The following is a 55,860-nucleotide window of genomic DNA, read 5'->3' as shown; positions in this document are numbered from 1 at the left end:
CAAGTATCTGATCTCCGGCGGCCAGCCGACGCAGGTATTCGTCAACGCCCTGCGCGAGATCGCGGGCAAGGCGTAGTTTCCTTCTCCCCCCTGTGGGAGAAGGTGGACGGCGAAGCCGGACGGATGAGGGGTGGCGACGCCGTGTCCGCCCCATGCATCGGCCGGTGAGAGACCCCTCATCCGGCCCTCACGGGCCACCTTCTCCCACAAGGGGAGAAGGGTCGGGAAAAACAGAGTCCAATTCGTCTGAATCGTCTGAAATCGTCGCCTCTCCTGGCTCTGCCCTTTCTGGCGCGAGGCGGGCGCTGAGGGCGTTGATGCGGGCCTCGACGGCGCGGCGGCCGGCGTGGTCGTCGGGGGCCAGACGGGCGGCGTCGCGGGCGACGGCGGCGACCGCCTTCATGTCGGCCTCCAGCGTGTCGAGCGGGTCAGGCTCAGGCGCAGGCGGCGGGCTTTGCGGCTCGGCGGCGGCCAGCAGAGCGGGATCCGTCAACGCCCGCCAGGTGCGCAGCCACGACGCCGCCTCGGCCGCCCGGCCGCGCCGCACCGCCCGGTTCAGCCGCATCAGGGCCTGAGCCGCCATCGCGGCCAGATCGGGGGCGTCCACCGCCGCATCCTCGACCGGGTCGTCCTCGTCAGGCCAGGGGTCCGGGTCGCCCGCGTCGCAGCGGCGCCAGCCCTCGCGCGCGGCGCGGGACCGCAGCGTCCCCAGCTTCAGCCCATAGCGGTCGCAGACGGCCTCGGCCGTATCCCCGGCCAGATAGTCGCGCCGCGCCGCCGCCCAGACCGCGTCCGGGTGTACGCGATAGCCGTCCCGTGGCGCCGGGTCTTCGTAATAATGGCCGCGCTGGGCGTCGTCATGGTTTGAAGGGGGCGTTTCGGCCCGCTCGGCGGTCGAGGGCCGCACATGGTCGGGGATGTAGGTGGTGTCGCCGTACTCGTCCTGCTCCCACCGGCCGGAGGCGATGATGCGCGGCGCCTCCTCATGCCAGTCTTTCTCCCGCTCTTCATCCATCGCGCCGCCTCCTGCCTGAAAGGCGGAGGATGGAGGACGGGTGCGTCAGGATCGGACGGGGGCGCTCTCTTCCTGTCGTCATCCTCCGACGAGCGGAGCGAGATCGGGGGACCCAGCGGCGCCCGTCAGGGCGAAAGTCCGCGCGCGGCGCCTGGCGCCAAGATCGCCTACGGCGCCGCTGGGTCCCCCGGTCTGCGCCGCGAAGACGCGGCTTGCCGGAGGATGACGAAAGAAGGGGATCAGGCCCGTTTGCGTTTGGGTTCAGCCTTCGGCGCGGGGGCGCCCGTGACCAGACGGCCCTTCCAGCCGGGCGGCGGCAGGAACTTGCCCGACTGCTCCTCGCGCGTGCCGTGTTTGGCCATCTCGGCGGCGCGGCGCAGAGCCTTCAGGGTGGTTTCGTGATCAAACAGCGGCTTGTTCATCGCGGTCCCCAATCTAGCAGTTCGGGGGTCTCGCCGCCACTGGCGTAGACCTGCCAGCTATCGGCCAGCGGCTTGTAGACGGTTTCGAGGTAGTCGAGGCTGAGCGGGTAGCGCCGCCTCAGCGTGTCTTCAGGAATGCCGTGGCCGCCGCGCGCGACCCGGTGCGCGACGCGGGCGATGGAGGCCTCGACCGAGGGCAGGCGCAGATAGACCAGTTCAAAGCGGTAGCCGGCCGCCTTCCAATCGCGGATGCGGCGGGCGTGGGTGCGCGTGGCCAGCGTCGTTTCCAGCACCACGTCGGCGCGGGCGTCGGTCAGTTCCTCCAGCCGCTCCAGCACCAGCCGCCCGGCGGCCAGATCACGGCCGGGGCTATGCGGCAGGGACCGCGCCACTTCGTCAGGATTGACGAATTGAAACGCCTCGGCCCGTTCGCGCAGGAAGCCGTTGATGAAGGTGGTCTTCCCGGCGCCGTTCGGCCCGGCGAGGAGGACGAGGGTGGGCATCCCCTACTCAGTCAAATAGTTTCAACTGATCTGGACCGACAATCGGCGCTTCTTTGACATCCGCGACAGGGTCGTTTCGAAGCTCATCAAGAGCAGCGAAATACCCTTCAGCAAATACCTCTAGCATGTCCTGTTTTCGTGCGCTTGAAAGTATCGGAACATCGTTCGAATTAATAATAGACAACTTACGTTCTACACTTCCTTTCGGAGCACTGAAGTCCAATATTTGAAAATTTGCACTCTCTAAATCAGGATCATCACACAATATTTCTTTAACTATCGTCACGAAGAGGGACAATCTCTCGCCAGACAATGGATTTGATTTCCAAAAACTAAACCATGGGAACACCATTCCATCAGCGCCACCATATATGATCGGCGGATCAAAGGGCACCATTAAGCCTCGACCCGCCGCGTAATAACGACGGTCGACGGCCATCACATACTTTGGACGATCGCCTAAGAAATGCGACGATATTAGAGGCAAAAGCTCAAGATATAGGTCTTGTACGTTCTCTCTTTTGATTTTAGTCCGAATTGCAGTTTCGATTTGTTGCTCAGACACGCCCCAAAGCAACATGTCTCGGACATAACCAAAAAGCGGCTGATAGCTAAACGTTGGCGGATTCCGAACCAGCTTCACCAAGCCCTTCCGAACTTTATCCGGTGTGCCTTCCCAATTCCGCGCTAAATGCTGTGCAGAGGGGACTTTCAGCTTGGCCATTATTTAGGTCACTGCAATGAGAATGGGACAAACGCGTGTGAATAAAAGCGTACGATACTATCGTCCTTGATCTTCATGCCTGGATTCACCACGCCAGCGTGGTTCCAAGCTTCGTCCCAAGGCCCCCCCTCGGCATGACTTAGCTCAACTAGATCGCCAGCTCGAATTTGGCTGTAGAAAGACACAACCTTCTCTAGGAGCACGGCAGTTTCAGAATCAAACTTATATTCCGCTATTCGGGAAGCCCCTGATGCGGGATCAATTGTTGATGCCCGAGACAAGATTGGGGACCGGTCAAATTTTCGAAACTCGCGATACAAGTAAGGAAGAACCGGTCCAAATTCCCAAGCTTCAAACGAGTGCTTTATAAGCGGACGATTTAGTTCAATAAGGCTCCACACATGGCAGAAATACACTATTTTCTGTAGCGATAGGTTGGACACCGGGCGATCAAATTTCTCGCATGTGTCGAGCACAAAGTTAGCTATCGCTTTGCCGTCATAAGCCATAAGCGCGATCCGTTCCTTTTCTGTTCTATCCGGAGTCGCCGCAAGACACAACGGCTGGGCAGTTCAGCACCGCCCAGCCTGCGCCTCAAATCACACCTTCACCTCAATCTCCCCGCCCCCGGCTCGGAACTTCGCGCTCATCTCGGCCATGCCCGCCTCGGCGTCCGTCAGGCTGGCGCCCGCGTCGTTCTGGGCCTTGGCGGCGTCGCGGATGTCCTGGCTGATCTTCATGCTGCAGAATTTGGGGCCGCACATGGAGCAGAAGTGGGCGGTCTTGTGCGCCTCCTTCGGCAGGGTCTCGTCGTGGAATTTGCGGGCGGTCTCGGGGTCCAGGGAGAGGTTGAACTGGTCCTCCCAGCGGAACTCGAAGCGGGCTCTGGAGAGGGCGTCGTCGTGGGCGCGGGCGCCGGGGTGGCCCTTGGCCAGGTCGGCGGCGTGGGCGGCGATCTTGTAGGTGATGACGCCGTCCTTGACGTCCTGACGGTCGGGCAGGCCCAGATGCTCCTTGGGCGTGACGTAGCAGAGCATGGCCGTGCCGAACCAGCCGATCATGGCCGCGCCGATCGCCGACGTGATGTGGTCGTAGCCGGGAGCGATGTCGGTGGTCAGGGGCCCGAGCGTATAGAAGGGCGCCTCGTGGCAGTGCTTGAGCTGCTCATCCATGTTGGCCTTGATCTTGTGCATCGGCACGTGGCCGGGGCCTTCGATCATGACCTGGCAGCCCTTGGCCCAGGCGATCTTCGTCAGCTCGCCGAGGGTGCGCAGCTCGGCGAACTGGGCTTCATCGTTGGCGTCGGCGATGGAGCCGGGGCGCAGGCCGTCGCCCAGCGAGAAGCTGACATCATAGGCGCGCATGATGTCGCAGATGTCCTCGAAATGCTCGTAGAGGAAGCTCTCCTTGTGGTGGGCCAGGCACCACTTGGCCATGATGGAGCCGCCGCGCGAGACGATGCCGGTCACCCGCTTGGCCGTCATCGGCACGAAGGGCAGGCGCACGCCCGCGTGGATGGTGAAGTAGTCGACGCCCTGTTCCGCCTGTTCGATCAGGGTGTCGCGGAAGACTTCCCAGGTCAGATCCTCGGCGACGCCGCCCACCTTCTCCAGCGCCTGATAGATGGGCACGGTGCCGATGGGGACGGACGAGTTGCGGATGATCCAGTCGCGGATGTTGTGGATGTTGCGGCCGGTCGACAGGTCCATGACATTGTCGGCGCCCCAGCGGGTGGCCCAGACCAGCTTGTCCACCTCGTCGTCGACGCTGGACAGAACAGCCGAGTTGCCGATGTTGGCGTTGATCTTCACCAGGAAGTTGCGGCCGATGATCATCGGCTCGACTTCGGGGTGGTTGATGTTGTGCGGGATGATGGCGCGGCCGCGGGCGATCTCCTGACGGACGAACTCGGGCGTGACGAAGTCGGGGATCGAGGCGCCGAAGTCTTCGCCGTCGCGGATGCAGGGGGCGGTCTGTTCGCGGCGCAGATTCTCGCGGATGGCGACGTATTCCATCTCGGGCGTGATGATGCCGGCGCGGGCGTATTCGTACTGGGTGACGGGGCGGCCCTCGACGCCCTTGAACACGCGGTGGTTGGAGACGTCGAAGCGGGGGGCGAGGTGCTTGCCCGACGCGTGGCCGTTGTCCTCGGGCTTGACCTCGCGCGGATTGGCGACGGGGGCGATGTCGCCGCGATCCAGCTGCCAGTTGGATTTGACCTTGGGCAGGCCCTTCTTGATGTCGATCGTGACGTTCGGGTCGGTGTAGGGGCCGGAGGAGTCGTACATCGTCACCGGCGGCTCATTGGCGCTGGGGTGGACGGCGACTTCGCGGAAGGGAACGCGGATGTCGGGGAAGAGCTCGCCCGCCACATAGACTTTGCGCCCGCCCGCGCGAGGGCCGGTGGGGATGCGGCCGTGCTCGGCGGCGACTTCCTTGCGGGCGTCGGCGAGAGCCAGATCGACCTGAGGCTCGTGCGGCTGTTCGTTGGAAACGTGGATATTCATTGTGGCGGCCTCCTGCGAGAAGAGGTCCGCCGGCGCGGTTTGAGCGCCTCCTACGCCGGACTTCGGGCGTCGAAAGCGGTGAACTCGTCCCTTCGCCGGCATGACCCGGATCAGGTTCGACGGGTCAGAGGAGAAACCTCAATCTCAGCCGCTCGATTGCGACCCCCCGGAGAACGGCGCGACCCTAGCCCCTTTCCCCTGCGGGTCAAGCCGCGGGCGTGCTAGGGATCGGGACATGTTGACCATCCGCCCCTATCGCGCCGAGGATCGTGAGGCCTGCCTGGCTCTGTTCGACGGCAATACGCCGCGCTTCTTCAATGAGAGCGAGCGCGAGGGATTTGTCGCCTGGCTGGACGACCAGGCGCTGCGTCTGCCTTATCTGGTGATCGAGCGCGACGATCGGATCGTCGCCTGCGGCGGCCACGCCGTCCAGCCGGACGGGAGCAGCGTGGCGATGTGCTGGGGCATGGTGGGGAACGCCCTGCACGGCCAGGGTCTGGGCCGGGCGCTGACCGAGGCGCGGCTGGCGGCGGCGCGGGCGACGCCGGGCGTCCGACGCGTGGTGCTGGACACCGGCCCGCACACGCACAGCTTCTACGCCCGCTTCGGCTTCAAGACGGTGAAGGTCACGCCTGACGGCTATGCGCCCGGCATGGATCGCTGGGACATGGTGTTGAAGCTGGATTGAGGGAGAGGGGGCGGCCCGGCTTCTCAGTCGGGGGGGCGTTAAGGCCGGGCCGCCGCAGACTTCGTCGGGGTTGGGGGGGCGTCCGACGTGTCCGATTGCACAATCCCCGGCCGCGATGTTGGTTCCGCCGATTTTCGCGTGTTAACGCTCTTTGTCGAACAATAATCGTTTTTCCCGCTGCGCCCGGTTTACTTGGCGCGCGGCGGTTCAGCGGGATCGTAAACATGGCGCGCGTACTGGGCGTTCTGGGCGGCATGGGGCCGGCCGCGACAACAGCCTTTCTGGCGCGGGTGCAGGCGCTGACTCCAGCGGCGGGCGACGAGGACCACATCCGCGTCATCGCCGACATCAACCCCCAGGTGCCCAATCGCCATACGCAGCCTGATGCGGCGGGCCTGACGCTGGGCGAGATGGCGCGGGCGCTGAAGACGGCGGGGGCGCAGGTGCTGGCCATGCCGTGCAACACGGCCCACGCCCATGCGGACGCCATCCGCGCGGCGGGCCTGCCCTTCATCGACATGATCGCCGAAACCGCGAAGGCGGCGGGCGCGACCGGGGCGCGGCGGGTCGGGGTGCTGGCCACGCCGGGCGCGGCCTTGCTGTACGCCGAGGCTCTGGCCGCCGAAGGACTGGAGATGGTCGCCCCCTCCCCCGCCGAGCGCGAGCGGTTCATGCAGGTCGTGTTCGGGGTCAAGGCGGGCGACGTCGGATCTGACCAGCGCGCGGCCATGCGCGATTTGGCGAAGGCGCTGATCGCGGCGGGGGCCGAGGCGGTGATCGGCGGCTGCACCGAGGTTCCACTGCTGCTGGATCAGGGCGACGTGGACGCGCCGCTGATCGACTCGGCCGAGGTGCTGGCGCGGGCCTGCGTGGCGGCGTGCCGCTGACCGGCCGCTAGGCGAGGCGCTGGAGCGCGATCACCCGCTGCGTTGAGCCACTGCTAGAACACGCCCTATGGCGCTCGGCGGAACGATGGGCCCTCGGGACAAGCCCGAGGGTGACGGAGGAGAGGTCAGTTCTCCGACTTCCTGCCCATCAGGGGCGACAGCAGGCTGTTGACCTCGTCCATCTGGCCGTGGCCCTGGGCGGCGCGGTGCTCCAGTTCGGCGGCGCGACGCTCAAGCGCGCGCGCGCGTTCGGCGCGCGGGTCGTCCTCGGGCACGGCGTGAAGGGCGGGACGACGGGCCTCCAATTCGGCGATCAGCTCGTCGAAACGGGCCTGGTTCATGTTCTCGCCCTGCTCGAACAGGGCGATGGCTTCCTCCAGGGCGGCTTCAAAGGCGTCTTGATCGGGCATGGGCCTCATCCTCTTATGCTTACGCTTTCAATGAGCGGGGCCGTGCGCCGGTTCCGCCTTGGCCGCCGATCACGCAGGGTTTACGAGACCGCCATGCGCACCCTTTTCGCCTCCGCCGCCCTGATGGTCCTGCTGACCGCCTGCACCGTGTCGACGGAAGCGGCGCCGGAGCGAGCCGAGGTCGCGGGCGCCGTCTGCGACGTGCCGGACGACCTGCGCCCCGCCCGCCCCTATCGCATTCCGCAGGACGAGGTGGCGGCCGACGTGCCGGTCGCCTTCAACATGCTGGCTGTCAGCTGGTCGCCCCAGGCGTGCCGCAGCGGCAAGGACTATCCCGACGAACGCTATCAGTGCGCGGCCAACCAGTTCGGCCTGACCCTGCACGGGCTATGGCCCAACGGCGCCGACAATAAACACCCGCGCTATTGCGCCGCGCCCGGCCCGGCCATCCCGGTCGAGACGGTGCGCGAGCATTTCTGCATGATCCCCTCGCCCAGCCTGCAGCAGCACGAATGGGCGGCGCACGGCACCTGCGGCTGGGACAGCCCCGAGGCCTATTTCGAGCAGGCGGCGAAGATGTGGGACGGGCTGAACAAGCCCGATCTGGAGGCCATCCCCGCCCAGCGCCTGACCGCCGGGGCGATCCGCGACGCCTTCGTCGCCGCCAATCCGGGCTTCCCGCGCGACGGGGTGTTCATCGCCACCACTGACGGCTGGTTCCGCGAGGCGCGGCTCTGCTACTCCAAGGACTATCGGCCGATGCGCTGCCCGCGCGGCCTGGGCGCGCCGGACCGCGCGCGGCTGAAGCTGGCCCCGAAAGGGGTTCCGGGCGGCGTGCAAACCGCCGGTTAACCAAAGCAGGCTCAGGCTGCGGGGCTGCTGTTTCGCCCGAGGCCGTCATGTCGACCATGCTGACCCAGTCCCGCCGTCGTTCCAGCGACCATTTCCAGCCCGAGGACATGGAGCCTCAGGAGCAACGCCGCCTGCGCGGCCTGCTGGAGCAGATCGACTACGCCGCCTATGTCGCCAACCGCGAACTGATCGGCCACGCCCTCGCCCAGGTGGATGTCGGCGCCTTTCAGAAACTGGCCGTGCTGACGGCCCAGGCGCGGGCGCGCTGGGGCGCCGAGGCCGTGCGCCTGGCCGAATCCGGCGCCCCGGCCACGCCCGACCAGGTAGCCCGCCTGACCGCCGCCCGCACCGCCTATGACGAGCTGGCCGAGGCCTATGACGCCCTGCGCCGCATGGTGGAGCGGGGCTATCTGCCGCTGAAATAGACGCCGGGCGTCAGTCCAGCCGCGAGATCAGTCCAGCTTCTGCGGCCGGGTGACGATGGGGGCGTTGGGATCGGTCTGAGCCGGGCGCGCCTGGGTCGGCGGCGGGCCTTCGACCTGTGCCGGGGCGTCGGGCTGCGACGCGGCGGGCGGCGCCACCACGACAACAGGCGGGGGCGGCGTCGTCGCCGGAGGCTGGATCACGGGAGCCTGAGCCGCAGGCGACGGGACCGGCCGGGTCAGCGCAGGGGTCGAACGCGCAGGCGCGGGCGCCGCAGCGACTCGCGTCGAAGGCGACGGCGCGCGGGCGGCCGGAGCGGCGGCGGGCGGCGTCTCGACCGGAGCAGGCTGCGGCGTCGGCGTTTCGAGCGGGACGGCGGGGGCCTCGACGGCGGGTTCCGTTGCGATGACGGGCGGCGGCGCGGCGTCTTCCCCGCCCGAGCGGGCCCACAACCAGACCGCCACGGGAACCAGGACGGCGGCGGCCGCCACCCCGGCGTAGAGGGGCCAGCGCGAGCGGGGCTTGGGCGAAGCGGGCGCGGCGATCGTCTCAACCACCGGCGGCGCGGCGGGCGGGACGACGGGGGCCGGCGCCGCGGTTGGCGCGGCCGGAGCCGGCGCGGCGGGCGTCGGGCTGGGCGCGGCTTGCGGCAGGGGGCGCGGCGTCAGCGGGGCGGCGGGCGTCGGAGCCGGCGCCGGTTGCTGGACGGCCGGTTGCGGCGGGGTCTGTTGCAGGGCCGGGCCGTTCGGCGCGGGGCGACGGCGCGGGACCATGGAGCCGCCGAACACGTCGGCGGGTCGGGCGGCGGGCGCGGCCGGGCGCGGGGCGGCGGGCTGGGCCGCCTGCGGGCGCGCGGGGGCGGGCTTCGGCTGCGCCGGTTTCGGGTGCGGCGGCATGGCGGCCAGGCGCGCCAGGCCCTCGTCGCGCGGCAGGGGGCCGACATGGAAGGCGGCCTGGGGCGGGCGGCCCCAGGTGATCTGGCCCCGGCGGAAGGGCTCGGGGGCGCGCGGGGCGGGCTGCGTTTCAGGCGACTGGGGCTTGTCGTCGGCGTCGGACATTCGGTCTCCGGCGCCCGGCCGGGCGCGCATCAGGTCGAAAAGGCGTTAGAGGGCCAGGACGGTGAGCGCCGAGTTCGGCGCTTTCGTGGCCTTCAGTTCTTCAGACGATAGCCCGTCTTGAAGATCCAGCCCACCACCGCCAGACAGGCGAAGAAGAAGCCCAGCGTGGCCGCAAGGCTGATTTCGACGCTGACGTCCCCCACGCCGTAGAAGGCCCAGCGGAAGCCCGAGATCAGATAGACCACCGGGTTGAACAGGGCGACCGTGCGCCAGCCCTCGGGCAGCATCTCGATCGAATAGAAGGCGCCGCCCAGGAAGGTCAGGGGCGTGACGATCAGCATGGGCACGAACTGAAGCTGCTCGAAATTCTGCGCCCAGACCCCGATGATGAAGCCGAACAGGGCGAAGGTGGTCGAGATCAGGATCAGGAAGGCCAGCATCCAGAAGGGGTGCAGGATCTCGAGCGGCACGAAGAAGGCCGCCGTGGCCAGGATGATGAGGCCGAGGATCGCCGACTTGGTCGCCGCCGCCCCGACATAGGCCAGCACGATCTCCAGCGGCGACACAGGCGCGGACAGGATCTCGTAGATCGTCCCGGTGAACTTGGGGAAGTAGATGCCGAAGGAGGCGTTGAAGATCGACTGGGTGAACAGGCTGAGCATGATCAGCCCCGGCACGATGAAGGCGCCGTAGGGAACGCCGTCCACCTCGGTCATGCGGCTGCCGATGGCCCCGCCGAAGACGACGAAATAGAGCGACGTCGTGATGACCGGCGTCACCAGCGACTGCCACAGGGTGCGTAGGGCCCGCGCCATCTCGAAGCGATAGATGGCCCAGACGCCGTATCCGTTGAAGCTCATCACGCGGCCTCCCGATCCTGATGGACCAGGCCGACGAAGATGTCCTCGAGCGAGCTCTGGCGGGTGCTGAGATCCTTGAAGCCGACGCCGAGATCCGACAGACGGCGCATCAGGGACGGGACGCCGGTCTTTTCGGCGTTGGAATCGAAGACGTATTCCAGCTCGGTCCCGTCGCCTTGCAGCGTCAGGTTCCAGTCGGCCAGTTCGGGCGGCAGGGCGGCGAGCGGCTCCTGAAGCTGAAGGGTCAGGGTCTTCTTGCCCAGCTTCTGCATCAGGTCGGCGGTCTTCTCGACCAGGATCAGCTCGCCCTTGAGGATGACGCCGACGCGGTCGGCCATCTCCTCGGCTTCCTCGATGTAGTGGGTGGTCAGGATGATGGTCACGCCGCGCTCGCGCAGGCGCCGCACTAAAGACCACATGTCCCGGCGCAGCTCGACGTCGACGCCCGCCGTGGGCTCATCGAGGAACAGGATTTCCGGTTCGTGGCTCAGGGCCTTGGCGATCATGACGCGGCGCTTCATCCCGCCGGACAGGGTCATGATCTTGGCGTCCTTCTTGTCCCACAGGCTGAGGTCACGAAGGATCTGTTCGACATAGGCCGGGTTGGGCGCCTTGCCGAACAAGCCCCGGCTGAAGGTTACGGTGGCCCAGACGGTCTCGAAGGCGTCGGTCGTCAGTTCCTGCGGCACCAGGCCGATCTTGGTGCGGGCGGCGCGATAGTCGGACTGGATATCGTGGCCGTCGGCGGTGATGGTCCCGGTCGAGGGCGTGACGATGCCGCAGACGATGGAGATCATCGTCGTCTTGCCCGCCCCGTTCGGCCCCAAGAGGGCGAAGATCTCGCCCTTCTCGATCTCCAGATCGACGCGTTTCAGGGCCTGATGGCCGGACTTGTAGGTCTTGGTCAGACCTTCGATGGAAATGACGACTGGCATGGAGCCCCTCCCGGCTTCGGGGAAGGCAGATAAGAAGCGGCGTGATGCGGCTCAAGGGTACGCCCGCCCTCTTCCAACGGGAGGGGGTTGCAGGAGCGATCCGCCCTGAAAGGCGTTATAGTCGAGGCCGAACCGCACAGGACGATCGCCATGTCCCCTCGCCGCCCCCTTCTTCTGGCCCTGCCCCTCGTCGCCCTGCTCGGTCTGGCGGCCTGCGAGACCGAAAGCGTGCTGCCGGAGACAGACGGGTTCGGCGCCGCGCCCAACCTGCCGGCGCCCCGGCCCCAAGCCGTGCCGACCGTGAAGATCGCCCGCGCCGTCGGCTGGCCGCAGGGACAGACGCCGGTTGCGGCGACGGGCCTGGCGGTGAACGCCTTTGCGACGGGGCTGGATCATCCGCGCTGGCTCTACGTCCTGCCCAACGGCGACGTCCTGGTCGCCGAATCCCAGGCGCCCGCCAAGCCGAAAGAGAAGAAGGGGGGCCTGCGCGGCTGGATCGAAGGGCTGGTGATGGCGCGCGCCGGATCGGGCGACCGCCCCAGCGCCGACCGCATCAGCCTGCTGCGCGACGCCGACGGCGACGGGACGGCGGAGACGAAGACCGTCTTCCTGAGCGGTCTGACCTCGCCCTTCGGCATGGCCCTGGTCGGAGAGCGGCTATACGTCGCCAACGCCGACGCCGTGATCATGGTCCCCTATCAGACGGGCCGGACGCGCATCGACGCGACGCCGGTCAAGGTCGCGGACCTGCCCGCCGGGCGCAATCATCACTGGACCAAGAGCCTGATCGCCTCGGCGGACGGGACCAAGCTGTATGTCGGCGTCGGCTCCAACTCCAACATCGGCGAGAACGGGCTGGACGAAGAGGTCGACCGCGCCGCCATTCTGGAGATCGACGCGGCGACGGGCGCACGGCGCGTCTTCGCCTCGGGCTTGCGCAACCCGGTCGGCCTGGCCTGGAATCCGCAGGACGGGCGTTTGTGGACCTCCGTCAATGAGCGCGACGCCCTGGGCGACGATCTGGTCCCCGACTACATGACCTCGGTCAAGCCCGGCGGATTCTATGGCTGGCCGTGGAGCTATTACGGCCAGAACGTCGACGAACGGGTGCAGCCCGCCCGGCCCGACATGGTCGCCAGGGCGATCAAGCCCGACTACGCCCTGGGATCGCATACGGCCTCGCTGGGCCTGACCTTCTATACGGGGGGGCTGCTGCCCCAGTGGCGCGACGGGGCGATCATAGGCCAGCACGGATCGTGGAACCGCAATCCGCCCTCGGGCTACAAGGTCATCTTCGTCCCCTTCCGCGACGGGCGGCCGGACGGGCCGCCGCAGGATGTGCTGACCGGCTTCCGCAACGCAAGGGGCGAGGCCATGGGGCGGCCGGTCGGGGTGGCGGTAGACGGACGCGGCGCCCTGCTGGTCGCCGACGACGTGGGCGACGCGGTCTGGCGCGTGACGCCCGCCTCGCGATGAGATGCGGCGTCCGCCTGATCAGTCATGAGGGCGCGGGCCCGATTTCATCTGTAGACGATCCAGTGTGGAACCGCCGATCAGCGCCGGATCAGCTTGACCTTAGGTCGGCCTTCGACTTGACCCTACGTCATTGAAAAGGACGCGAAAGCTTGCCTTTTTGTCGAATGGCCCCGCCTGCGTCTCCGCCGCCGGTTGACCCGCCGCCCCGCGCCGTCCATCAACCATGACAAAGGCAATCGGGAAGAGGCGGCGCACCCATGGGACTGGCGGCAAACATCCGGCGTGACATCAAGTTCGCTGGCGGGCTGTTCAGACTTCTGAAGCGCATCAAGCCCATCACGCTCGACAGCGACGTCCTGGCCTGTGACGACATCGAGGAGGCGGTCGACAGGTTCGGCCCCAACATCGCGGTCGAGGACGAGAGCCGCAAGCTGACCTATCGCGAGTTCGAGGCCCTGGCGAACCGCTACGCCAACTGGGCCAAGAGCCGCAATCTGAAGCGCAGCGATGTCATCGCCCTGGTGATGCACAACCGCGTGGAATACGTGGCCGCCTGGTTCGGCTTCTCCAAGGTCGGGGTGGCCACCGCCCTGATCAACAACAATCTGACCGGCGCGGCCCTGGCCCACTGCCTGACCATCTCGACCGCCTTCAACGTGGTGACGGACGAGGACTGCTGGCAGGCGGTCGAGGACGCGCGCGGCCTGGTCGACCGCAACCTGATGATCTGGGTCCACGGCCTGGGCGAGGAGAACGAGACCAACGCGCGCCGCGACCTGGACAATGCCGTGCGCAGCGCATCGTCCGTGCGGCCCGACCGTTCGCTGCGTCAGGGCATGACCAACCGCGACACGGCCCTCTATATCTACACCTCGGGCACGACCGGCTTGCCCAAGGCGGCGCGGATGCCGCATTCGCGGGTGCGGACCTATATGCGCGCCTTCGCCGGGGCCACGGCCTCGACGCCGAAGGACGCCCTGTTCAACGTCCTGCCGCTGTATCACTCGACCGGGGGGCTGGTCGGCGTCGGCTCGGTGCTGCTGAACGGCGGGCGGATGATCACGCGGCGGCGCTTCTCGGCCACGCATTTCTGGCCCGACGTGAAGACGACCGGCGCGACCATGTTCGTCTACATCGGCGAGCTGTGCCGCTATCTGATCAACAGCCCCGAAAACCCGGACGAGAAGGGCCACAAGCTGCGGCTGGCCTTCGGCAACGGCCTGCGCCCCGACGTCTGGCCCGAGTTCCAGAGCCGCTTCGGCATCAAGGACATTCTTGAGTTCTACGGCTCGACCGAGGGCAACGTCTCCCTGTTCAACTTCGACGGCAAGGCCGGGGCCATCGGCCGCGTGCCGGGCTTCCTGAAGTCGCAGATCAACATCCGCCTGATCGACCTGGACCCGGAGACGGGCGAGCCGGTGCGCGGCCCCGACGGCCTGTGCCGCCTGGTGCCGACCGGCGAGACGGGCGAGGCCATCGGCCAGATCGGCAGCGACATCCGCCACGACTTCTCGGGCTACGCCGACAAGAAGGCGTCGGAGAAGAAGATCCTGACCGACGTGTTCAAGAAAGGCGACCGCTGGTTCCGCACCGGCGACCTGATGCGCCAAGACCGTCAGGGCTACCTCTATTTCATGGACCGCCTGGGCGACACCTTCCGCTGGAAGGGCGAGAACGTCTCGACCGCCGAGGTCGAACAGCGCCTGTCCGAGGCGCCGGGCGTGCAGGAAGTCATCGCCTATGGCGTCGAGGTGCCGGGCCAGGAAGGCAAGGCGGGCATGGTCGGCCTGGTGCTGGACGAGAAATTCGACGCCGCCGCCTTCGCCGCCTGGGCCGATGAACAGCTGCCGACCTACGCCCGGCCGGTGTTCGTGCGGATGCTGAAGTCGGCCGACACCACCGGCACCTTCAAATACCGCAAGGTCGATCTGGTCGCCGACGGCTTCGACCCGGACAAGGTCGACGGCCCCGTCTGGGTGCGCGGCGGCAAGGCCGGCTATCAGAAGCTGACCGCCAAGGCGCGCGAGGCGATCCTGAACGGTGAGACGCGGCTCTAGACGCGCGCGCGAAACGCCTGCGGCGTCACGCCGGTCTGCGCCTTGAAGGCGCGGTTGAAGGGGCCGATCGACCCGAAGCCGCAGTCATAGGCGATGGTCAGGATCGGCAGCCGGCGCAGGGCCGGGTCCGCCAGCCGCCGTTTCGCCTCCTCGATGCGGAAATGATTGGCCATCTGGCTGAAGTTGCGGAAGCCCAACCCGGCGATGCTGCGGCTGACCTTGTATTCCGCCTCGCCCAGACGCTGCGCCAGATCCGACACCTTGAGGCTGGGCTGGGCGTAGAGCGCCTGTTCGGTCATCAGACGCAGGATGCGCTCGCCCAGGTCCGCCTCCGCATCGGTCCGGGGCCGGGCGCGACTGCGAACGGCCGTCGTCAGCGGGCGGCGGCGACGCCACCAGACGGCGAAGCCCATGCCGCCCAGGGCGATCAGGGCGCAGACAGCCTTGATCTCGCCGCTCCAAAGCGCGGCCCAGCTCCCCTCCGGCGCGCCGTTCACCCAGACGACGGCGACCGCCAGGATCGCCGCATAGCCGACAGCGAAGCCGATGCGGAAACCGCGCTCCGAGGCGGAAACGCCCGACCCCAGCCGCTTGAGCGGCTCGACGGCGGCGAGCAGCAGCAGGGCGGAGCTGACCAGGCCGCTCAGATTGTCCACCATGCGCAGCCCGGCGGCTGAAACATCCGGCGCCAGGCGCAGGAAAGCCCCCGCCCCCACTAGAGCCAGAACCACAAGCAGGGGCCATCGGGCGCGAGCGCGCCCGGCCGTAAGAGGCGGCTGGAACAGGGCGCGGACCAACAGCCAGGACCAGCCGCAGGTGGCGTCGCCCAACACCGCGACCGCTTCCGACGCCATTCCGAAGCGATGGCCCATGACCTGCGCCAGGCAGAAGGCCGCCACCGCTGTCGCGAAAAGACCGCCGTACAGCGCCAGGTCCGTCAGGCGCGACCCGGCGCGCGGCGCCGCGATCAGGCCATAGGCGCTCATCACCGGACCGCTCCGCGCGAGAACGGCGGAAAATCCATGGCCGATTTCCAAATCGGCGAGATCGCGACGGCCAAACCGCTCACAGCCCGGATCACCTCAAACGAACCAGGGACGCACAGGACGTGACGATATCGAAAACCGCAAGCCCCCCGATCCGCGCGCGATCGGACGCAAGCCTGCTACGGCGGTCCGGCGTGATCTGGTTCGGCGTCGCCGCGATCGGCCAGGCCGCCTTCGTCTGGATGATCCTGGCCCATTTCGGACGGCGGACCCTGATCGGGGACTTCGCCGGCTGGAACGACAAGCCTCTGATCAAGGGCTATGCGCCCGGCGACGACGTGGGGAATGTGATGTTCGCCATCCACGTCCTGCTGGCGGCGGTCGTCACCTTGGGCGGACTGATGCAGCTGATTCCGGCCCTGCGGCGCCGGGCGCCGGCCTTCCATCGCTGGAACGGGCGCGTCTTCCTGATCACGGCCGTCGTCATGGCGGTCGGCGGCCTGTGGCTGACCTGGGGGCGAGAGACCTATCTGTCGCTCATATCGGCCGTCGCGGTCTCGGTGGACGGAGCGCTGATCCTGATCTTCGCCGCCCTGGCCTGGCGCACGGCCGTTCGACGGGACTTCGAGGCGCATCGGCGATGGGCGATGCGCGCCTTTCTGGCGGTCAACGGCGTCTGGTTCCTGCGGATGGGACTGATGGCCTGGGCCATCGCCACGGGCGGCCTGGGCATGAACAAGACCCTGTCCGGCCCGGCCGACATCGTACTGCAGTTCGGCGCCTATCTCATTCCCCTGGCCCTGTTCGAAGCCTATTGGCGCGCAGGACGCAGCGCCCGCCGCGGCCTCCAGCGGCTGACCGTCGTCGCGATGGGGCTGGCCGCCGCCGTCACGGCCCTGGGCGTTTTCGGGGCCGTCGTCTTCATGTGGGGCCCCTATATGCTCTAGCGTCGCCCATCTCGCGTTTTCGTCCCGAACCGGGATTCGCGAAACGCGGCCTTAAGCATTAACGCCGATAACGGCGTCCTGACCCTTCGGCTCCAGGACGCCTGCTCGCCTCATGTTCCAGATCATCGGCATCGTCATGCTGTTCGCCATGGTGTTCGGCAGCTTCCTGCTGCACGGCGGCAAGATGGCGACGATCCTCTATTCGCTGCCCTATGAGCTGATGGCCATCTTCGGGGCGGGCATCGCGGCCTTCCTGATCTCCAACAGCCTGCCGGTGATCAAGGCCACCCTGGGCGGTCTGGGCAAGTGCTTCGCCGGGCCGAAGTGGAAGAAGCAGGACTACAAGGATCTGCTCAGCCTGCTGTTCCAACTGACCAAGACGATGAAGTCCAAGGGCGTGATCGCCCTGGAAAGCCACATCGAAAAGCCGGCCGAGAGCGCCATCTTCCAGAAATACCCCAAGGTGCTGAAGGACCACTTCGCCACCGACTTCATCTGCGACACCCTGCGGATGATGACCATGAACCTCGAGGATCCGCACCAGATCGAGGACGCCATGGAGAAGCAGCTGGAGAAGCACCACCACGAGGCCCTGGCCCCGGCCCACGCGCTGCAGACCCTGGCCGATGGCCTGCCCGCCCTGGGCATCGTCGCCGCCGTGCTGGGCATCATCAAGACCATGGGGTCGATCACCGAACCGCCGGAAGTGCTGGGCGGCATGATCGGCGGCGCCCTGGTCGGCACCTTCCTGGGCGTCTTCCTGGCCTATGGCCTGGTCGGGCCGTTCGCCTCGCGCCTCAACGCCATCGTCGAAGAGGAAGGCGCCTACTACAAGATCATCCAGTCGGTGCTGGTGGCCCACCTGCACGGCAATGCGGCCCAGATTTCGGTCGAGATCGGCCGCGGCGACATCCCCTCGACCGCCCAGCCGTCCTTCACCGAAATGGAAGAAGCCCTGGCCGCCGCGCCGATGGACGCCTGACGCGCTGCGGCGATCTTCGGAACACGGAGCGTTCACGACGGTTCTCTCAGGATCACGGCCGCGTGCGCGGCCCTATGCCGGAGCCGTCCCATGCCTGTGCGTCTCGCCCGCCGTCCCGCCCATTTCGCAGCCGCGCTCGGCGGCCTGTCGATTCTGATGCTGACCGCCGCGTGCAACGAACGGGCGCCCAAACGGCCCGCCTCCCTGGCCGACCCCGCGCCCGCAGCCGCCGCGCCTCCGGTCAGCCCCGCGCCCGCGCCCGATTTGACTGGAACGGCGGCCCCGCCGCCGGGCGACGCGGTCCCCGTCCCCACGCCCCCGACCCTGCCGGCCGATCCGAACGAACCGACGCCGCCCGATCCCATGGACCCGACGGCGCCGCGTCCCGTTCCCCCGGACAACCCCTGAATTTCGCGCGGGAATTCGGCCCGCCTCAAGTTGTCTTCACGAACGCGTGAGAAATCGCTTGCACTCCCGCTCACGAAGCCGTTATCACTTCCTCAGCGAGGTTCATGGTCTCGCTTTTACCTTCTGAAGGAAGAAACCTATGCGCATCACCGCTCTGATCGCCGCTTCGGCCGCCGCTCTGGCCCTGGCTGCTTGCCAACCGGCCGCCACGGACAAGGCTGAAGACGCCGCCGCCGACGCCACCGCCGCCGCCGACACCGCCGCCGACGCCGCTGCTACGGCTGACGCCGCCGCCACCGACGCCGCCGCCGCCGCTGGCGAAGCTGCCGGCGAAGCCACCAAGGCTGCCGACGCCGCTGCTGCTCCGGCCGCTGACGCCGCTGCCGCTCCGGCCGCTGCTCCGGCTGCTCCGGCTGCCGCTCACTAAGACTTATGTCTTGGATCGCGGTCTTCGGATCGCGATGCGGAAAGGGGTCGTCCTCACGGACGGCCCCTTTTTCATGTCCGCTTTCCAGGCAGGGCGGCTTTCGTCCGACGGCGCGGCCCGATAGACCCCCGCCATGACCGCCGCCCCGCCCTCCGACGACGCCTCGCCCCAACTGCTGTGGGCCGACGACGGCTCGCCCCGTTCCGGGCGATTCGGCGATGTCTATTTCTCCAAGGACGACGGCCTGGCCGAGACCCGCGCGGTCTTCCTGCAGGGCTGCGGCCTGCCCGAGGCCTGGTCCGGGCGATCCGCCTTCACCGTCGGCGAGCTGGGCTTCGGCACCGGGCTGAACATCGTCGCCCTGCTGGACCTGTGGCGGCGCACGCGCGCGGACGGGGCGCGGCTTAAAGTCTTCTCCATCGAAGGTTTCCCGCTGACGCGCGATGAGGCCGCGCGCGCCCTGGCCGCCTGGCCCGAGCTGGCCGGGACGGCCGCCGGGGTGCTGGACGCCTGGCCCGCCGGGACGCCCGGCTTTCATCGGCTGGACCTGCCACAGTGGGGGACGACGATCGACCTGGCAGTCGGCGACGCCCGTTGGGCGCTGGACCAATGGTCGGGACCAGCCGACGCCTGGTTCCTGGACGGGTTCTCGCCCGCGCTGAACCCCGGCATGTGGTCGCCCGAGATCCTGGCCCTGGTCGCGGCGCGCTCCAGCCCCGGCGCGCGGCTGGCCACCTTCACCGTCGCCGGAGCCGTGCGGCGCGGCCTGGCCGAGCACGGCTTCACCGTCGAGAAGAAGCCCGGCCACGGCAGGAAGCGCGAACGGCTGGAGGCGCGCATGGCGGGCGAGGCGCCGACGGAGCGCCCCCGCCATGTCGCCGTGATCGGCGCCGGAATCGCGGGCGCCGCCGTCGCCCGCGCCCTGATCGCCGAGGGCGCGCGCGTCACGGTCGTCGAGGCCGAGCGGGCGGGCGCGGGGGCCTCGGGCTTTCCCGCGTCGCTGGTCACGCCGAGGTTGGATGCCGGCGACGCCTTCATCGCCGGCTTCCACGCCCAGGCGCTGGAGCGGGCGGGAAACCTGTACCGCGCCCTGCCCGGCGCCGTCGTCGCCGAAGGGGTGCTGCAACTGGAGCAGGCGCCGCGCGACGCCGCCCGCTTCGACAAGATCGCGGCCCAGCCCCTGTGGCCCGCGGGCGCCATGCAGCGGCTGCACCCCGCCGCCTGCGCCGAGCGCCTGGGCGAGCCCACGACGCGCGGCGGCCTGATGATGGGCCAGGCCCTGGCGGCGCGCTCCAGCGCCATACTGGAGCCGTGGCTGGCGGGCGCCGAACAGGCGGCGGGACGCGTGGCCGTGCTGGAGGCGACCACAGACGGCTGGCGCGTGAAGGGCGAGGACGGCGCCGTGTTGGTCGAAGCGGACGCCGTGGTGCTGGCGGCGGGCTGGGGGTCGGCGCGGCTCATGCCCGACCTGCCGTTGTCGCCGGTCGCGGGACAGGCGGACTGGATCGAAGGGACGCCGCCGCCTCTGCCCGTCGCCTGGGGCGGCTACGCCGCGCCGACCGGGAACGGGATGCTATATGGCGCCACCCACGACCGGGGCGTGAAGACGCCCGAGGCCTCCGATGCGGCCAGCGCCCGCAACCAGGCGACCCTGGCCGCCGCCCTGCCCGCCCTCGCCGAGGCCGTGGATCAGACCCCCGCCGAGGCGCGCGGCCGCCGGGTCGCCGTGCGGGCCACGACGCCCGACCGCCTGCCGCTGTGCGGCGCCTGGGGCGAAACGGGCCTGTATGTCCTGACGGGGCTGGGCTCGCGCGGCTTCTGCGTCGCCCCCCTGCTGGGCGAGCATCTGGCGGCGCTGATCATGGGACGGCCTTTGCCCCTGCCGGTCGAGGCGATACGGCGGCTGAACCCGCGCCGCCATCAGCCGCAACCGACGGCGCCGTCGGACGTTGACCGCAAAGGTTCATCTTCAGGCGCTATCTGAACCAGGGCGAGCCGCCGCCTGGGCTCGAAATCTCATGGAGCACGCCATGTTCGTCCGCCTCGCCTATACCGCAGCCGCTCTGTTCGCCCTGACGGCCTGCGCGCCTGTGTCAAAGCCCGCAGACGGGACGACGACCGCCGCCGCAAACGCACGCAAATGCTTCTTCCAGAGGGATGTGCGCAGCTTCCGCGTCTCGGCGGACGGGCGGAAGGTCTATGTGCGCGAACTGGACAAGACGATCTATCGGCTTGATGTGGCGGGATCCTGCCCCGAGTTGCGCGACGCCCTGGCCATTGGCTTCGCGCCGATGGGGGGAACCAGCAGCCTTTGCACCGGCGACTACACCCGTCTGGTCGCGGGCGGCTCGCCTTCGGCCATGCCGTGCAGCGTGCGCATGGCCGGCGCCCTGACCGACGCCGAGGTCGCCGCCCTGCCCCAACGCGACCGGCCCTGAACCACGCTCGCGTCGGTTGCAGATTACATCGCAGTAATTGCGAATGAGTCGTTTGAGCGCGGATCGCCGAACGGGTAAACAGCGTTGCTATGCCCGCGACGCCGGACAGAAGGTTGGCGCGCGCCTGACTGTACGCTCAACCTCCCAGGATATCCGCACGTGGCGACCTCTCGACGCTTTCCGGCCCGGCTGAACGTCAGCCTGACTCTCGCCTTGGCTTCAAGTCTGACCCTGGCCGCCTGCGGCGGACACGGGGACGAAAAGGACAAGAAGGACGGCGCCTCGCGCCAGACCGTCAGCGCGACGACGGCGACCTCGGTCGCCCTGCCTCGCACCGTGGTCGCCTCGGGCACCGTCTCGGCCTGGGAAGAGGTGCCGGTCGGCGCCGAGACCGGCGGACTGACGGCGACGACCCTCTATGTCGACGAAGGCTCCTATGTCCGTCAGGGCCAGCCCCTGGTGCAGATGAACGACGTCCTGCTGCGCGCCCAGGTGCGCCAGCAGCAGGCGGCGGTGCAGACGGCCGAGGCCAACGTCGCCCGCGACGACGCCGCCCTGGCCCGCGCGCAGGAGCTGAAGACGCGCGGCTTCCTGAGCCAGGCGTCGCTGGACACGGCCCTGGCCAATCAGCGCGCCTCGGCGGCCGGTCTGGCCTCGGCCCAGGCCGCCCTGGCCGAGACCCAAACTCGCCTGTCCCAGGCCACCATCCGCGCGCCGGTCAGCGGCCTGATCATCAGCCGCAGCGTCACCAAGGGCCAGATCATCAGCGCCGGAACCGAACTGTTCCGCATGGTGCGCGACGGTCGTCTGGAGTTGGACGCCCAGGTGCCGGAGACCGAATTGCCGTTGATCCAGGCCGGTCAGAGCGCGGCCGTCACCTCCAGCCAGGCCGGTTCAACCACGGGCACGGTCCGCATCGTGACGCCCGAAGTCGATCCGCAGACCCGCCTCGGCCTGGCGCGCATCAGCCTGGCGCCCGGCAGCGCGCTGAAACCCGGCATGTTCGCCCGCGCCGCCATCGAGGCGGGCGCCCGACCGGCGACCGTGGTGCCGACGGACGCGGTCCTTTACCGCAGCAACAAGTCAGGGGTGTTCGTGCTGAACGCCGACTCCTCGGTGCGGTTCGTTCCGGTGACGGTGCTGTCGCGGCGCGACGACCAGACCTCGGTCGAGGGGCTGAACGCGGGCGTCCGCGTCGTGGTGGCCGGCGCCGGCTTCCTGAACGACGGCGACAAGGTGACAGTGGCCGCGCCGCGCGCCGCTGCGCCCGCAGCGGCTCCGGCCGCCGCCCCCGCCGCCCAAGCGCCCGCCAAGAAGTAAGGCCCGGCCATGAATCAGCTTTCCGCCTGGGCGATCAAGAACCCCATCCCCATCATCCTGCTGTTCCTGCTGCTGACGCTGGGCGGCGTGACCGGCTTCGCCGGGATGCGGATCAACAACAACCCCGACATCGACTTTCCCCTAGTCGCGGTCACGGCCGCGCGCCCCGGCGCCGCCCCGACCGAGATGGAGGTGCAGGTCACGCGCGTGATCGAGGATTCGATCGCCGGCCTGTCGGGCGTGCGCCACATCTATTCCAACGTCTCGGACGGGGTGTCTTCGACCACCATCGAGTTCGAACTGGGCACCGACACCGAGCGCGCCACCAACGACGTCCGCAACGCCATGAGCGGGGTGCGCGCCAGCCTGCCCCAGGACATGCAGGAGCCGACGGTCCAGCGCATCGACATCACCGGCGACGCCCTGATCACCTATGTCGTGCGCTCGGAAACCATGACGCCCGAGCAGATCAGCTGGTTCATCGACAATGAGATGAGCCGCGCCCTGCTGGCGCTGGGCGGCGTCGGCGAAGTCAACCGCTCCGGCGGGGTGGACCGCGAGATCCGCGTCGAACTGGACCCGCAACGGCTCAGCGCCTACGGCGTCACGGCGGCCCAGGTCAGCCAGGCCCTGACCAACGTCAACAACAACCTGCCGGGCGGTCGCGTCACCATCGGCGGGTCCGAGCGCGCCGTCCGCACCCTGGGCGCCGCCGGTTCGGTCGAGCAGCTGCGCGAGACCCTGGTGCCGGTCGGCGACGGCAAGAACGTGCGCCTGGGCGACCTGGGCGCGGTGGTCGACAAGTGGAGCGAACCGCGCCGCCTGGCCCGCTACAACGGCCAGGAGGCCGTGACCTTCAACTTCCTGCGCTCGCGCGAGGCCAGCGAGGTCAAGGTCTCCGAAAAAGTCCGCGCCGAGGTCGAGAAGATCGACGAGGCCCATCCCGAACTGACCATCGAACAGGTCACCTCGAGCGTGAAATACATCGAGGAATCCTACCTCGCCTCGCTGGAGGCGCTGATCTTGGGCGCGGTCCTGGCGGTCATCGTGGTGTGGATATTCCTGCGCGACTGGCGGGCGACCCTGATCGCGGCGACGGCCATGCCGATGTCGCTGATCCCGACCTTCGCCATCCTGGGGCCGATGGACCAGTCGCTGAACGTGGTGACGCTGCTGGCCCTGTCGCTGACGATCGGCATCCTGGTCGACGACGCCATCGTGGAGATCGAGAACATCGTCCGCCACATGCGCGACGGCAAGCCGCCCTATGACGCCGCCTTCGAGGCCGCCGACGAGATCGGCCTGGCCGTCGTGGCCACGACCGGCACCATCATCGCCGTGTTCGCGCCCGTCGGCTTCATGCCCGGCATCATCGGCCAGTTCTTCAAGGCCTTCGCCCTGGCCGCCTGCATCAGCGTCTTCTTCTCCCTGGTGGTGGCGCGTCTGCTGACGCCGCTGATGGCGGCCTACATGCTCAAGCACACCCACCATGAGGACAAGGATCCCTTCTGGATGGGGGGCTATCTGCGCTCGCTGAAGTGGTGCCTGCGCCACCGCTGGATCGTCTTCGTGATGGGCGGAGCCTTCCTGTTCGGCTCCATCTTCCTGTCGGTTGCGGCCAAGATGTCGTTCGAGTTCATGTCGCCCGCCGACGAGGGCCGCGCGGCCTTCCAGATCGAACTGCCGCCCGGCTCCACCCTTCATCAGACCGATGTCGTGGTGCAGCAGGTGACGCAGAAGCTGAACGCCCGGCCCGAGGTCACCTCGGTCTACGCCGCCATCGGCGGGCAGTCGGTGAACCAGGCCAATGTCTACGCCGACATGGTGGCCAAGGGTAAGCGCGAGCTGAGCCAGCAGGCCTTCGCCCGCGTCATGGTCGACGAGATGAAGCAGATCCCCGGCGCCCGCATCCGCGCCGGCATCGCCCAGCAGGGCGGCGGACCGGGCGACGGCACCAGCTACACCTTCTCCATCCTGGGCGACGATCCGGTCGTGCTGGAAGCCGCGGCCCGCAAGGTCGAGGAGGAGATGCGCGGGGTGCCGGGCCTGGCCAACATCGTCAACACCGCCGCCATCGCCCGGCCGGAAATCCTGGTCACGCCGCGCCCGGATGAGGCGGCGCTGCTGGGCGTCTCGGCGGGGGCCATCTCCCAGGCCGTGCGCGTCGCCACCATCGGCGACATCGACCAGAACCTGCCGAAGTACAATCTGGGCGACCGCCAGATCCCCATTCGCCTGCAGCTGACCGAGGCCGCGCGCGAGGATCTGAACGTGCTGGAGACGCTGCGCGTGCCGACCGCCTCAGGGGCCGCCGTGCCGCTGAGCGCCGTGGCCGACATCGAGTTCGGCGCCGGTCCGGCCACGGTCAGCCGTCAGGATCGCTCGCGCATCGCCTCCATCTCGGCCGAGCTGGACGGCATCACCACCGGCGCTGCGGGCCAGGCGGTCAACAAGCTGCCCTCGGTGAAGAACCTGCCGACGGGCGTGCGTCAGGTGCCCGCCGGGGACGCCGAGTTCATCCAGGAGATGCTGGTGGGCTTCGGCATCGCCTTCCTGTCGGGCATCCTGCTGATGTATGCGGTGCTGACCCTGCTGTTCAAAAGCTTCGCCTATCCGATCACCATCATGGCGGCCCTGCCCCTGGCCATCGGGGGCGCCTTCATCGCCCTGGTGATCGCAGGCAAGAGCTTCTCCATGTCGGCCCTGATCGGGGTGCTGATGCTGATGGGGATCGCGGCCAAGAACTCCATCCTGCTGGTCGACTACATCATCATGGCCGAGAAGAGCGGGCTGAGCCGCTTCGCCGCCATCATGGACGCCGCCCACAAGCGGGCGCGGCCGATCCTGATGACCACCTTCGCCATGGGGGCGGGCATGGTGCCCATCGCCATCGGCTGGGGCGCCGACGTGGAGTTCCGCTCGCCCATGGCCGTGGCCGTGGTCGGGGGGCTGATCTCCTCGACCTTCCTGTCGCTGCTCTATATCCCGGCGGTGTTCACCATCATCGACGACATCGCCGGCTTCGGGCGGCGCATGCTGAACCGGATGTTCGCCGGGCAGAGGAAGCTTGCTGGAGAGAGCCGCACCCCGGCGGAATGAGGCGGCCGTCTCGCGGTTGAATAAGGAAAAGCCCCCGGTCATGCGGCCGGGGGCTTTTTCGTATGGCGGTCGCGTTCGATAGCCGCTCATCCGGCGGACGCCGGGATCCAGTCAGCCGCGTCGCAGACCCTGCCTGATTATGGAGGCGTTCTGAGGCCAAAACACTGGGCCCCGGCGCCCGCCGGGGTGAGCGGGATTGGGCCCCTCCGTCCCACGCGGTCCCGCCAAAAGCAAAGGGCGGGCCGGACTACTCCGACCCGCCCTCAGACTCTCAAACGTCGCGCTGGATCAGTAGCGGACGCGCAGGGTCATGCCGTAGGTGCGCGGCTGGCCCATGAAGGCGTTGTAGGTCTGGGTGTCGCCGGCCGGGCTGTAGTAGGTGCCGTTCGGCTGGACCGTGGTCTGGAAGGCCGAGCCCTGCAGCGGGGCGTTGATGGCCACCTGCATATACTCCTCGTCCGTCAGGTTCTGGCCCCAGATGTCCAGCGCCCAGTTCTCGTCTTCCGCGCCCAGAGTGATGCGGCCGTTCACAAGGGTCATGGCGTCCTGCATCTTGTAGGGCAGCAGGTCGGAGCCAGTGTTGAACTCGGTCGAGTATTTGGCCGACAGGTTCAGGCCCAGCTTCAGCCCCGCGCCGATCGAACGGTCGAAGGCCATGGAGGCCGTCGCCGACCATTCCGGCGCGAACGAGGCGCGGGCGCCCGGCAGCAGGGACAGCTGCGGGAAGTTGGCCGGGTTGGTCAGGTCCGAGGCGACGAAGTTGCCATATTTGGTGTCGGCGTAGGTCACGCCGCCCGAGAAGGACAGGCCCTCGACCGGGGTGAACCAGACGAAGTCGGCGTCGACGCCCTCGGTCGTGACCTCGGGGATGGACTCCACCACGAAGGCCGTGCCCAGGAAGGTGTTGAGCTGGAAGTCCTCGAACTTCTGATTGAAGTAGGTGAGGTTCAGCAGCACCGAGCGGTTGAACAGGGTGTTCTTCAGCCCGATTTCATAGCTGTTGACCGTCTCGGACGGGAAGTAGAGCGACGAGGTCGGCGTCACGCCCGCCTGCACCCGATCCATGTTGTAGCCGAACGACTTGTAGCCGTGGGCGTAGGAGGCGTAGCCCATGACGCTGTCGTTGAAGCGATAGCTGCCCTTGATCGTACCCGAGAACTCGCCGCCGTTGTTCGATTCCGAAATGCGGCGATTGTCGAACTGGGGGTTGGCCCAGGGCAGGCAGATGGTGCCGACCAGGGTCGAGGCCAGGGCCTGAATCTGCGCGGGCGTCAGCGTGGGGTTCGCGATGCCGATGGCGCCGCCGATCGCGCCGGCGTTGCCCAGGGCGCCGCCGCAAGCCGCGCCGTTCGTGCCCACATTGTCCTGAACGCCCAGCAGGCGCTTGTGGTCATTCGAGTAACGCAGACCCAGGGTGACGTCGAACTTGTCGGTCAGCTTCACCGTGTTGTTGGTGAAGAAGGCGATGGATTCCGTGCGCTGGCTGTAGTGGTCCTTCACGCCCTGACCGACGCCAAAGCCCGGCCCGGTCGGAGCGGTCGCCCCGGTCAGGCAACCGACGATGCCCATCGGCGTGGCGCCAGCCCCGGTCACGCAGTTCACGGCGGCCGGATTGGTCAGGTTCAGCCGCGATCCCAGCAGCAGCGACATATAGGGGGTGTAGCCCGCGCCGTACCAATAGCTGTCCTCACGGGCGATGCTTTCGCGCGTCAGGAAGGCGCCGACCAGCCAGTCCAGGCGGTCGGTAGCGCCCGCCAGGCGGAACTCCTGGGTCAGGTTCTCAAGCTCGAAGCCGTAGCCGCCGTCGTCCACGCGATAGAGCAGGTCGGCGGTGGTGTAGTCGAGGTCCATGCCGTTGACGCCCGACCAGTTCCGCCAGGAGCTGAGCGAGGTGAAGGTGGCGTTCCACGACGGGATGTCGATGTTGGCCTCGGCGGAGAGGCCCATGTCCTCCATTTCCTGCCCGGTGCCGCGGTTGGCGTAGGCCTTGCGCGAGAAGGGCAGCTTGCCGAAGCCGGGCGCGGGCGGCGTCTGCTGGCCGCCGATGGCCGTGATGATGCCGTAGGTCGGGCCGGTGCGGACCTGGGTCGAGACGCAGCAGTATTCGTCGCGCTTGGAGTAGTCGGCGATCAGGCGGATCGACACGTCGTCCGAAGGCAGGATCAGCAGTTGGCCGCGCGCGGTCCAGAAGTCCTGATTCTGGTCGTCCTGCTCCTGACGCGGGCCGGGGCCGGTGACGACGTCGTAGAAGCCGTCACGCTGACGCTTGGCCACATAGAGGCGGCCGGCGATCTGATCGGTGATCGGGCCGGTGATCGAGCCGGCCAGGCCCCAGGCGTTGAAGTTGCCGTAGGTGGCCTCGGCGCTGAAGCCTGGCGTGAAGGACGGCGCCTCGGTGATGATGTTGATGACGCCGGCCGAGGTGTTCTTGCCGAACAGGGTGCCTTGCGGCCCCTTCAGCACCTCGATGCGGCTCAGCTCGCCCAGATCGCCGAAGCCGACGCCGTTGCGCGAGCGGTAGACGCCGTCGATGACCACGCCGACCGAGCTCTCCAGGCCGGGGTTGTCCCCGACGGTGCCGACGCCGCGGATGCGGGCGGTGGTGGCGGTTTCCGACTGGGTCGAGGTGACGGTCATGCCCGGCGTCAGGATCTGCAGATCCTTGATGTCGCGGACCCCGGCGCCGTCCAGCGCCTCCTGCGACAGGGTCGTCACCACGATCGGCACGTCCTGCAGGCTCTGTTCGCGCTTCTGGGCGGTGACGATGATGTCGTCGACCGTGGTCGGTCCGTCCTGAGCGGCGGCGGCGCCGACAAGACCGAAGGCTGCGACGCCGACGACGGCGACCGAAGCGGTGCAGCGGAGGATGTGGTTCAAACGCATAAGGCGGCTCCCCGACTCTATGGGCCCGACCGCATTCGCGGCCGTGCGCGATTCCTGTCCCTGATGACCCGCGCTCATTGAACGACGCGAATTCTCATTCAAAAGGGGTAGTCTATGGTCGAGTCACCGACAAGGAGAGGCCACTTGGAGAACGATAATTTCACCCAAGCCCGCCTCACCTGTGGCGATAAAGAGACAAATATACTGACGTTAGGTCAATGTTATCGTCGTTCAGATAGCCGAAGCGACTGATTTCGCGTCGCGTCTTTTCTTTCGCCCCGCCTCGGCGAGCGCCAGAATCGTCGCCGCCATGACGGCCGACAGCACCGATCCGCCGATGACGCCCAGCTTGACCTCGATCTGTTCGGGCGAGTCCACCGCGCCGGGGAAGGCCAGGACGCCGATGAACAGGCTCATGGTGAAGCCGATGCCGCACAGCAGGCTGACGCCGTAGAGCTGCATCCAGCCCGCGCCCGACGGCTTGTCGCCCAGGCCCAACTTCACCGCCAGCCAGGCCACGCCGAAGACGCCGATCTGCTTGCCGATGAACAGACCCAAGGCGATGGCGATGACCAGAGGCGCGAAGGCCTGCTCCAGCGACAGGCCGGCGAAGGAGACGCCCGCCTTGGCGAAGGCGAACAGGGGCAGGACCAGATAGGCCACATAGGGGTGCAGGTCGTGCATGGCGTCCTTGAGCGGGCTCTGCGAGGTCTCGCGGCGCGGCTCGACCGGCACGATCAGGGCGAAGGCCACGGCGGTCAGCGAGGTCGACAGCCCCGACAGCACCGTCAGATACCAGACGGCGCCGAAGCCCAGCACCCAGAAGGCGGCCGCCATGCGGCGACGCCCCAGGACGGCGAAGACGGCGATGACGCCCAGCGCCGCCAGCAGCGGAATCCACTGCACGCCCTGGCTGAACAGAATGGCGATCAGGGCGATGGCGCCCAGGTCGTCGACGATGGCCAGGGTCAAGAGGAAGACGCGCAGGGAGGACGGCAGATTGCGCCCGACCACGGCGAAGACGGCCAAGGCGAAGGCGATGTCGGTGGCCAGGGGAATGGGCCACCCCTGCGTCGGTCCGCCCAGCGCCCCGACCACGCCCAGGTAGACCAGGCCGGGAACGGCCATGCCGCCGAGCGCCGCCAGGATGGGCAGGGCCAGCTTCTTGGGATTGCTCAGTTCGCCCTTGAGGATCTCGTATTTGATCTCCAGGCCGACGACGAGGAAGAAGATCGCCATCAGACCTTCCTTGATCCAGTCGGAGACCGTTTCTTCGAGCCGCAGCGGGCCGATCTGGACGGCGTGGACGCTCTTGAGCCAGGCGAAATAGTCGGCCGACAGGGGCGAGTTGGCGACGATCAGGGCGGCGACGGCGGCGAGGCCCAGGACGGCCCCGGAACCGGCCTCGGTCTTGAGAAAGGCGAGCGTGAATTTTCTGGCCACGAAGGTCTCCGAAACAATGAGATGGTCTGTCGTGGCGTCAGGTTATCGACGGACGCCGGACCGGATTCGCGCGCAGGGCGGCGCCGGCCTGGCCTCGGGATCGGTTCACGCGAGACCTGATATCTGCGGGAGAAAATACGGATCGGCGACGAAGGTTCAAGCCTGATCGGCCCGATCGGGCTCGCAGTTGCGAAATGCGCGGCGAAGGCGCATCTGCCGCCCATGCCCGTCTCCCCCGCCTATCGCCCCGAACCCCGCTTCTTCGACCTGGGCGCCGACTACGGCGACCCCGTGCAGGCGGCCGATTTCCCGCAGACGATCCTGCGCCTGCGCAACGACCGGGCGGCGGCCGAGGTCGGGCTAGAGACGCTGAGCGACGCCGAATGGATCGCCCATTTCGGCCGGTTCGAGCCCCTGCCCGGCCAGCCCGGCGGCGTGGCCATGCGCTACCACGGCCATCAGTTCCGCGTTTACAACCCCGACATCGGCGACGGACGCGGGTTCCTGGCCGCGCAGATGCGGGAAACCCCTCAAGCAGCCTCCCTCCGCGAGGGAGGCGATAGGGACACTCAAAATCCCCGCCTTCTCGACCTGGGCACCAAAGGCTCGGGCCAGACGCCGTGGTCGCGTCATGCAGACGGGCGGCTAACGCTGAAGGGCGGCGCGCGCGAGGCGCTGGCGGCGGCCATGCTGGACAGCCTGGGCGTGCCGACCTGCCGCATCCTGTCGCTGATCGAGACGGGCGAAGACCTTGAGCGACATGACGAGCCGTCGCCGACGCGGTCGGCCGTCATGGTGCGGCTGTCGCACAGCCACATCCGGTTCGGGACGTTCCAGCGCGCCGCCTACTATGGGCGCAAGGATCAGATCGAGGCGCTGATGGAGCACGCCCGCAGCCTGTATCATCCGGCGGTCGCGGCGGGCGACGCGGCGGGCTTCCTGGGGGCGGTGGTCGAGGCCTCGGCGGCGCTGACGGCGAAGTGGATCGCGGCGGGCTTCGTCCACGGGGTGCTGAACACCGACAATCTGAACGTCACGGGCGAGAGCTTCGACTACGGCCCGTGGCGCTTCCTGCCGCACTATGAGCCGGGCTTCACCGCCGCCTATTTCGACCAGAACGGCCTCTACGCCTTCGCGCGCCAGCCCGAGGCGGTGTTCTGGAACCTGACCCAGTTGGCCGGGTGCCTGAAGCTGATCGCCGAGCCCGAACCGCTGGCGGCGGCGCTGAACGCCTTCGGCCCGGCCTATATCCGCCATCTGCGGGCGGCCTTCCTGAACCGGCTGGGCGTGCAGAGCCTGGGCGAGGCGGCGGACCAGCGGCTGCTGGACGCCACGCTGGCGCTGGCGCGCGAGAAGAAGGAGACCCTGCGCTGGGAGCCGCTCTTCTTCGACTGGTTCGGCGGGTTCAGCTCGGCGGCGCGGGCGCTGGGCGGGGTGCGCGGCAAGACCTATCAGGGCGAGACCTTCGACGCCTTCCGCTTCGCCCTGATGGAGCATGAGCCCGATCGGCCCGAGCGGCTGGAGCATCCGATGTTCGCCGCGCCCGAGCCGGAAGAGATGCTGATCGACGAGGTCGAGGCCCTGTGGAGCGCCATCGACACGGCCGACGACTGGGCCCCGCTGCAGGCCAAGCTGGCCCGACTGGAGGCGGCGAAGGCGGCCTGGCGTCTTTGAGGTCCCCCTCGCCCCGCCCAGGCGGGAATGGGCGGATATTGTGAAGCCGCGCCCTTAAGTCATCAATTGATGTCATCGAGCGTTGACTCGAAATCCGCCCGGGCGTAGAGGCGGATGATCCCGGCTGGGTTACGAGGAATTGTGGTTTCGGCCCTGCTGTCGCCACGTCGTTCTCCGACCGTGATCACAGATTGTTTCAGCCGCTTGCAAATCGGAACCCTGCAACTGATCTTGTGACTGTTGCGAATTAACGGTTACGGCCATGACGACGACCACCTTGAACACCCACCAGGCGCGCGCCCGCGCCGACTATCTGAACATCGCGCTTTGGACCTTTCAGGGCTGGATCGCCATGTTCTTCATCGCCGCCGGCTACGCCAAGCTGTCCGAGCCGATGGAGAATCTGATCGTCCTGATGCAGTGGCCCGCCGCGGCCAGCGAGGCCTTCGTGCGCGGCCTGGGCGTCGCCGAGATCATCCTGGCCGCCATGGTTCTGGCGCCGCTGGTCTCATGGCGGTTCGGCCGCCCCCTGCTTCTGACCGCAGCGGCGGGCCTGCTGATCCTGGAGAGCATCGCCCTGGGCGTGCACGCCTTCGGCCTGGACCTGGGCCTGAGCCTGACCAACGTCTTCCTCATCGCCATCACGGCGCCGGTGCTGTGGCTGCGTCGCCGCTGAGCCGCCGCATCGCTTAAAGGTTTGCGGGTCCGCTTCTCCCCCTCCCCCTGAGGGCCCGCAAATACAGAGGCCGCGACCCGTCCCCGGTCGCGGCCTTTTAGCTTTTGTCCGCCGACGCCCCCTCGCCCGCTCGTTCACAACTTCGTAGCCCGGCGCGCGAAAAGCTTCCCTTTACGTCCGCGTCAAGTTATGAAGTCGTCATGCCGATTGCTGACGAACATCGCACCTATTCCATCCGGCAGCTGTGCCGCGAGTTCGGCGCGACCGCGCGCGCGCTGCGCTTCTATGAAGACAAGGGCCTGCTGACGCCGTCGCGCAAGGGTCAGACGCGGGTCTACGGCCCGCGCGACCGCGCCCGGCTGAAGCTGATCATGCGCGGCCGACGCATCGGCTTCACCCTGGTCGAGATCCAGGAGATGCTGGATCTGTATGACCAGAAGGACCACAACGTCCATCAGATGGCCATCGCCCTGCCGCGCCATCGCGCCCGCATACAGGCGCTGAAACAGCAGCTCGAGGACATCGAAGGCGCCATCGAGACGGCCGAGGCCGCCTGCGCCTGGATGGAGTCCAAGCTGACAGAACACCGTCCCGACCTTCTGCCGGGCGCAGAGGCCTACGCCAGCCTGCTGAGCGAGCGTCTCAACGATCCCGACGATCAATTCCTGACCTTCAAAGCGAGAGCCTGATCCCATGAGCTACAAGGCGCCCGTCCGCGACCTGTCCTTCGTCCTGCATGAGGTTCTGAAGGTCGAGAGCTACGGCAACCAGCTGCCCGACGCCGACCTGTCGCGCGACCTGATCGACCAGATCGTCGAGGAAGGCGGCAAGTTCGCCGAAGAGGTCATCGCCCCGATCAACCGTCCCGGCGATCTGGAAGGCTGTCACATCCAGGGCGACGTGGTGACGACGCCGAAGGGATGGAAGGAAGCCTATCACCAGATGGTCGAGGCCGGCTGGCCCTCGTTGGGCTTCAGCACCGAGTTCGGCGGTCAGGGCATGCCCTCGGTCGTGTCCAGCGCGGTGGGCCAGTTCACCGCCGCCGCCAGCGCCGCCTTCTCCATGTATCCGGGCCTGACCAGCGGCGCCTTCCACGGCATCGAGGCCAGCGCCTCGGACGAGATCAAGCAGAAGTATCTGCCGAAGATGGCGTCGGGCGAATGGACCGGAACCATGAACCTGACCGAGCCGCAGTGCGGCACGGACCTGGGCATGGTCCGCACCAAGGCTGTGCCGAACGGCGACGGCTCCTATTCGATCACCGGCCAGAAGATCTGGATCTCGGCGGGCGAGCACGACTTCGCCGACAACATCATCCACACGGTGCTGGCCCGCGTCGAAGGCGCGGTTCCGGGCATCAAGGGCCTGTCGCTCTTCGTGGTGCCCAAGTTCCTGGTGAACGAGGACGGGTCGCTGGGCGAGCGCAACGGCGTGTCCTGCGCGGGCCTCGAACACAAGATGGGCATCCACGGCAACGCCACCTGCGTCATGGCCTATGAGAACGCCAAGGGCTGGCTGATCGGCGAAGAAGGCCGCGGCATGAACAATATGTTCGTGGTCATGAACGAGGCCCGCTTGGGCACCGGCCTGCAGGGTCTGGCCATCGGCGACGCCGCCTATCAGGCCGCCGTCGAGTTCGCCAACGACCGCCTGCAGGGCCGCAGCCTGACCGGACCGAAGAACCCGGACGGCCCGGCCGACCCGATCATGGTCCACCCGGACGTGCGCCGCATGCTGCTGGAAGCCAAGGCCTTCGTCGAAGGCGGCCGCGCCTTCATCCTGTGGACCGCCCTGCAGGCCGACCTGCAAAAGGCCGCCGATGAAGCCGTCGCCGCCAAGGCCAAGGACTACATGGGCCTGATCACGCCCGTGCTGAAGGCCTATCTGACCGACAAGGGCTTCCACGTCGCCTCGCTGGCGATGCAGGTTCACGGCGGTTCGGGCTACACCGAACACTTCCCCGCTTCGCAGTATCTGCGCGATGCGCGGATCACCATGATCTATGAAGGCACCAACGGCATCCAGGCGCTAGATCTGGTCGGCCGCAAGCTGCCCGCAAACGGCGGCCGCGCCATCATGAGCTGGTTCGCCGACATCGACGCCTTCGTGGCCGAGAGCGGCGACGACGAGGCGATCAAGCCCTTCGTCGAGGGCCTGGCCGACGCCAAGAAGAAGCTGCAGGAGGCCACCATGTGGCTGATGCAGAACGGCATGGCCAACCCGGACAATGCGGCGGCCGCCTCGACCGACTATCTGCACATCTTCGGCCTGACGGCCTACGCCTTCCTGTGGGCGCAGATGGCCAAGGCGGCGCAAGAGAAGATCGCGGCCGGGGACGCCGATCCCTACTACGCCAACAAGCTGATGACCGGCCGCTACTTCGTCGAGCGCATCCTGCCCGACGCCGGGGCGCACCTGAAGAAGCTGAAGTCCGGCGCCGAGGTGCTGATGCAGATGCCCGCCGAGGCGTTCTGATCCGCTTCTGACCCAGGGGCCTCTCTCGCCACGGCAGGAGAGGCCTTTTCTTTATTGCAGAAGGGCGGCGCAGACCGCCCGCGTCAGCAGGAAACACCCCATGAACGTCCTAGGCAGCCCCGAACCCGACTTCATGAAGGAAGAGGAGATCGTCCTCTTCTCCGACTCCGTCGCCAAGTGGATCGACGAGCACGCCCCGCAGGAGAAGTTCCAGCAGTGGATCGCCGAATCCTCGGTGCCGCGCGGGCTGTGGAACGCGGCGGGCGAAGCGGGCCTGCTGGGCCTGTCGCTGCCGGAAGAAGACGGCGGCTTCGGCGGCGACTATCGTCATGAAGTCGTGCTGATGCGCCAGCTGGGCTGGAAGGGCGCGGACCACTTCGGCATCTCGCTGCACAACGCGATCGTCATGCCCTACATCTGGCACTACGGCACGGCCGAGCAGAAGGCGCGCTGGCTGCCGCGCCTGCAGTCGGGCGAACTGGTCGGCGCCATCGCCATGACCGAGCCGGGCGCCGGGTCCGACCTGCAGGGGGTGAAGACCACCGCCGTGAAGCAGGGCGACCACTATGTCCTGAACGGCTCCAAGACCTTCATCACCAACGGCCAGCTGGCCAACTTCATCATCGTGGTGGCCAAGACCGACCCGGCCGAAGGCGCCAAGGGCACCAGTCTGATCTGCCTCGAAACCGACGGGGCCGAGGGCTTCGAGCGCGGCCGCAACCTGCACAAGATCGGCATGGAGGCGAACGACACCTCCGAGCTGTTCTTCAACGATGTGAAGGTTCCGCTGGAGAACGTCATCGGCGACACCGAGGGTCAGGGCTTCGTCCAGCTGATGCAGCAGCTGCCGCAAGAGCGTCTGAACATCGCCGTTCAGGGCGTGGCCGCCGCCGAGCGCGGACTTCAGGAGACGCTGGCCTACGTCAAGGAGCGCAAGGCCTTCGGCAAGCGGGTCATCGACTTCCAGAACACCCAGTTCAAGCTGGCCGAGATCAAGACCAAGCTGACCGTGGCCAAGGTCTTCGTCGACCACTGCATCGGCCTGCACCTGAAGGGCCAGCTGGACGCCGCCACGGCGTCGATGGCCAAATACTGGGTGACGGACATCCAGGGCGAGACCATCGATGAGATGCTGCAGCTCTTCGGCGGCTACGGCTATATGACCGAATATCCGATCGCCCAGCTGTACAAGGACGCCCGCGTCCAGCGCATCTACGGCGGGACGAACGAGATCATGAAGCTGCTGATCGCGCGGACGCTGTAAGGGCGCCGTGCGGCGCCAAGGGAGATCAGGGACGGATGGCCGCCCATAGCGAGACGGACCTTTCAGAAGCGCTGCGCGCCGTCGAATCCCTGATCGCCAAATGCGAGAAGGCCGTCCTGAAGCTGGCTCCCGGCGCGGCGCAGCACACCCTTCTCGTTCGCCGCATCGCTGCCTTGAAGATCGCCCGCGACCTGATCGAGGAACGGCTGGACGCGACGCGCTGAGGCCGGTCAGCGCAGCAGCAGGGCGCCCGCGATCAGGGCGCCGGCGAGCACAATCGAAGCGGCGATCCACCGCCCGGCCGAGACGATCGACCGGGCGGTTTCCTTGTCCGACGATGCAGCCGCGACAGGGGCGGCCGTCAGGCGGCGCGAGGCGGCGCGGATCAGGCGGGGCAGGTCGTCGCTGGCCGCCGATAGGTCCAGCAAGGCGCCGATCAGACGGTTGCGCAGGGCCTCGGGACTGCGGCTGGAGAAGAGGGCGCGGCTCCAGGCGCCCTTCATCGTCTTGACCAGGTCGAAGTCGGGGTCGACGCGCGACAACACCCCCTCGATCGTCACCAACGCCTTGAGGATCAGCACCAGATCGGGCGGCGCCGCCACCCGTTCCTGCCGCATCAGCCCCATCAGGTCGGCGACGATGGCGGGCAGGTCGACCGCGCCCTGGCCGTGGCGGGCGATCAGCCGTTCGGCCCCGGCGGTCAGGCTGGCGCGCGAGACATCCGCCCCCTCGGTCCAGTCGGCCAGCACCTCGGCCATGCGGGCGCCGTCGCCGGAGGCCAGCGACTGGACGAAGCTGATCAGCTCGGCGCGGCGGCGCGGGGTGACGGTCCCGACCATGCCGAAGTCAAGCAGCCCCACCCGGTCGCCGGGCAGACCGCGCAGGTTGCCGGGGTGCGGATCGGCGTGAAAGCGGCCGTTGACCAGCACCATGTCCAGCACGGCCTCGGCCCCGACGCGGGCCAGCCGGTGCGGGTCAATGCCCGCCGCCCTCAGCCGCGCCGCGTCTATGGGCGCCACGCCGTCGAGGTAGTCCTGCACCAGCACGCTGTCGGTCGTGTGCTGCCAATAGACAGCCGGGATGACGACATCGCGGTTCTTGGCGAAGTCGGCGGCGAAGCGGTCGACGTTGCGGCCCTCGGTGGTGAAGTCCAGCTCGTCCAGCATGGCCTCGGTCAGTTGGGCGATCAGGGCGCGCGGGCGATAGCGGGCGATCTCGGCGCTGGACTGTTCGGCGCGGCGGGCCAGTTCGGCGATCAGGCGCAGGTCGGCCTCGACGCGCGGACGCACGCCGGGGCGGCGGATCTTGACCACCACCTCGGTCCCGCCGTGCAGGGCGGCGCGATGCACCTGGGCGATGGAGGCGGCGGCCAGCGGCGCCGTGTCGAAACGGGCGAAGACCTGTTCCGGCGGCCCGCCCAGGGCGGCCTCGACCTCGGGCCGCAACTTCTCGAAGTCGAGGGTGGGGCCGGCGCTCTGAAGCTGTTCGAACTCGACGATCCAGTCGGCGGGCAGCAGGTCCGAGCGGGTAGACAGGATCTGGCCCAGCTTGACGAAGGTGGGGCCCAGCGCCTCCAGCGCCTGACGGGTGCGGCGCGACAAAGGCTCCGGCCCGTCGGCATGGGCCTCGCCGCCGCCGAGGCCGAGGCGCAGCAGCACGGCCTCAAGCCCGAAGCGGGCGGCGACGCCGGAAATCTCGGCCAGACGTTTTCGATCGCGCGCCGCTACGGCCAAGGTTGTGAACATGAGAGGCCAACGCGGGTCAGGCTCGGCGCGTTCCCATCAGGCCGAGGTTGGTCGTCTCTGCGAAAGCGCGATATGCAGGCGCCATGATCCGTCTTTACGTTCAGGGCGACCTCGCCCCCGGCGCCGCCGTGGCGCCCACGCTCGACCAGTCGCGCTATCTGACGCAGGTGATGCGGTTGAAGGCGGGCGACGAGCTTCTGGTCTTCAACGGCCGCGACGGCGAGTGGCGCGTCAGCGTCGCCGAGGTGCTGAAGAAGGGCGTCATCCTGCGCGCCGAGGAACAGATGCGGCCGCAGATCTATGGCCCCGATCTGGAGCTGATCGTCGCCGTGGTGAAGAAGGCCCGCGTCGAGACCATCGTCGAAAAGGCCGCCGAACTGGGCGCCAAACGCGTGCGGCTGGCGCTGACCCATCGCACCAACGCCGACCGCCTGCGGCTGGACCGGCTGGACGCCATCGCCGAGGAGGCCGCCGAGCAGACCGGTCGTCTGGACGTGCCGGTCGTGGATGATCCGGTGAAGCTGGACGCCCTGCTGGACGGCTGGGAGGATGGGCGTCGGTTGATGTTCTGCGATGAGACGGGCGGCGAGCCCGCCGTATCAGCGTTGACGCAGGCGGGCGACGGCAAGTGGGCCATTCTGATCGGGCCGGAGGGCGGCTTCTCGCCCGAGGAGGGCGAGCGGCTGCGGTCCCTGCCCTTCACCACCGCCGTCTCGCTAGGGCCGCGCATCCTGCGGGCCGACACCGCCGCCATCGCCGCCATGACCCTGTGGCAGGCGGCCGTCGGCGACTGGGATCGCTAGAAGTTTCCGCCGCCCCCCTTGAGCATGGCCGTCGGCTGGCCCATCTAGCCGCGACAGCAGAGGTTACAGATGTCCGACACGGCGCCCCTTTCCAGAGACCAGCTGATCCACGCCATGTCGAAGGGCGAGAAACCCCGCGACCAGTGGCGCATCGGCGCCGAGCACGAGAAGTTCGGCTTCGACAAGTCGTCCCTGCGCCGCCCCGCCTATGAGGGCGAGAACGGCATCCTGGCCATGCTGACGGGCCTGCAACGCTTCGGCTGGTCGCCGGTCGAGGAAGCCGGCCGCGTCATCGCCCTGGAGCGCAGGAACGCCGAGGGCTTCAGCGCCTCGATCAGCCTGGAGCCGGGCGGACAGTTCGAACTGTCGGGCGCCCCGCTGAAGGACATTCACGACATCTGCAATGAGACCGGCCAGCACCTGATGGAGGTCAAGCAGGTCGCGGACCAGTTGAACCTGGGCTTCCTCGGGTTGGGCTTCGACCCGATGTGGCGGCGTGAGGACATCCCCGTCATGCCCAAGGGCCGCTATGACATCATGCGCGCCTACATGCCCAAGAAGGGCGCGCTGGGCCTGGACATGATGCTGCGCACCTGCACCATCCAGGCGAACCTCGACTTCGACTCCGAAGCCGACATGGTCATGAAGTTCCGCACGTCGCTGGCGCTGCAGCCGATCGCCACCGCCCTGTTCGCCAATAGCCCCTTCACCGAAGGCAGGCCGAACGGCTTCCTGTCGGCGCGCGCCAACGTCTGGACCGACACCGACCCGGACCGCACCGGGATGCTGGACTTCGTGTTCGAGGACGGCTTCGGCTATGAACGCTACGCCGACTATGCGCTGGACGCGCCGATGTATTTCGCCAAGCGCGGCGAAACCTATGTCGACCTGTCGGGCCAGTCGTTCCGCGCCTTCATGGACGGCAAGCTGGACGCCCTGCCGGGCGACCGCGCCACGGCCAAGGACTGGGCCGACCACCTGACCACCCTCTTCCCCGAGGTGCGGCTGAAACAGTATCTGGAGATGCGCGGAGCCGACGGCGGGCCGTGGAGCCGCATCTGCGCCCTGCCCGCCCTGTGGGCCGGGATCCTGTATGACGCGCCGTCGCTCGCGGCGGCCTGGGATTTGTGCAAGGACTGGGACATCGCCGATCACGAGCGCCTGCGCCGCGACGTGACGCGGCTGGGCATGAAGGCTGAGGTCAATGGGCGCAGCGTGCGCGACATCGCCGTCGACATGGTCAACATCGCCAAACAGGGCCTGAAGAACCGCGCCCGCTTCAGCGGCGGCATGGTGGACGAGCGCGGCTACATCACCGAACTGGAAGACATCGCCGACAGCGGCGTGACCTCGGCCGACCGCCTGCTGGAGCTGTACAACGGCGAATGGAGCGGCGACGTCAGCCGCGTCTATCGCGACATGGCCTATTGAAGCTCTCCTGAGACGCGAGCCGCAAGGCGCCCTTAACCGGCAGGCGCTAGGGTGAGGTCCAGCCCGCCTTCAGGACCGCGCCTCAGGACCGCCCATGCCCCTCACTCCGGCCGCCGCCCCTTCATCGACGGGACAGCCGCAGCCGCCGCCTGACGCCGGAGTCGATCTGGCGACCTTCTTCGACGTGTCCCTGGACCTGCTAGTGATCCGCGACCTGGAGGGGCGGATCGTGCGGGTCAGCGCCTCCTGGGCCTCCATCCTGGGCTATCGGCCCGAAGAGCTGGTCGGCCTGCCCATACTGACCCTGGTCCACCCCGACGACCTGCCCGGCACCCTGGGCAGCGTGACCGAGGTCGAGACGCGCCGCCCCGGCGATCCGGTGCTGGGCCACGTCAACCGCTATCGCCACAAGGACGGCCGCTACGTCACCCTGGAATGGCGGGCGCAGAAGTTCGGCGAGCGCATCTACGCCGTCGCCCGCGACGTGACGGCCAAGGTGGCCGCCGAGCGCGCCCTGGTCGAGGCCAAGGCGGCGGCCGAGGCCGCCAACCGCGCCAAGTCCGACTTCCTGGCCAATATGAGTCATGAGATCCGCACGCCGCTGAACGGGGTCATCGGCGTCATCGACGCCCTGGCGCGCACGCCGCTGTCGCCCCAGCAGGCCGAAATGGTCGAACTGGTCCGCAGTTCGAGCGTGACCCTGGAGCGGCTGGTCACGGACATCCTGGACGTGTCGCGCATCGAATCCGGGCGCATGACGCTGGAAACCCGCCCCTTCGACCTGAACGACGCCCTGATCCCCGCCATCGCCCCTCTGCGCGGCCTGGCCGAAGAGAAGGGGCTGACCTTCCGCCTTGAGCGCGCCGATGCGGCGTGCGGCGTCTTCAACGGCGACGTGGTGCGGGTTCGCCAGATTCTGGGCAATCTGCTGTCCAACGCCGTCAAATTCACCGCCCAGGGCCAGGTGTCGGTCCATGTCGACCTGCTGGACAGGGGCGACGGCGCCGTCCTGCTGACTCTGGAGGTGCGCGACACCGGCATCGGCTTCGGCGCCGACCATGCAGCGCAGTTGTTCCAGCGGTTCAGCCAGGCCGATGCCTCCATCACCCGGCGCTTCGGCGGGGCCGGGCTGGGCCTGTCCATCTGCCACGCCCTGACGGAGATGATGGGCGGACGCATCGAGGCCGAGTCGGCGCCGGGCCAAGGCAGCCGCTTCCAGGTCGAGCTGCCCTTGACGCGCATCGCCTCCCTGGCCCAGTTCGATGCGGCCTACGTCGAAGAGGCGGCGTCAGACGCGCCGCCTCCCGGCCCGCGCCCGCGCGTCCTGCTGGCCGAGGATCATCCGATCAATCAGCGGGTGGTGCAGCTGATCCTGGGCGACAGCGTCGAGCTGACCCTGGTCGAGAACGGCGAGCAGGCGGTGGCCGCCTTCGTCGCCGAACGGTTCGACCTGGTGCTGATGGACATGCAGATGCCGGTGATGGACGGGCTGAGCGCCACCCGCGCCCTGCGCGAGATCGAGGCCGCCGATCCGGCGCGCCCGCGCGCGCCGGTCATCATGCTGAGCGCCAACGCCATGATCGAGCATCAGGAACAGGCCGCCCAGGCCGGCGCCGACCTGCACCTGGCCAAACCCGTCACGGCCGAGGCCCTGACCGATGCGGTCCGTCAGGCGCTGAGCGGGCGCGCGGTCTAGCCCGGCTGACCTAGCCCAGCTGACCTAGCCCAGCCAGCCGGCGATCATGGCTCTGAGCGGATTGGCCGGATCGGACAACAGCCGCGCCGTCATGGCCAGGGAGATAACCACCAGCAGGGGCCGAATCAGCCGCGGCCCGAAGCGCATGGCCGCGTGCGAGCCCAGGCGGCCGCCGATGAACTGGCCCACCGCCATGATCCCGGCCAGCACCCAGACAATGTGGCCGCCGACCGCCAGGACGACGATGCCGACGACATTGCTCATCAGGTTCAGCGCCTTGGTGTGCGCCGTCGCCCGCGTCAGCCCCATGCCCAGCAGCATGACGAGGCTGAGCGCGAAGAACGACCCCGTCCCCGGCCCGAAGAAGCCGTCGTAGAAGCCGATCCCGCCCGCCACGAAGGCGTAGGCCAGCGGCGTCAGCCGGGCGTGGGCGTCCTCGTCCGCCGCCTTGGGGCCGAGCAGGAAATAAAGCGCGATGCCGACCAGCAGCACGGGCAGCAGGATCATCAGCCACCGCGTGTCGACCAGCGTCACGGCGAAGGCGCCCAGCCCCGCCCCGATCGCCGTCAACAGCATCGGCCAGCGGATCAGGCGAAAGTCCACCCGCCCCTTGCGCCAGAAATTCCACAGGGCCGAGGCCGTGCCGACGCTGCCCTGAACCTTGTTGGTGGCGATGGCGGCGACCGGGTTCAGCCCCACCGACAGCAGGGCCGGCAAGGAGATCAGCCCCCCGCCCCCAGCGATGGCGTCGATAAAGCCGGCGATCACCGACGCGACGCCCAACAGGGCGATGATTTCAGGCGTCAGTTCGAACACGCGCGCAGCACTCCGGTCAGGCTGGCGCTATAGCCCCGCGCGAGGCGGACCGCCACCGCGTCGGGTGAAGTCAGATGGCAGGCCTCAGGCCGATATTCCGCGACAGCGATAACGGCCTTCGCCCCTTTGCGAACATCCGCGCCCGTCAGACCCCGCAGGCCTTAGAGCTGTCCCCGCCGTTTCCGCAGGCGATCTATGATCAGCGCGCCCGCGAAGGTGATCATGCACATTGGGAATACCCACGGCTGATAGAGATCGCCGTTGCTTGAGAAGTGGTAGAGCGCGCCTACCAGAAGTGTGGCTGCTATCCAGAGGCCCAGCATCATGTACGCAGCTAGAACGATAGGGTCGCGAGTCATGACTTCAGCATCCATTTGCAGCTGAGCGGGATGCAACCAGAACCCACTGCCAATGTCTACCGGATGTCCGCCCCCCTTAGGAGACACGCACCCGCCCGCTTTCCATAGCCGCCCCCGGTGATTTCTGCGATCAAGGCGGCCTGCATCAGGAGGCGCAGCCATGACAGGATCCATCCATATCGGCGTCGGCGGCTGGACCTTCGAGCCGTGGCGCGGGGTCTTCTATCCCGAGGGGCTGGTGCAGAAGCGGGAGTTGGAGTTCGCCAGCCGGGCGCTGACCTCCATCGAGATCAACGGCACCTATTATTCGACCTTCAAGCCCGACAGCTGGATGAAGTGGCGCGACGAGACGCCCGACGGCTTCGTCTTTTCGGTCAAGGCCAGCCGCTACTGCACCAATAGAAAGATTCTGGCCGACGGCGCCGAGAGCTTCGAGCGGTTCCTGTCGCAGGGGCTGACGGTGCTGGGCGACAAGCTGGGGCCGATCAACTGGCAGTTCATGGGAACGAAGAAGTTCGAGCCGGAGGACTTCGAGGGTTTCCTGAAGCTGTTGCCCAAGGAGAAGGACGGGGTGCGGTTGCGGCACGCGCTGGAGGTGCGCAACCCGACCTTCGCCACCGAACAGTTCTATGATCTGGCGCGGAAATACGGGGCGGCCGTCGTCTATGCGGTCGATGACGAGGAGCCGACCTGGCCCCAGATCGACGAGGCGACGACGGACTTTACCTACGCCCGGCTGATGTCCAGCCGCGAGGACGAGCCGACGGGCATGACCTCGGGCGAGTTGGACGCCGTGGCGAAACAGGCGCGCAGCTGGGCCGAGCGCGGCGACGTCTTCGCCTACTTCATCTCAGGAGCCAAAGTGCGGAACCCGGCGGCGGCCCAGGCGCTGATCGCCAAGCTGAAGGACTGAACCCATGCCCATCGCCACGCGCGCCTTCGCCGCAACTGCCGCCGACCAGCCGCTGAGCTCCTACAGCTTCGAGCGCCGCGATCCCGGCGCGGACGACGTGGCCATCGAGATTAAATACTGCGGCGTCTGCCACTCGGACCTGCATGTGGTGAAGAACGACCTGGGCGGGACGCGCTATCCCATCGTGCCGGGCCATGAGATCGCCGGGGTAGTGACGGCGGTCGGCGCGAACGTCACCCGGTTCAAGGAAGGCGACCGCGTCGGCGTCGGCTGCATGGTCGACAGCTGCCGGACCTGTTCGGCCTGCCGCGAGGGGCTGGAGCAGTATTGCGAGCCGGGCATGACCCAGACCTACGGCTCGCGCGATCCCAAGGGCGCGGCCGTCGGCCAGACCATCACCCAAGGCGGTTATTCGAACAGGATCACCGTCGACCAGGCCTTCGTGCTGAAGATTCCCGACAGCCTGCCGCTGGATGCGGCGGCGCCGCTGCTATGCGCGGGCGTGACCACCTGGTCGCCGCTGAAGACGTGGGGCGTAGGGCCGGGGTCGAAGGTGGCGGTGATCGGCCTGGGCGGGCTGGGCCATATGGCGGTCAAGCTGGCCGCCGCCCTGGGCGCCGAGGTGACGGTGCTATCGACCTCGGACCGCAAGAAGGCCGACGCCGAGCGGATGGGCGCCCGGCATTTCCTGATCAACTCGGACGCAGATGCCATGAAGGCGGCGGCCGAGCAGTTCGACCTGATCATCAACACCGTCTCGGCCACGCATGAGATCGCCAGCCACGTCAATCTGCTGGCGCGCGACGGGACCATGGTCATGCTGGGGCTGATGACGGAGGGGCTGCCGGTTTTCGCCATGCCCTTGCTGTGGCGGCGTCGGCGCATCGCCGGTTCGCTGATCGGCGGGATTCGCGAGACGCAGGAGATGCTCGACTTCTGCGGCGAACACGGGATCGTGTGTGAGATTGAGGTGATCGCCCCCGATCAGATCAACCAAGCTTATGAACGGATGGAGCGGTCGGACGTGCGCTACCGCTTCGTCATCGACATGGGCCTCATGGCCGCGACGGCATAACCCCCGTCTTCTCGTTCGCCGCCAGCCGCGCTAAGGCTGGCAACAAGGGAGACGGACGGCGTCGCCACCACGACGGCAGCCGCACAGGACAGGGAGACGTCATGACGCGTACCGCATTCGTCACCGGGGGCACCCGGGGCATCGGCAAGGCGATCGTTCAACGACTGAAGGAAGACGGGCTGCAGGTCGCAGCCGGTTATTCCGGCAACACCGAGGCCGCAGAGGCCACCGCCCGCGAACTGGGCGTCATGGTGGTGAAGGGCAACGTCGGCTCGTTCGAGGATTGCGAGCGGGCGGTCAGGGAGGTCGAGGCGCAGCTGGGCCCCATCGACGTCCTGGTGAACAACGCCGGCATCACGCGCGACGGCTTCTTCCACAAGATGAGCGCGGACCAGTGGTCCGACGTGATCCGCGTCAACATGGACAGCGTGTTCAACATGACGCGCCAGGTCATCAACGGCATGCGCGACCGGGGCTTCGGCCGCATCGTCAACATCTCCTCGATCAACGGCCAGAAGGGCCAGATCGGCCAGACCAACTATTCGGCCGCCAAGGCCGGGATGATCGGCTTCACCAAGGCGCTGGCGCTGGAGAACGCGCGCAAGGGCGTGACCGTCAACTGCATCGCGCCGGGCTATATCGACACCGAAATGGTCGGTGCCATGGACCAGAAGGTGCTGGACGCCATCGTGGCCCAGATCCCCGTCGGCCGCCTGGGCAAGGGCGAGGAGATCGCCGACATGGTGTCCTGGCTGTCGGGCGAGCGTGCTGGATATGTCACAGGCTGCACGCTCTCGCTCAACGGCGGGCAGTACCTGGTTGGATAAGCCGCGTTCGCCCAAAATCCGCCGTTCGCGCGTATCACCTCTGAAAACATGAAGTCTGCGGTCGAAGTCGTGGCGGAGAAACCGCCTTTCTTCGCCGTCGCAACGCCCAGTGCAGCGACGGGCGCGGGGGTGCGCCTGCTCCAGGCCACAGGGCTGGCGTTGGCGTTGGCCTGTCTGGCGGGCGCGGTCGAGGCCGAGGCCCAGACCCGCTCGAACGTGCAGTCCGAACAGAGCCGTGTCATCCGCGACCAGTCGGTGATCCGCACCACCCCGCCGCCGGGACGCTATGTCTCCGAGGCGGGGCAGACCTTCATCCTGGACCGGGCGGGGTCGCTGACCCTGCTACGGTTCGAGCGCTCGACCGAGACCTGGGCCCTGCGCCCGTCCTCGGCGCCGCGCGGCGACACCATCTATCGCAACGACGCGGGCGATCAGGTGCTGCGCGTCACTACCGGCGGCGGCATCACCGTCTATACGACGCGCACGCCCGGCGGCTCGCCGGTCAGCCTGGCCGGGCCGCCCGTCAGCCTGGAGCCGCCCTCGCTCGGCCCGGTGCAGATGTTCAACCTGATGACCCGGCGCAGCAGCCTGGTGTCGGAAGCGATGGGCCGCCTGGTCCGCATCAACGTCTTCGGCGAGGAATCCGAGGCCCTGTGCATCGAGGCCCTGATCGTCACCACCGACGCCGTGGTCCGCATCGCCCGTTCGCCCAGCGCCCGCCCCTTTCTGGACCGGCTGCGCAGCATCACCGTGGTCGAAGGCCCGCGCGCGAGCGTGACCTATTCCAGCGGCGACCTGCGCGTCGTGGTCGATCCCCGGCGCGGCATCGCCGGCCGCCCTTCGTCCGCGCGCGTCATCCGGGCCGTCATCCCGCAGGACTGACGGTGGACCAAAGGTCCGATGCGCGCCACCTGCCCTTTCGCGCCCATTGGGCGTATGAGGGCCGCCATATTCACTATCAGAGAGGCTGATTTCACAGTGACCTCTTCCCTCACCGCCGTTTCCGCCGAGGACAAGGCCAAGACCCGCGCCATCGTCCCCGTGTCGATGAAGGGCTATGACGCCGACTTCCAGGCCTTCTCGGACGCCCTGGGCGCCTCCTTCGCCCGCTACGGCTTCGCCGTCATCGCCGACCACGGCCTGGATCAGGGGCTGATCGACGCGGCCGTGGCCGACGCCAAGGCCTTCTTCGCCCTGCCTGAAGACGTGAAGCGCCAGTATCACCAGGCCGGGACGGGCGGCGCGCGCGGCCTGACCCCCTTCGGCGTCGAGGCGGCCAAGGGCGCCAAGGCCGTGGACCTGAAGGAGTTCTGGCACACGGGCCGCGAGCTGCCGGAAGGCCATCCCTATCGCCAGTACATGCGCGACAACGTCTGGCCGACCGAGGTGGCGGGCTTCCGCGAGCACGTCTACGGCCTTTACGAAGGTCTGGACGAACTGGGCCGCCGCATCCTGAAGGCCATCGCCCGCTATCTAAAGCTGGACGACGCCTATTTCGAGGACAAGGTCCAGCTGGGCAACAGCGTGCTGCGCCTGCTGCACTATCCGCCGATCCCGGCCGACGCCGAGGGCGTGCGCGCGGGCGCCCATGAGGACATCAACGTCATCACCCTGCTGCTGGGCGCCGAAGAGGCCGGACTGCAGCTGAAGGACTCCGACGGCGAGTGGCTGGACATCGCCCCGCCGCCGGGCGCCCTGGTGGTCAATATCGGCGACATGCTGCAGCGGCTGGTCAACCACGTCCTGCCGTCGACGACCCACCGCGTGGTCAACCCCGCGCCCGAGCGTCGCGGCTTCGCCCGCTATTCGACGCCTTTCTTCCTGCACTTCAACCCGGACTTCCCGATCGAGACCCTGCCGTCGACGATCACGGCGGAGAACCCCGACCGCTATGCGGGCGAGACCATCCTGGCCGAGGACTTCCTGACCCAGCGTCTGAAGGAGATCCGCCTGATCTGATCGGACGGAACGACTGAAAAGCACGAAGGGCCGGCGGAGCGATCCGCCGGCCCTTTTGCTTACGTCCGCGCCCTCGTCAGCGGGCGATGCGCAGGCGGGTGATGTCGCGACCGATGGCGCGGAAAGCTTCCTTCAGGTCGGTATTCTGGTTCGGCTTGAAGAAGTGTTCCTTGCTGGTGGCGCACTGCTCCATGACCTCATAGGCCGTATCCACGCCCGCCCCGCCTGTGCTGGTGCTGAGGTTGAAGCCGACCGTGTAAATGACGATGTTCTCCTTCTTCATCCCCTCACAGAGCGCCACGGACTGAGCAAAAGGGCTACCGTTCGGCGCGCTGCAGTTGATCTGATAGCTGGCGTTGCCCGCAGATCCGTTGCTGGGGGCGTCGCGCGAAATCACCCCCTGGCAATAGGGGTTGTTGAACTCGCCGTCCGTCATCAGCACGACGGCTTTCAGCGTCTTAGAGGTATCATAAGGATTGGCGCTGCTGGCGGAGGGCCAAACGGTGTTGAAGTTCGGCGAGACCGCATACCAGCCCCATTCAATGCCGATCTGTCCTGCTGTCGAACCGGCCGCCTGATAGCCGTCGATCAGGCTATTCAGCCCCATGACCCCGTTCTTGGTCTCGACCTGAGAGCTCAAGGGCGTGAGCGTATTGCTCAAACAGCGGTTGTTGCTGTGCGGATAGTTGCGGCCGACCCAATCGTCCCTCTCCTTCGTTCGGAGAGGAGTCCGGTCCGTCGGCACTAATTTGCCGACACTATTTCGCGAGATCCACAAGCGTTCACTGACGCAAGTGCTCGACGGAAGTTCTCGCAAAGTGCTGTTGTCGCGGCCGATGTAGTATCGGGTCCGGCAGCCATCGTAGCCGCACTGGACAGCACCCCCTCTAGAATAGGGGGATTGCCCCGGCCCCGATAGATCGACGCTGAACTGATCGTCGGAAATCTTTGTCGCCTGGAAGTAGGCGTTGAGACCGCTCATACCTTGAACGCCCGAAATCCTCACCCAGTCGCCCGTCGACAGGGTGTGCTGGGCCGATGTCACCCATACGCGGCAATCCGACGACCAGCATCGACGGAAACTGCCTGTGTTCCGGCTGCCGCTGCCAAAAAAACCATCAAGCTGGAAGGTATCAGCGGTCACGGATGACACGCGATGGATGCGGTTATTCAAGCCAGACGAAGCGTTGCTGACTCCACTTATCCAAACATACTCGCCTGCCTTCAGCCCATGGCTGTTCGCAGTCAGGACGCCGCTGGAGACTCGAGAGAGCGAGCGAGACGCATCAGCCCAGTCTGCGGCGCTGATCGCCGTCGTATCCTTCAAAGGGCCGCGCACGCTGTCAGCGTAATCCCCCAGGTTCACACCCATGGAATAGGGCACCAAAGCCACCCGCGACGTGAAAGGGCTCTGCTGCTCCTGCACCACGAGGCCCACCAGGTCTTTGGCGGCCTCCTTCAGACTGGCCAACGGCGAACCGGACATAGAGCCGGTGATGTCCAAAACCAACGCCACCTCGACGTTGCGCGAGGCCCGCACCACCTCTGAGCTGACGCCGACCGGAAGATAGTCGTCCAAAAGCTTGCCGTAGGGCGGCAGGAAGACGTTGGCGACTAGCACCTTCACATCAACCTTGGCATCAGCCTCGACCCGTCGATTGTCGATTAGGACGAAGCTGGCGGTGTCGCCCTCCTTGTCGAAATAGCCAGGCATATTAGCCTTGAGCGCCGCCAGGCCGACCTTGTTGATGTTGACGTCGTCGGTGAAGGTCGAGCGGGCGGCGGCCAGGGCTGCGGCGTCCAGCGCGTCCTGAAGCTGGGCCTTCACCTTGGAGGCCTGGTGGATGTCGATGGCGCCCAAGGTGATCATCAACAGCAGCGGCAGGGCCATGGCGAACATCATCGCCACATTGCCCTGTGTCTGGCGCAGGAAGCGCGAGGCCAGGCTCTTCAGGCCGGCGGCCCCACAGGCGCGTTTCAGTCGGTCCATCGTCTTGCCAAATCCCGGCTGCCTCGGCGCGGACGCAAGGGTCCGCAGTCGATCTCAGCATGACGCGGTTCCGTTAAGGCTTGGCCCCAAGCTCAAGGTTAACGACGGGTTGCGAAACGGCCGGCTTCAGCGGCGGTCGACGCAGGCGTCCAGTCCCTGTTCGCGCACCGTGCCCATGGCCGCCTGAATGCGGGCGGCGCGTCGACGGACATAGGGACCGGGCGATCCGGCGTTGTAGCGGCGCGGGCTGGGTAGGACGGCGGCCAGGCGGGCGGCCTCGCGCGCCGTCAGCTTGTCCGCGCTCTTGTTGAACCAGTGGCGCGAGGCGGCCTCGGCGCCGTAGACACCCGGCGCCCATTCGGCGACGTTCAGGTACATCTCCATGATCCGCCGCTTGCCCCAGCCGATCTCGATCAGGCCGGTGTAGCCGACCTCCAGCCCCTTGCGGACCCAGTCGCGGCCGGGCCACAGGAAGACGTTCTTGGCGGTCTGCTGGCTGATGGTCGAGCCGCCGCGGACCTTGCCCGAGCCGCGTTGTTCGGCGCGTTCATTGGCCTCCAGCGCCTTCTGGATCGCCTCGACATCGAAGCCGTGGTGCTGGCAGAAGCGGGCGTCCTCGGCGGCGATCACCGCCTCGACCAGACGCGGCGAAATACGGTCCAGCGAGCGCCAGCGATAGTCCATGCCGTGCCCGGCCGCCGCCTGCTTGACCATCAGGATGGTCGTCAGCGGCGGCAGGAAGCGATGCACCGCCACCCCGGCCAACGGGAACAGGGCCAGGATCACGAGCAGGGTCAGAAGCGGACGGCGCTTCCGGTGTTTCGCGCGGGTCATGGGATGAGGATGACTCAGGAAGGTTGAGAAATCTAAGCTTCTTCTCCCTTCCCCCTCGATGGGGGAAGGGTTGGGGATGGGGGTGGTCGCGCGACGGCAATGGACCGGCGCGGGAGGCGGCGCGTCTCTCGCGCTTTACCGGAAACGCATCGCCCGCACCCCCACCCTGCCCTCCCCCATCGAGGGGGAGGGTTCGAGAGCTACAGCGACACCACGCCCGCCTGCCCGTCCTCATCCGCCCAGGCGATGCGGGCGGCGCCGGAACTCATGGCCAGGGCGGTGATGGGGGCGCCCTTGTCCTGTTTGACGAACTGAAGGCCGCGCCCGGCCGGATCGGCCCACCAGATGCGCCCGTCTTCCAGCCCCGCCGCCAGACGGCCGTGGGCGGGGGCGGCGGCGACCTGGGCGATCAGGGTCGTTTCGTCATAGCCGATCTCGGTCGCCTCGCGCCCCATCGGGCCGTTCGAGCCGACGAAGGGCCACAGCACCACCCCTTGCGCCCCCGAGGTGGCCAGCAGCTGCCCCTTGGCCAGGAAGGCGAAGCTCTTGATCTTGGACGGATAGCCGCCCATCCGCATGTTCTTCTGATCCTTCAGACGCCAGCCGTGCAGCTGGTTGTCCTGCATGGAGGTGACGACATAGGCGCCGTCGGTCGAGAAGCCGACCGCCAGATGCGACCCGGCCCAGGCCAGCTTGGTCGGCTGCTGCTGCTCGATGCGGGCGTACCACAACCAGGCCCCGCCATAGGTCGAGGCGGCGATGCGGCGGCCCTTGGGATCGAAGGCCACGCCCGAGACGGTGCGCTCGTGCTGGAAGTCGCGGCGGAAGTGCGGATCCTTGACGTCCAGCACGCTCAGCGCGCGGCCCGAGGAGAAGGCGATCAGGCCCGACTCGGCCGAGGCGGCGACGGCGTCGATCCATTGCCCCCTGGTCTGGGCCAGCAGGACGGCCTCGCCCTCGCGGCTCCAGACCAGCTTGCCGTCGTCGCCGCCGGTGACGATCCCCTCGCCCGAGGGGTGGACGCAGGCGCACAGCACGGCGCCGTCATGGACCTCGCTGCGGGCGCCGCTCTCGAACCGCACCGAGCCGTCGCCCAGGGCGAAGATCGCGCCGGTCTTGTCGAACAGGGCGGCGGTGACCTGGGCGTCGAAGGAGAAGGTCGTCATGTCGGCTCACGCAGGGCGAAAGAGAAGTCGGATGCGCCTCATAACGTCCTGCGTCGCGTCTGTCGCGTGGCGGGTCTATGAGGGAGCCATGACCCTGCTGCTCATTCCCGGCTTCATGGCCGATGCGACCCTGTGGGACGCCATGACCGACGATCTGGCCCCGTTCGGGCCGCTGGTCGCCACCGACCTCAGCCGGGGCGAGGATATCGAGAGCATGGCGGCGGCCGTCCTGAGCGATGCGCCGGAACGCTTCGTCGCCGTGGGCTTTTCCATGGGCGGCTATGTGGCGCGGGAGCTGGCGCGGATCGCGCCGGAGCGGGTGGAGGCCCTGATCCTGATCGCCACCTCGGCGCGCGGGGATACGGAGGAGCTGATCCGCCAGAGGCGCTCGTCGTTGAAGGCGCCGCCGAAGGCCTTCAAGGGGTTGAGCCGTCCAGCCATCGTCTCGTCCCTGCATCCCGATCTGGCGGACGACGAGACGATGATCACGCGGGTGCGCGACATGGGGCTGAGGCTGGGCGGCGAGGTGTTTCACCGCCAGTCGGCGATGGCGCGTGCGGGCGATCTGGAGCGGCTGGGAGAGATCGTTCAGCCGACGCTGATCGTGGCGGCGGACGCCGATCGCCTGCGGATGCGCGAGGAGGCGGAGGAGCTCCACCGCGGGATCGCCGGCTCGACGCTGGAGACGGTAGAGCACAGCGGCCACATGATCCCGCTGGAACAGCCGAAGGCGCTGGCGCGAGTGATGACGGACTGGCTGAAAACCCTCTCCTGGCGGGAGAGGGCTTGAGCCTCCAAGAGCGTCAGCGATTGGTATAGGCGAAAGGGTGAGGGTTCGCGGGTGAAGTCGGGCGAAGGCCGTGGCGCGACGGCTTACGCCGACTGACGAGACAAGCCCCTCACCCTTTCGCGCCAGAACGATCGCTACGCTCTCGTGCGCTCAAGCCCTCTCCCGCCGGGAGAGGGTGTTACTTGTGCGTCTCAACCCAGCGCTGGGTCATCAGCTCGCCGGACGCATAGGCTTCCTGAAGCTCGACGCTCCAGTAGTTAAGCGCCTCCAGCGGGATCGGCGCGCCCGAGACGGCGCAGCGGACGTGGTCGCCGTGCTGCACGATCTCGAACTCGGGCGTGCCGTAGATCAGCTTGGCTTCGGTGCGCGGGCGGGGCGGCGGGTTCATGCCGCGCAGGCCTCGAACCCGGCCTTCAGGGCGGCTTCGTCCAGATCACGGCCGATGAAGACGGCGCGGCTCCAGCGGCGTTCCTTGTCGCCCCAGGGCTGCTGAAGGTCGCCTTCGAGGATCATGTGCACGGCCTGGAACACCAGACGGCGGTCCTCGCCGGCCACGTCGATGATGCCCTTGGCGCGCAGGATGTTCTGCCCCTGCTCGCCCAGCAGCTTGTCCAGCCACGCCGTGAGGCGGGCGCCGTCCAGCGGCCGGTCCAGCGTCAGGGAGATACCCTTGATGTCGTCATTGTGCGCGTGGCCGCGCGGGCCGTGGTCATGAGCATGGTCATGATCGTGATGCTCATGATCATGCGCGTGGTCATGGTGGTGGTCGTGGCCGCAGTGCTCGTCGTGGACGTGGCCTTCGGCGCCGTGGGGTGGGTTCACGAAGTCCGGCTTGACCTCGAGGATGCGGTCCAGGTCGAAGGCGTGCAGGCCCAGCACCTGATCCAGCGGCACGTTCGAACGCTCGGCCCGGACGATGGGGGCTAGAGGATTCAGCGCGCGCAGGCGGGCCTCGACGGCGGCCAGAGCGGCCTCGTCCACCAGATCGATCTTGTTCAGGATGATGCGGTCGGCGAAGGCGACCTGCTCGCGCGCCTCTTTGGAGTCGTCCAGACGCGCCATGACGTGCTTGGCGTCGACCAGGGCGGTGATGCTGTCCAGCTGGGTCTTGGCCTTGACCTCGTCGTCGACGAAGAAGGTCTGAGCCACCGGGCCGGGGTCGGCCAGGCCGGTCGTCTCGACGATGATGGCGTCGAAGGCGGGCTTGCCGGGGCGCTGGCGCTTCATCAGGCCGTTGACCACGCGGATCAGGTCGCCGCGCACCGTGCAGCAGACGCAGCCGTTGTTCATCTCGAACACATCCTCGTCGGCGCCGACCACCAGGTCGTTGTCGATGCCGATCTCGCCGAACTCATTGACGATGACGGCGTAACGCTTGCCGTGGTCCTCGGTGAGGATGCGGTTCAACAGGGTGGTCTTGCCGGCGCCGAGGTAGCCGGTGAGGACGGTCACGGGAGTCTTCTGGGTCATGGCTCGCTAGATGGCGGCTGAGGGCCGCCTTGGGAAGAGGCGAAACCGCTCAGCAGGTCGGACAATCCGGCAGGACCGCCGTTTCCAGCTGAAGGGTCGTGTGGCTGATGTCGAATCGGCCGCGCGCCAGGCCTTGCGCCTCGGCCAGAAGGGCGTCGCCGTCGGGGCGTTCATGAACGATGTGGGCGGTCAGGGCCGCGTCCGTGGTCGACAGGCCCCAGACGTGCAGGTCGTGCACCGCCGTCACCCCCGGCAGGGCCAGGAAGGCGGCGCGGATCTCGCCCACGTCCAGGCCGTTCGGCGCGGCGTCCAGGGCCAGGTTCACCGAATCCTTCAGCAGGCCCCAGGTGCCGATCATGATGACGGCGACGATGATCAGGCTGACGATCCCGTCGATCATCGACCAGCCGGTCAACAGGATGACCGCCCCGGCGATCACCACGCCCAGCGACACGGCGGCGTCGGCCATCATGTGCAGATAGGCGCCGCGCACGTTCAGATCCTTGTGCTGGTCCTTCATGAACAGCAGGGCCGTGCCCAGGTTGATGAAGAAGCCGATCCCGGCCACGACGATGATGACGCCAGAGGCCACGGGCGCGGGCTCGGCCAGGCGGCGCACCGCCTCGAAGGCGATCGCCCCGCAGGCGAAGATCAGCAGCAGGGCGTTGCCCAGGGCCGCCAGCACCGTCGCCTTGCCATAGCCGTAGGTGCGCTTCGGCCCCGCCGCACGCCGCGCCAGCCAGGCCGCCCCGCCCGCCATGGCCAGACCCAGCACGTCCGACAGGTTGTGGCCCGCATCGGCCATCAGGGCGGTGGAGTCGGCGACGAAGCCGGCCGTGAACTCGGCGACGACAAAGGCCAGGTTGACGATCAGGCCGACGGCGTAGCGCCAGTCGCCCGTGTCGGTCGGGCCATGATGATGCCCGCCGAAGCCGTGCGAGTGGCCATGGCCATGCGAATGACCGTGGTCGCGGTCGTGGGAGTGATCGTGATGATCGGGGCCGTCATGGCCGTGTGCGTGATCGTGCGCCATGTCCGCTCAGCTAGGTCTTCCCGCGCGGCAAGGTCAAGCCCCGCAGAAGATAAGTCTTTGAATGTAAATATATAACCTATCGAAACTCAGTGCTGGTGCGTCAGCACTAGGAAGCCGATCAGGATCAGCGCCCCGCCCAGGATGGCCCCTTCATAGCGCGCCCACCGCTCCAGCCGCAGGATGGAGTAGCCCGCCGTGGCCAGGGCCGCCAGCAGGGTCATGCCCAGCACCGTCCCCGCCGCGAAGGTCAGGGTCAGCAGGGCCAGGGCCCCCACCCCCTCGGTCGCCGAGGACAGATAGATGGGCAGCAGCACCTCGCCCGGCGTCACCGCCATCATCAGCACCAGGCCCCAGAAGGCCGCCTTGTCGGACACGGCGGGTTCGGCCAGTTCCGTCGCCGGCCCGCCCGCCGTGGCGGGCCGCTTCAGCGAGGCCCTGGCCAGGTAGAAGGCGCCGAACAGGAACAGCAGCGCCGCCGAAAGGTGCGGCAGCAGCCCCTCGACCCAGCGGTTCAGCGCCAGCCCCGCCGCCACGATCAGCGAGCCGACCACGGCCGTCGACAGAATATGCGCCAGCCCCGCCGTGACCACGGCCGTCATCACCCGCGCCACGCTCCAGCGCTGGGCGCGGCCGACCAGGACGAAAGGCAGCCAGTGGGTCGGCAGGGCCGCATGCAGAAAGGCCGCGACGAAGCCGCCGCCCAGAAGCGACAACAGCACCGGCTCGGCGAGATCGGGGGAGGACATGGCCGCTCCCTTAGAATGTTACCTTATAACAATCGAGAAGAATCGGCGAAGAATCTTCACGCGCGGCGTCACGCCGCGCCGCCGTCCGCCTCGCATACGCGCGCGAACATCCTGTCTCGCCCATTGCATCACCCGTGCAATCGGGCCACAGACTCCGCTAGGAACAAGCTCCATGCGGGTTTTCGCCCCAGACGCCGCCCTTTCACGTTGACTCTTCCGTGACCATCCGTATATGTCGCCGCTCTTCGCCCGCAGGGTCTCCTGGCGGGCGCATCCATTTTTGCGTTCACGCTGAGGCTTCCTAATGTACGCGGTGATCAAGACCGGCGGAAAGCAGTACCGGGTCCAACCGGGCGATGTGATTGTTG

Annotated in this window: 52 protein-coding genes and 1 riboswitch (1 of these 53 cut by a window edge); of the genes, 30 read left to right on the top strand and 22 right to left on the bottom strand. The window is 67.7% G+C overall.

Going from position 1 to position 55,860, the window contains the following annotated elements; genetic code table 11:
* On the top strand, positions 1–76 hold the final stretch of the coding sequence (locus tag B3D50_RS00615; protein WP_286948802.1) for a DsbA family oxidoreductase. Its footprint begins 596 nt before the window's first position; the window shows 76 of its 672 coding nt (coding positions 597–672); its start codon lies off the left edge, out of view; it ends in the stop codon at positions 74–76.
* A 111-nt stretch (positions 77–187) separates the two neighbouring features.
* Here B3D50_RS00615 and B3D50_RS00610 read toward each other — a convergent pair whose 3' ends face one another.
* The 6 genes from B3D50_RS00610 to thiC all read right to left on the bottom strand — a co-directional run bounded on the left by B3D50_RS00610 (position 188) and on the right by thiC (position 5,171).
* Positions 188–1,015 carry a hypothetical protein gene (locus B3D50_RS00610; protein ID WP_286948801.1) on the bottom strand — a complete coding sequence of 276 codons (828 nt, stop codon included), beginning with the start codon at positions 1,013–1,015 and terminating at the stop codon, positions 188–190.
* A gap of 239 nt (positions 1,016–1,254) precedes the next feature.
* On the bottom strand, positions 1,255–1,437 hold the full coding sequence (locus B3D50_RS00605) for a hypothetical protein (RefSeq protein WP_286948800.1): 183 nt from the start codon (positions 1,435–1,437) through the stop codon (positions 1,255–1,257).
* Positions 1,434–1,940 carry a zeta toxin family protein gene (locus B3D50_RS00600; protein WP_286948798.1) on the bottom strand — a complete coding sequence of 169 codons (507 nt, stop codon included), beginning with the start codon at positions 1,938–1,940 and terminating at the stop codon, positions 1,434–1,436. Before B3D50_RS00600 ends, B3D50_RS00605 begins: the two co-directional genes overlap by 4 nt.
* A gap of 7 nt (positions 1,941–1,947) precedes the next feature.
* Positions 1,948–2,664, bottom strand: coding sequence for a hypothetical protein (locus B3D50_RS00595; RefSeq protein ID WP_286948797.1), 717 nt, complete (start codon positions 2,662–2,664; stop codon positions 1,948–1,950).
* An 8-nt stretch (positions 2,665–2,672) separates the two neighbouring features.
* Positions 2,673–3,173, bottom strand: a complete 501-nt coding sequence (locus tag B3D50_RS00590; RefSeq protein ID WP_286948795.1) for a Panacea domain-containing protein — start codon at positions 3,171–3,173, stop codon at positions 2,673–2,675.
* 90 nt (positions 3,174–3,263) lie between these two features.
* Positions 3,264–5,171: a phosphomethylpyrimidine synthase ThiC gene (thiC, locus tag B3D50_RS00585; RefSeq protein WP_286948793.1), complete on the bottom strand. Its 1,908-nt coding sequence runs from the start codon at positions 5,169–5,171 to the stop codon at positions 3,264–3,266.
* Between the two features lie 69 nt (positions 5,172–5,240).
* Positions 5,241–5,350: riboswitch (TPP riboswitch) on the bottom strand.
* Between the two features lie 56 nt (positions 5,351–5,406).
* On the opposite strand from thiC, the gene B3D50_RS00580 reads away from it, so the two are divergent.
* Positions 5,407–5,859 carry a GNAT family N-acetyltransferase gene (locus B3D50_RS00580; RefSeq protein ID WP_286948791.1) on the top strand — a complete coding sequence of 151 codons (453 nt, stop codon included), beginning with the start codon at positions 5,407–5,409 and terminating at the stop codon, positions 5,857–5,859.
* Positions 5,860–6,083: 224 nt separating this feature from the next.
* Entirely contained in the window at positions 6,084–6,746 is a 663-nt protein-coding gene (locus B3D50_RS00575; protein WP_286948790.1) for an aspartate/glutamate racemase family protein, read from the top strand.
* 125 nt (positions 6,747–6,871) lie between these two features.
* Here B3D50_RS00575 and B3D50_RS00570 read toward each other — a convergent pair whose 3' ends face one another.
* Positions 6,872–7,156 carry a hypothetical protein gene (locus B3D50_RS00570; protein ID WP_286948788.1) on the bottom strand — a complete coding sequence of 95 codons (285 nt, stop codon included), beginning with the start codon at positions 7,154–7,156 and terminating at the stop codon, positions 6,872–6,874.
* 93 nt (positions 7,157–7,249) lie between these two features.
* On the opposite strand from B3D50_RS00570, the gene B3D50_RS00565 reads away from it, so the two are divergent.
* Together B3D50_RS00565 and B3D50_RS00560 are read left to right on the top strand one after the other, a co-directional pair.
* Complete coding sequence (locus B3D50_RS00565) at positions 7,250–8,008, top strand: ribonuclease T2 family protein (RefSeq protein WP_046651835.1); 759 nt, start codon at positions 7,250–7,252, stop codon at positions 8,006–8,008.
* Between the two features lie 47 nt (positions 8,009–8,055).
* The gene (locus tag B3D50_RS00560) at positions 8,056–8,433 is read left to right on the top strand and encodes a hypothetical protein (protein ID WP_046651837.1); all 378 of its coding nucleotides are present in this window, start codon (positions 8,056–8,058) and stop codon (positions 8,431–8,433) included.
* A 27-nt stretch (positions 8,434–8,460) separates the two neighbouring features.
* Here the strand turns inward: B3D50_RS00560 and B3D50_RS00555 are convergent, their stop codons facing one another.
* The 3 genes from B3D50_RS00555 to B3D50_RS00545 form a co-directional block, all read right to left on the bottom strand.
* Positions 8,461–9,489 carry a hypothetical protein gene (locus tag B3D50_RS00555; protein ID WP_286948784.1) on the bottom strand — a complete coding sequence of 343 codons (1,029 nt, stop codon included), beginning with the start codon at positions 9,487–9,489 and terminating at the stop codon, positions 8,461–8,463.
* A 92-nt stretch (positions 9,490–9,581) separates the two neighbouring features.
* Positions 9,582–10,349, bottom strand: a complete 768-nt coding sequence (locus B3D50_RS00550) for an ABC transporter permease (protein ID WP_003163885.1) — start codon at positions 10,347–10,349, stop codon at positions 9,582–9,584.
* Complete coding sequence (locus B3D50_RS00545) at positions 10,349–11,284, bottom strand: ABC transporter ATP-binding protein (RefSeq protein ID WP_286948781.1); 936 nt, start codon at positions 11,282–11,284, stop codon at positions 10,349–10,351. Before B3D50_RS00545 ends, B3D50_RS00550 begins: the two co-directional genes overlap by 1 nt.
* A gap of 150 nt (positions 11,285–11,434) precedes the next feature.
* Here B3D50_RS00545 and B3D50_RS00540 point away from each other — a divergent pair, with 150 nt between their 5' ends.
* Both B3D50_RS00540 and B3D50_RS00535 read left to right on the top strand, forming a co-directional pair.
* On the top strand, positions 11,435–12,760 hold the full coding sequence (locus tag B3D50_RS00540; RefSeq protein ID WP_286948779.1) for a PQQ-dependent sugar dehydrogenase: 1,326 nt from the start codon (positions 11,435–11,437) through the stop codon (positions 12,758–12,760).
* A 257-nt stretch (positions 12,761–13,017) separates the two neighbouring features.
* The gene (locus B3D50_RS00535) at positions 13,018–14,817 is read left to right on the top strand and encodes a long-chain-acyl-CoA synthetase (protein WP_286948777.1); all 1,800 of its coding nucleotides are present in this window, start codon (positions 13,018–13,020) and stop codon (positions 14,815–14,817) included.
* Here B3D50_RS00535 and B3D50_RS00530 read toward each other — a convergent pair.
* The gene (locus tag B3D50_RS00530; protein ID WP_286948775.1) at positions 14,814–15,803 is read right to left on the bottom strand and encodes a helix-turn-helix domain-containing protein; all 990 of its coding nucleotides are present in this window, start codon (positions 15,801–15,803) and stop codon (positions 14,814–14,816) included. The two genes, B3D50_RS00535 and B3D50_RS00530, sit on opposite strands and share 4 nt — an antisense overlap.
* Positions 15,804–15,997: 194 nt before the next feature.
* On the opposite strand from B3D50_RS00530, the gene B3D50_RS00525 reads away from it, so the two are divergent.
* From B3D50_RS00525 to B3D50_RS00490, 8 genes are all read left to right on the top strand, one after another.
* Positions 15,998–16,750, top strand: a complete 753-nt coding sequence (locus tag B3D50_RS00525) for a DUF2306 domain-containing protein (RefSeq protein WP_232463908.1) — start codon at positions 15,998–16,000, stop codon at positions 16,748–16,750.
* 112 nt (positions 16,751–16,862) lie between these two features.
* On the top strand, positions 16,863–17,732 hold the full coding sequence (gene motA / locus B3D50_RS00520) for a flagellar motor stator protein MotA (RefSeq protein ID WP_003163893.1): 870 nt from the start codon (positions 16,863–16,865) through the stop codon (positions 17,730–17,732).
* A 90-nt stretch (positions 17,733–17,822) separates the two neighbouring features.
* Positions 17,823–18,140, top strand: coding sequence for a hypothetical protein (locus B3D50_RS00515; RefSeq protein WP_286948772.1), 318 nt, complete (start codon positions 17,823–17,825; stop codon positions 18,138–18,140).
* A gap of 139 nt (positions 18,141–18,279) precedes the next feature.
* Positions 18,280–18,567 (top strand): hypothetical protein, encoded by a 288-nt coding sequence (locus tag B3D50_RS00510; protein ID WP_052747950.1) that lies wholly within the window; start codon positions 18,280–18,282, stop codon positions 18,565–18,567.
* 133 nt (positions 18,568–18,700) lie between these two features.
* A complete protein-coding gene (gene mnmC / locus B3D50_RS00505; protein WP_286948769.1) occupies positions 18,701–20,551 on the top strand; it encodes an FAD-dependent 5-carboxymethylaminomethyl-2-thiouridine(34) oxidoreductase MnmC in 1,851 nt (616 codons plus the stop codon).
* 46 nt (positions 20,552–20,597) lie between these two features.
* Positions 20,598–21,005, top strand: coding sequence for a DUF6491 family protein (locus tag B3D50_RS00500; RefSeq protein WP_046651900.1), 408 nt, complete (start codon positions 20,598–20,600; stop codon positions 21,003–21,005).
* Positions 21,006–21,164: 159 nt separating this feature from the next.
* Positions 21,165–22,325 (top strand): efflux RND transporter periplasmic adaptor subunit, encoded by a 1,161-nt coding sequence (locus B3D50_RS00495; protein ID WP_046651901.1) that lies wholly within the window; start codon positions 21,165–21,167, stop codon positions 22,323–22,325.
* Between the two features lie 9 nt (positions 22,326–22,334).
* Positions 22,335–25,424 (top strand): efflux RND transporter permease subunit, encoded by a 3,090-nt coding sequence (locus tag B3D50_RS00490; RefSeq protein ID WP_046651902.1) that lies wholly within the window; start codon positions 22,335–22,337, stop codon positions 25,422–25,424.
* A gap of 288 nt (positions 25,425–25,712) precedes the next feature.
* On the opposite strand, the gene B3D50_RS00485 is transcribed toward B3D50_RS00490, so the two are convergent.
* Complete coding sequence (locus tag B3D50_RS00485) at positions 25,713–28,307, bottom strand: TonB-dependent receptor (RefSeq protein ID WP_046651903.1); 2,595 nt, start codon at positions 28,305–28,307, stop codon at positions 25,713–25,715.
* Between the two features lie 231 nt (positions 28,308–28,538).
* On the bottom strand, positions 28,539–29,750 hold the full coding sequence (nhaA, locus tag B3D50_RS00480) for a Na+/H+ antiporter NhaA (protein WP_046651904.1): 1,212 nt from the start codon (positions 29,748–29,750) through the stop codon (positions 28,539–28,541).
* A gap of 222 nt (positions 29,751–29,972) precedes the next feature.
* Between nhaA and B3D50_RS00475 the strand changes: the two genes are divergently transcribed.
* The 6 genes from B3D50_RS00475 (at position 29,973) to B3D50_RS00450 (ending at position 36,063) form a co-directional block, all read left to right on the top strand.
* On the top strand, positions 29,973–31,424 hold the full coding sequence (locus B3D50_RS00475) for a protein adenylyltransferase SelO family protein (protein WP_046651905.1): 1,452 nt from the start codon (positions 29,973–29,975) through the stop codon (positions 31,422–31,424).
* Positions 31,425–31,686: 262 nt separating this feature from the next.
* Positions 31,687–32,100: a DoxX family protein gene (locus tag B3D50_RS00470; RefSeq protein ID WP_046651906.1), complete on the top strand. Its 414-nt coding sequence runs from the start codon at positions 31,687–31,689 to the stop codon at positions 32,098–32,100.
* Between the two features lie 200 nt (positions 32,101–32,300).
* Entirely contained in the window at positions 32,301–32,789 is a 489-nt protein-coding gene (locus B3D50_RS00465) for a MerR family transcriptional regulator (RefSeq protein WP_046651907.1), read from the top strand.
* A gap of 4 nt (positions 32,790–32,793) precedes the next feature.
* Positions 32,794–34,575 (top strand): acyl-CoA dehydrogenase C-terminal domain-containing protein, encoded by a 1,782-nt coding sequence (locus B3D50_RS00460; RefSeq protein WP_046651908.1) that lies wholly within the window; start codon positions 32,794–32,796, stop codon positions 34,573–34,575.
* 100 nt (positions 34,576–34,675) lie between these two features.
* Positions 34,676–35,839: an acyl-CoA dehydrogenase family protein gene (locus B3D50_RS00455; protein WP_046651909.1), complete on the top strand. Its 1,164-nt coding sequence runs from the start codon at positions 34,676–34,678 to the stop codon at positions 35,837–35,839.
* 35 nt (positions 35,840–35,874) lie between these two features.
* Positions 35,875–36,063: a hypothetical protein gene (locus B3D50_RS00450; protein ID WP_003163904.1), complete on the top strand. Its 189-nt coding sequence runs from the start codon at positions 35,875–35,877 to the stop codon at positions 36,061–36,063.
* Positions 36,064–36,069: 6 nt separating this feature from the next.
* On the opposite strand, the gene B3D50_RS00445 is transcribed toward B3D50_RS00450, so the two are convergent.
* Positions 36,070–37,584 carry an ABC1 kinase family protein gene (locus B3D50_RS00445; RefSeq protein WP_046651910.1) on the bottom strand — a complete coding sequence of 505 codons (1,515 nt, stop codon included), beginning with the start codon at positions 37,582–37,584 and terminating at the stop codon, positions 36,070–36,072.
* An 83-nt stretch (positions 37,585–37,667) separates the two neighbouring features.
* On the opposite strand from B3D50_RS00445, the gene B3D50_RS00440 reads away from it, so the two are divergent.
* From B3D50_RS00440 to B3D50_RS00430, 3 genes are all read left to right on the top strand, one after another.
* On the top strand, positions 37,668–38,387 hold the full coding sequence (locus B3D50_RS00440) for a 16S rRNA (uracil(1498)-N(3))-methyltransferase (protein ID WP_046651911.1): 720 nt from the start codon (positions 37,668–37,670) through the stop codon (positions 38,385–38,387).
* Positions 38,388–38,456: 69 nt separating this feature from the next.
* Positions 38,457–39,818, top strand: a complete 1,362-nt coding sequence (locus tag B3D50_RS00435; RefSeq protein ID WP_046651912.1) for a glutamate--cysteine ligase — start codon at positions 38,457–38,459, stop codon at positions 39,816–39,818.
* A gap of 94 nt (positions 39,819–39,912) precedes the next feature.
* Positions 39,913–41,514, top strand: coding sequence for an ATP-binding protein (locus B3D50_RS00430; protein WP_286948762.1), 1,602 nt, complete (start codon positions 39,913–39,915; stop codon positions 41,512–41,514).
* Positions 41,515–41,538: 24 nt separating this feature from the next.
* Here B3D50_RS00430 and B3D50_RS00425 read toward each other — a convergent pair whose 3' ends face one another.
* On the bottom strand, positions 41,539–42,330 hold the full coding sequence (locus B3D50_RS00425) for a TSUP family transporter (protein ID WP_088411071.1): 792 nt from the start codon (positions 42,328–42,330) through the stop codon (positions 41,539–41,541).
* Between the two features lie 519 nt (positions 42,331–42,849).
* On the opposite strand from B3D50_RS00425, the gene B3D50_RS00420 reads away from it, so the two are divergent.
* The 5 genes from B3D50_RS00420 to B3D50_RS00400 all read left to right on the top strand — a co-directional run bounded on the left by B3D50_RS00420 (position 42,850) and on the right by B3D50_RS00400 (position 47,463).
* A complete protein-coding gene (locus B3D50_RS00420) occupies positions 42,850–43,602 on the top strand; it encodes a DUF72 domain-containing protein (protein ID WP_088411069.1) in 753 nt (250 codons plus the stop codon).
* A gap of 4 nt (positions 43,603–43,606) precedes the next feature.
* Complete coding sequence (locus B3D50_RS00415) at positions 43,607–44,677, top strand: NAD(P)-dependent alcohol dehydrogenase (RefSeq protein ID WP_286948758.1); 1,071 nt, start codon at positions 43,607–43,609, stop codon at positions 44,675–44,677.
* Positions 44,678–44,778: 101 nt separating this feature from the next.
* Entirely contained in the window at positions 44,779–45,504 is a 726-nt protein-coding gene (phbB, locus tag B3D50_RS00410) for an acetoacetyl-CoA reductase (RefSeq protein WP_003163916.1), read from the top strand.
* A 48-nt stretch (positions 45,505–45,552) separates the two neighbouring features.
* Positions 45,553–46,386, top strand: coding sequence for a DUF4908 domain-containing protein (locus B3D50_RS00405; RefSeq protein WP_046651918.1), 834 nt, complete (start codon positions 45,553–45,555; stop codon positions 46,384–46,386).
* Positions 46,387–46,440: 54 nt separating this feature from the next.
* Positions 46,441–47,463 (top strand): isopenicillin N synthase family dioxygenase, encoded by a 1,023-nt coding sequence (locus tag B3D50_RS00400; RefSeq protein WP_088411067.1) that lies wholly within the window; start codon positions 46,441–46,443, stop codon positions 47,461–47,463.
* A gap of 76 nt (positions 47,464–47,539) precedes the next feature.
* On the opposite strand, the gene B3D50_RS00395 is transcribed toward B3D50_RS00400, so the two are convergent.
* The 3 genes from B3D50_RS00395 to B3D50_RS00385 form a co-directional block, all read right to left on the bottom strand.
* Positions 47,540–49,453 carry a ubiquitin-activating E1 FCCH domain-containing protein gene (locus tag B3D50_RS00395; protein WP_088411066.1) on the bottom strand — a complete coding sequence of 638 codons (1,914 nt, stop codon included), beginning with the start codon at positions 49,451–49,453 and terminating at the stop codon, positions 47,540–47,542.
* 126 nt (positions 49,454–49,579) lie between these two features.
* Entirely contained in the window at positions 49,580–50,287 is a 708-nt protein-coding gene (gene mtgA / locus B3D50_RS00390; protein WP_286948754.1) for a monofunctional biosynthetic peptidoglycan transglycosylase, read from the bottom strand.
* A 200-nt stretch (positions 50,288–50,487) separates the two neighbouring features.
* Positions 50,488–51,453 (bottom strand): WD40 repeat domain-containing protein, encoded by a 966-nt coding sequence (locus tag B3D50_RS00385; protein WP_286948752.1) that lies wholly within the window; start codon positions 51,451–51,453, stop codon positions 50,488–50,490.
* 88 nt (positions 51,454–51,541) lie between these two features.
* On the opposite strand from B3D50_RS00385, the gene B3D50_RS00380 reads away from it, so the two are divergent.
* Positions 51,542–52,243 carry an alpha/beta fold hydrolase gene (locus B3D50_RS00380; RefSeq protein ID WP_286948751.1) on the top strand — a complete coding sequence of 234 codons (702 nt, stop codon included), beginning with the start codon at positions 51,542–51,544 and terminating at the stop codon, positions 52,241–52,243.
* A 178-nt stretch (positions 52,244–52,421) separates the two neighbouring features.
* On the opposite strand, the gene B3D50_RS00375 is transcribed toward B3D50_RS00380, so the two are convergent.
* The 4 genes from B3D50_RS00375 to B3D50_RS00360 all read right to left on the bottom strand — a co-directional run bounded on the left by B3D50_RS00375 (position 52,422) and on the right by B3D50_RS00360 (position 55,492).
* Positions 52,422–52,631 carry a DUF2093 domain-containing protein gene (locus tag B3D50_RS00375; protein ID WP_003163923.1) on the bottom strand — a complete coding sequence of 70 codons (210 nt, stop codon included), beginning with the start codon at positions 52,629–52,631 and terminating at the stop codon, positions 52,422–52,424.
* Positions 52,628–53,713, bottom strand: coding sequence for a CobW family GTP-binding protein (locus tag B3D50_RS00370; RefSeq protein ID WP_286948749.1), 1,086 nt, complete (start codon positions 53,711–53,713; stop codon positions 52,628–52,630). Before B3D50_RS00370 ends, B3D50_RS00375 begins: the two co-directional genes overlap by 4 nt.
* 49 nt (positions 53,714–53,762) lie before the next feature.
* Positions 53,763–54,746: a cation diffusion facilitator family transporter gene (locus tag B3D50_RS00365; RefSeq protein WP_286948747.1), complete on the bottom strand. Its 984-nt coding sequence runs from the start codon at positions 54,744–54,746 to the stop codon at positions 53,763–53,765.
* An 86-nt stretch (positions 54,747–54,832) separates the two neighbouring features.
* The gene (locus tag B3D50_RS00360) at positions 54,833–55,492 is read right to left on the bottom strand and encodes a hypothetical protein (protein ID WP_052747951.1); all 660 of its coding nucleotides are present in this window, start codon (positions 55,490–55,492) and stop codon (positions 54,833–54,835) included.
* Positions 55,493–55,860: the final 368 nt, after the last annotated feature.

This window comes from Brevundimonas sp. UBA7507 (assembly GCF_002478355.1).
Classification (GTDB): Bacteria; Pseudomonadota; Alphaproteobacteria; order Caulobacterales; family Caulobacteraceae; genus Brevundimonas; species Brevundimonas diminuta_D.
Note: the sequence above shows the minus strand (reverse complement) of the source record. Positions and strands in the feature narration are given on the sequence as shown.

Excerpts from the sequence above, each read along its gene's own strand:
- B3D50_RS00365 (WP_286948747.1), bottom strand. The coding sequence starts at position 54,746 with ATGGCGCACGATCACGCACACGGCCATGACGGCCCCGATCATCACGAT.
- B3D50_RS00530 (WP_286948775.1), bottom strand. The coding sequence starts at position 15,803 with ATGAGCGCCTATGGCCTGATCGCGGCGCCGCGCGCCGGGTCGCGCCTG.
- B3D50_RS00605 (WP_286948800.1), bottom strand. The coding sequence starts at position 1,437 with ATGAACAAGCCGCTGTTTGATCACGAAACCACCCTGAAGGCTCTGCGC.
- mnmC (WP_286948769.1), top strand. The coding sequence starts at position 18,701 with ATGACCGCCGCCCCGCCCTCCGACGACGCCTCGCCCCAACTGCTGTGG.
- B3D50_RS00600 (WP_286948798.1), bottom strand. The coding sequence starts at position 1,940 with ATGCCCACCCTCGTCCTCCTCGCCGGGCCGAACGGCGCCGGGAAGACC.
- B3D50_RS00540 (WP_286948779.1), top strand. The coding sequence starts at position 11,435 with ATGTCCCCTCGCCGCCCCCTTCTTCTGGCCCTGCCCCTCGTCGCCCTG.
- B3D50_RS00395 (WP_088411066.1), bottom strand. The coding sequence starts at position 49,453 with ATGGACCGACTGAAACGCGCCTGTGGGGCCGCCGGCCTGAAGAGCCTG.
- B3D50_RS00560 (WP_046651837.1), top strand. The coding sequence starts at position 8,056 with ATGTCGACCATGCTGACCCAGTCCCGCCGTCGTTCCAGCGACCATTTC.
- B3D50_RS00595 (WP_286948797.1), bottom strand. The coding sequence starts at position 2,664 with ATGGCCAAGCTGAAAGTCCCCTCTGCACAGCATTTAGCGCGGAATTGG.
- B3D50_RS00455 (WP_046651909.1), top strand. The coding sequence starts at position 34,676 with ATGAACGTCCTAGGCAGCCCCGAACCCGACTTCATGAAGGAAGAGGAG.
- B3D50_RS00555 (WP_286948784.1), bottom strand. The coding sequence starts at position 9,489 with ATGTCCGACGCCGACGACAAGCCCCAGTCGCCTGAAACGCAGCCCGCC.
- B3D50_RS00460 (WP_046651908.1), top strand. The coding sequence starts at position 32,794 with ATGAGCTACAAGGCGCCCGTCCGCGACCTGTCCTTCGTCCTGCATGAG.
- B3D50_RS00510 (WP_052747950.1), top strand. The coding sequence starts at position 18,280 with ATGCGCATCACCGCTCTGATCGCCGCTTCGGCCGCCGCTCTGGCCCTG.
- B3D50_RS00545 (WP_286948781.1), bottom strand. The coding sequence starts at position 11,284 with ATGCCAGTCGTCATTTCCATCGAAGGTCTGACCAAGACCTACAAGTCC.
- B3D50_RS00385 (WP_286948752.1), bottom strand. The coding sequence starts at position 51,453 with ATGACGACCTTCTCCTTCGACGCCCAGGTCACCGCCGCCCTGTTCGAC.
- B3D50_RS00580 (WP_286948791.1), top strand. The coding sequence starts at position 5,407 with ATGTTGACCATCCGCCCCTATCGCGCCGAGGATCGTGAGGCCTGCCTG.
- B3D50_RS00430 (WP_286948762.1), top strand. The coding sequence starts at position 39,913 with ATGCCCCTCACTCCGGCCGCCGCCCCTTCATCGACGGGACAGCCGCAG.
- B3D50_RS00575 (WP_286948790.1), top strand. The coding sequence starts at position 6,084 with ATGGCGCGCGTACTGGGCGTTCTGGGCGGCATGGGGCCGGCCGCGACA.
- B3D50_RS00470 (WP_046651906.1), top strand. The coding sequence starts at position 31,687 with ATGACGACGACCACCTTGAACACCCACCAGGCGCGCGCCCGCGCCGAC.
- phbB (WP_003163916.1), top strand. The coding sequence starts at position 44,779 with ATGACGCGTACCGCATTCGTCACCGGGGGCACCCGGGGCATCGGCAAG.
- B3D50_RS00380 (WP_286948751.1), top strand. The coding sequence starts at position 51,542 with ATGACCCTGCTGCTCATTCCCGGCTTCATGGCCGATGCGACCCTGTGG.
- B3D50_RS00370 (WP_286948749.1), bottom strand. The coding sequence starts at position 53,713 with ATGACCCAGAAGACTCCCGTGACCGTCCTCACCGGCTACCTCGGCGCC.
- B3D50_RS00485 (WP_046651903.1), bottom strand. The coding sequence starts at position 28,307 with ATGCGTTTGAACCACATCCTCCGCTGCACCGCTTCGGTCGCCGTCGTC.
- motA (WP_003163893.1), top strand. The coding sequence starts at position 16,863 with ATGTTCCAGATCATCGGCATCGTCATGCTGTTCGCCATGGTGTTCGGC.
- B3D50_RS00445 (WP_046651910.1), bottom strand. The coding sequence starts at position 37,584 with ATGTTCACAACCTTGGCCGTAGCGGCGCGCGATCGAAAACGTCTGGCC.
- B3D50_RS00420 (WP_088411069.1), top strand. The coding sequence starts at position 42,850 with ATGACAGGATCCATCCATATCGGCGTCGGCGGCTGGACCTTCGAGCCG.
- B3D50_RS00400 (WP_088411067.1), top strand. The coding sequence starts at position 46,441 with ATGAGGGCCGCCATATTCACTATCAGAGAGGCTGATTTCACAGTGACC.
- B3D50_RS00435 (WP_046651912.1), top strand. The coding sequence starts at position 38,457 with ATGTCCGACACGGCGCCCCTTTCCAGAGACCAGCTGATCCACGCCATG.
- B3D50_RS00550 (WP_003163885.1), bottom strand. The coding sequence starts at position 10,349 with ATGAGCTTCAACGGATACGGCGTCTGGGCCATCTATCGCTTCGAGATG.
- mtgA (WP_286948754.1), bottom strand. The coding sequence starts at position 50,287 with ATGACCCGCGCGAAACACCGGAAGCGCCGTCCGCTTCTGACCCTGCTC.
- B3D50_RS00405 (WP_046651918.1), top strand. The coding sequence starts at position 45,553 with ATGAAGTCTGCGGTCGAAGTCGTGGCGGAGAAACCGCCTTTCTTCGCC.
- B3D50_RS00500 (WP_046651900.1), top strand. The coding sequence starts at position 20,598 with ATGTTCGTCCGCCTCGCCTATACCGCAGCCGCTCTGTTCGCCCTGACG.
- B3D50_RS00535 (WP_286948777.1), top strand. The coding sequence starts at position 13,018 with ATGGGACTGGCGGCAAACATCCGGCGTGACATCAAGTTCGCTGGCGGG.
- B3D50_RS00375 (WP_003163923.1), bottom strand. The coding sequence starts at position 52,631 with ATGAACCCGCCGCCCCGCCCGCGCACCGAAGCCAAGCTGATCTACGGC.
- B3D50_RS00490 (WP_046651902.1), top strand. The coding sequence starts at position 22,335 with ATGAATCAGCTTTCCGCCTGGGCGATCAAGAACCCCATCCCCATCATC.
- B3D50_RS00415 (WP_286948758.1), top strand. The coding sequence starts at position 43,607 with ATGCCCATCGCCACGCGCGCCTTCGCCGCAACTGCCGCCGACCAGCCG.
- B3D50_RS00465 (WP_046651907.1), top strand. The coding sequence starts at position 32,301 with ATGCCGATTGCTGACGAACATCGCACCTATTCCATCCGGCAGCTGTGC.
- thiC (WP_286948793.1), bottom strand. The coding sequence starts at position 5,171 with ATGAATATCCACGTTTCCAACGAACAGCCGCACGAGCCTCAGGTCGAT.
- B3D50_RS00475 (WP_046651905.1), top strand. The coding sequence starts at position 29,973 with ATGCCCGTCTCCCCCGCCTATCGCCCCGAACCCCGCTTCTTCGACCTG.
- B3D50_RS00360 (WP_052747951.1), bottom strand. The coding sequence starts at position 55,492 with ATGTCCTCCCCCGATCTCGCCGAGCCGGTGCTGTTGTCGCTTCTGGGC.
- B3D50_RS00565 (WP_046651835.1), top strand. The coding sequence starts at position 7,250 with ATGCGCACCCTTTTCGCCTCCGCCGCCCTGATGGTCCTGCTGACCGCC.
- B3D50_RS00450 (WP_003163904.1), top strand. The coding sequence starts at position 35,875 with ATGGCCGCCCATAGCGAGACGGACCTTTCAGAAGCGCTGCGCGCCGTC.
- B3D50_RS00610 (WP_286948801.1), bottom strand. The coding sequence starts at position 1,015 with ATGGATGAAGAGCGGGAGAAAGACTGGCATGAGGAGGCGCCGCGCATC.
- B3D50_RS00440 (WP_046651911.1), top strand. The coding sequence starts at position 37,668 with ATGATCCGTCTTTACGTTCAGGGCGACCTCGCCCCCGGCGCCGCCGTG.
- B3D50_RS00570 (WP_286948788.1), bottom strand. The coding sequence starts at position 7,156 with ATGCCCGATCAAGACGCCTTTGAAGCCGCCCTGGAGGAAGCCATCGCC.
- B3D50_RS00590 (WP_286948795.1), bottom strand. The coding sequence starts at position 3,173 with ATGGCTTATGACGGCAAAGCGATAGCTAACTTTGTGCTCGACACATGC.
- B3D50_RS00515 (WP_286948772.1), top strand. The coding sequence starts at position 17,823 with ATGCCTGTGCGTCTCGCCCGCCGTCCCGCCCATTTCGCAGCCGCGCTC.